Annotated in this window: 42 protein-coding genes; 9 read left to right on the top strand and 33 right to left on the bottom strand. The window is 39.9% G+C overall.

The genetic code is table 11. The features are described from left to right. Positions 1-719: 719 nt before the first annotated feature. The 17 genes from AC1DDX_RS02060 to AC1DDX_RS01980 form a co-directional block, all read right to left on the bottom strand. A complete protein-coding gene (locus AC1DDX_RS02060) occupies positions 720-2,537 on the bottom strand; it encodes a glycoside hydrolase family 2 protein (protein WP_337717167.1) in 1,818 nt (605 codons plus the stop codon). A gap of 176 nt (positions 2,538-2,713) precedes the next feature. Then, complete coding sequence (locus AC1DDX_RS02055; protein WP_288882202.1) at positions 2,714-3,292, bottom strand: Crp/Fnr family transcriptional regulator; 579 nt, start codon at positions 3,290-3,292, stop codon at positions 2,714-2,716. A 30-nt stretch (positions 3,293-3,322) separates the two neighbouring features. Continuing rightward, complete coding sequence (locus tag AC1DDX_RS02050; RefSeq protein WP_337717169.1) at positions 3,323-4,339, bottom strand: NAD-dependent epimerase/dehydratase family protein; 1,017 nt, start codon at positions 4,337-4,339, stop codon at positions 3,323-3,325. A 507-nt stretch (positions 4,340-4,846) separates the two neighbouring features. After that, positions 4,847-5,095 carry a hypothetical protein gene (locus tag AC1DDX_RS02045; RefSeq protein ID WP_172661391.1) on the bottom strand — a complete coding sequence of 83 codons (249 nt, stop codon included), beginning with the start codon at positions 5,093-5,095 and terminating at the stop codon, positions 4,847-4,849. Between the two features lie 20 nt (positions 5,096-5,115). Beyond that, a complete protein-coding gene (locus tag AC1DDX_RS02040; RefSeq protein ID WP_337717171.1) occupies positions 5,116-5,427 on the bottom strand; it encodes a hypothetical protein in 312 nt (103 codons plus the stop codon). A gap of 89 nt (positions 5,428-5,516) precedes the next feature. Then, the gene (locus AC1DDX_RS02035; protein WP_172661393.1) at positions 5,517-5,912 is read right to left on the bottom strand and encodes an SET domain-containing protein-lysine N-methyltransferase; all 396 of its coding nucleotides are present in this window, start codon (positions 5,910-5,912) and stop codon (positions 5,517-5,519) included. Continuing rightward, on the bottom strand, positions 5,909-6,322 hold the full coding sequence (locus AC1DDX_RS02030; RefSeq protein WP_172661394.1) for an SET domain-containing protein-lysine N-methyltransferase: 414 nt from the start codon (positions 6,320-6,322) through the stop codon (positions 5,909-5,911). The genes AC1DDX_RS02035 and AC1DDX_RS02030 overlap by 4 nt, the downstream gene beginning before the upstream one ends. Further along, positions 6,322-6,675, bottom strand: coding sequence for a hypothetical protein (locus AC1DDX_RS02025; RefSeq protein ID WP_337717173.1), 354 nt, complete (start codon positions 6,673-6,675; stop codon positions 6,322-6,324). Before AC1DDX_RS02025 ends, AC1DDX_RS02030 begins: the two co-directional genes overlap by 1 nt. Positions 6,676-6,720: 45 nt before the next feature. Next, positions 6,721-8,007 carry a hypothetical protein gene (locus AC1DDX_RS02020; protein WP_337717175.1) on the bottom strand — a complete coding sequence of 429 codons (1,287 nt, stop codon included), beginning with the start codon at positions 8,005-8,007 and terminating at the stop codon, positions 6,721-6,723. A 162-nt stretch (positions 8,008-8,169) separates the two neighbouring features. Further along, positions 8,170-8,976 carry a hypothetical protein gene (locus tag AC1DDX_RS02015; RefSeq protein WP_477621738.1) on the bottom strand — a complete coding sequence of 269 codons (807 nt, stop codon included), beginning with the start codon at positions 8,974-8,976 and terminating at the stop codon, positions 8,170-8,172. Between the two features lie 109 nt (positions 8,977-9,085). Then, entirely contained in the window at positions 9,086-11,179 is a 2,094-nt protein-coding gene (locus tag AC1DDX_RS02010) for a tetratricopeptide repeat protein (RefSeq protein ID WP_337717179.1), read from the bottom strand. Positions 11,180-11,187: 8 nt separating this feature from the next. Then, positions 11,188-11,769, bottom strand: a complete 582-nt coding sequence (locus AC1DDX_RS02005) for a hypothetical protein (protein ID WP_172661399.1) — start codon at positions 11,767-11,769, stop codon at positions 11,188-11,190. A 14-nt stretch (positions 11,770-11,783) separates the two neighbouring features. Beyond that, positions 11,784-12,893 (bottom strand): hypothetical protein, encoded by a 1,110-nt coding sequence (locus AC1DDX_RS02000; protein WP_477611825.1) that lies wholly within the window; start codon positions 12,891-12,893, stop codon positions 11,784-11,786. Positions 12,894-13,045: 152 nt separating this feature from the next. Beyond that, a complete protein-coding gene (locus tag AC1DDX_RS01995) occupies positions 13,046-16,954 on the bottom strand; it encodes a tetratricopeptide repeat protein (protein WP_337717181.1) in 3,909 nt (1,302 codons plus the stop codon). 11 nt (positions 16,955-16,965) lie between these two features. After that, a complete protein-coding gene (locus AC1DDX_RS01990) occupies positions 16,966-17,514 on the bottom strand; it encodes a hypothetical protein (protein ID WP_172661402.1) in 549 nt (182 codons plus the stop codon). 94 nt (positions 17,515-17,608) lie between these two features. Beyond that, positions 17,609-18,982 carry a hypothetical protein gene (locus AC1DDX_RS01985; RefSeq protein ID WP_477621737.1) on the bottom strand — a complete coding sequence of 458 codons (1,374 nt, stop codon included), beginning with the start codon at positions 18,980-18,982 and terminating at the stop codon, positions 17,609-17,611. A gap of 66 nt (positions 18,983-19,048) precedes the next feature. Beyond that, positions 19,049-20,302, bottom strand: a complete 1,254-nt coding sequence (locus AC1DDX_RS01980; protein WP_337717185.1) for an FISUMP domain-containing protein — start codon at positions 20,300-20,302, stop codon at positions 19,049-19,051. A 164-nt stretch (positions 20,303-20,466) separates the two neighbouring features. On the opposite strand from AC1DDX_RS01980, the gene AC1DDX_RS01975 reads away from it, so the two are divergent. Both AC1DDX_RS01975 and AC1DDX_RS01970 read left to right on the top strand, forming a co-directional pair. Then, positions 20,467-22,404 carry a tetratricopeptide repeat-containing sensor histidine kinase gene (locus AC1DDX_RS01975; protein ID WP_477621736.1) on the top strand — a complete coding sequence of 646 codons (1,938 nt, stop codon included), beginning with the start codon at positions 20,467-20,469 and terminating at the stop codon, positions 22,402-22,404. A 9-nt stretch (positions 22,405-22,413) separates the two neighbouring features. Next, the gene (locus AC1DDX_RS01970; protein WP_172661406.1) at positions 22,414-23,028 is read left to right on the top strand and encodes a response regulator; all 615 of its coding nucleotides are present in this window, start codon (positions 22,414-22,416) and stop codon (positions 23,026-23,028) included. 270 nt (positions 23,029-23,298) lie between these two features. On the opposite strand, the gene AC1DDX_RS01965 is transcribed toward AC1DDX_RS01970, so the two are convergent. The 6 genes from AC1DDX_RS01965 to AC1DDX_RS01940 all read right to left on the bottom strand — a co-directional run bounded on the left by AC1DDX_RS01965 (position 23,299) and on the right by AC1DDX_RS01940 (position 30,555). Then, a complete protein-coding gene (locus tag AC1DDX_RS01965; protein WP_288882179.1) occupies positions 23,299-25,539 on the bottom strand; it encodes an outer membrane beta-barrel protein in 2,241 nt (746 codons plus the stop codon). Positions 25,540-25,551: 12 nt separating this feature from the next. Then, positions 25,552-27,234, bottom strand: a complete 1,683-nt coding sequence (locus AC1DDX_RS01960; RefSeq protein WP_288882177.1) for a M56 family metallopeptidase — start codon at positions 27,232-27,234, stop codon at positions 25,552-25,554. Between the two features lie 24 nt (positions 27,235-27,258). Continuing rightward, positions 27,259-27,639 carry a BlaI/MecI/CopY family transcriptional regulator gene (locus AC1DDX_RS01955; protein WP_172661409.1) on the bottom strand — a complete coding sequence of 127 codons (381 nt, stop codon included), beginning with the start codon at positions 27,637-27,639 and terminating at the stop codon, positions 27,259-27,261. Positions 27,640-28,027: 388 nt separating this feature from the next. After that, positions 28,028-29,026, bottom strand: a complete 999-nt coding sequence (locus AC1DDX_RS01950) for an NADP-dependent oxidoreductase (RefSeq protein ID WP_337717188.1) — start codon at positions 29,024-29,026, stop codon at positions 28,028-28,030. 1 nt (position 29,027) lies between these two features. Beyond that, complete coding sequence (locus AC1DDX_RS01945; RefSeq protein ID WP_288882171.1) at positions 29,028-29,795, bottom strand: SDR family oxidoreductase; 768 nt, start codon at positions 29,793-29,795, stop codon at positions 29,028-29,030. Positions 29,796-29,823: 28 nt separating this feature from the next. Continuing rightward, the gene (locus AC1DDX_RS01940; RefSeq protein WP_172661411.1) at positions 29,824-30,555 is read right to left on the bottom strand and encodes an SDR family oxidoreductase; all 732 of its coding nucleotides are present in this window, start codon (positions 30,553-30,555) and stop codon (positions 29,824-29,826) included. Between the two features lie 96 nt (positions 30,556-30,651). Here AC1DDX_RS01940 and AC1DDX_RS01935 point away from each other — a divergent pair, with 96 nt between their 5' ends. Next, entirely contained in the window at positions 30,652-31,005 is a 354-nt protein-coding gene (locus tag AC1DDX_RS01935; RefSeq protein WP_288882166.1) for a winged helix-turn-helix transcriptional regulator, read from the top strand. A gap of 108 nt (positions 31,006-31,113) precedes the next feature. On the opposite strand, the gene AC1DDX_RS01930 is transcribed toward AC1DDX_RS01935, so the two are convergent. Together AC1DDX_RS01930 and AC1DDX_RS01925 are read right to left on the bottom strand one after the other, a co-directional pair. After that, entirely contained in the window at positions 31,114-31,236 is a 123-nt protein-coding gene (locus AC1DDX_RS01930) for a UPF0758 domain-containing protein (protein ID WP_477621741.1), read from the bottom strand. A 75-nt stretch (positions 31,237-31,311) separates the two neighbouring features. Continuing rightward, positions 31,312-32,379: a sensor histidine kinase gene (locus tag AC1DDX_RS01925; protein ID WP_477621735.1), complete on the bottom strand. Its 1,068-nt coding sequence runs from the start codon at positions 32,377-32,379 to the stop codon at positions 31,312-31,314. Positions 32,380-32,536: 157 nt separating this feature from the next. On the opposite strand from AC1DDX_RS01925, the gene AC1DDX_RS01920 reads away from it, so the two are divergent. Further along, positions 32,537-33,265 carry a LytR/AlgR family response regulator transcription factor gene (locus AC1DDX_RS01920; protein WP_172661413.1) on the top strand — a complete coding sequence of 243 codons (729 nt, stop codon included), beginning with the start codon at positions 32,537-32,539 and terminating at the stop codon, positions 33,263-33,265. Here the strand turns inward: AC1DDX_RS01920 and AC1DDX_RS01915 are convergent. After that, positions 33,258-33,740 carry a lipocalin-like domain-containing protein gene (locus AC1DDX_RS01915; RefSeq protein WP_172661414.1) on the bottom strand — a complete coding sequence of 161 codons (483 nt, stop codon included), beginning with the start codon at positions 33,738-33,740 and terminating at the stop codon, positions 33,258-33,260. The genes AC1DDX_RS01920 and AC1DDX_RS01915 overlap by 8 nt on opposite strands. 218 nt (positions 33,741-33,958) lie before the next feature. On the opposite strand from AC1DDX_RS01915, the gene AC1DDX_RS01910 reads away from it, so the two are divergent. The 5 genes from AC1DDX_RS01910 to AC1DDX_RS01890 all read left to right on the top strand — a co-directional run bounded on the left by AC1DDX_RS01910 (position 33,959) and on the right by AC1DDX_RS01890 (position 37,369). Then, positions 33,959-34,948 carry a carboxypeptidase-like regulatory domain-containing protein gene (locus tag AC1DDX_RS01910; RefSeq protein WP_172661415.1) on the top strand — a complete coding sequence of 330 codons (990 nt, stop codon included), beginning with the start codon at positions 33,959-33,961 and terminating at the stop codon, positions 34,946-34,948. Positions 34,949-35,065: 117 nt separating this feature from the next. Further along, entirely contained in the window at positions 35,066-35,581 is a 516-nt protein-coding gene (locus AC1DDX_RS01905; protein WP_172661416.1) for an outer membrane beta-barrel protein, read from the top strand. 223 nt (positions 35,582-35,804) lie between these two features. Further along, positions 35,805-36,602: a hypothetical protein gene (locus tag AC1DDX_RS01900; RefSeq protein WP_288882156.1), complete on the top strand. Its 798-nt coding sequence runs from the start codon at positions 35,805-35,807 to the stop codon at positions 36,600-36,602. A 165-nt stretch (positions 36,603-36,767) separates the two neighbouring features. Continuing rightward, positions 36,768-37,031 carry a hypothetical protein gene (locus AC1DDX_RS01895; protein WP_477621734.1) on the top strand — a complete coding sequence of 88 codons (264 nt, stop codon included), beginning with the start codon at positions 36,768-36,770 and terminating at the stop codon, positions 37,029-37,031. Continuing rightward, a complete protein-coding gene (locus tag AC1DDX_RS01890; protein ID WP_477621733.1) occupies positions 36,968-37,369 on the top strand; it encodes a phytanoyl-CoA dioxygenase family protein in 402 nt (133 codons plus the stop codon). Before AC1DDX_RS01895 ends, AC1DDX_RS01890 begins: the two co-directional genes overlap by 64 nt. Here AC1DDX_RS01890 and AC1DDX_RS01885 read toward each other — a convergent pair. The 7 genes from AC1DDX_RS01885 to AC1DDX_RS01855 all read right to left on the bottom strand — a co-directional run. Then, a complete protein-coding gene (locus AC1DDX_RS01885) occupies positions 37,355-37,759 on the bottom strand; it encodes an ISL3 family transposase (RefSeq protein WP_438871747.1) in 405 nt (134 codons plus the stop codon). The genes AC1DDX_RS01890 and AC1DDX_RS01885 overlap by 15 nt on opposite strands. 4 nt (positions 37,760-37,763) lie before the next feature. Beyond that, positions 37,764-38,324 (bottom strand): ISAon1 family transposase, encoded by a 561-nt coding sequence (locus AC1DDX_RS01880; protein ID WP_477621740.1) that lies wholly within the window; start codon positions 38,322-38,324, stop codon positions 37,764-37,766. Positions 38,325-38,334: 10 nt separating this feature from the next. Next, positions 38,335-38,598, bottom strand: a complete 264-nt coding sequence (locus tag AC1DDX_RS01875; RefSeq protein WP_477621739.1) for an ISAon1 family transposase N-terminal region protein — start codon at positions 38,596-38,598, stop codon at positions 38,335-38,337. A gap of 401 nt (positions 38,599-38,999) precedes the next feature. Then, positions 39,000-39,293 carry a hypothetical protein gene (locus AC1DDX_RS01870; RefSeq protein ID WP_172661419.1) on the bottom strand — a complete coding sequence of 98 codons (294 nt, stop codon included), beginning with the start codon at positions 39,291-39,293 and terminating at the stop codon, positions 39,000-39,002. 61 nt (positions 39,294-39,354) lie between these two features. Further along, positions 39,355-39,795 carry an Hsp20/alpha crystallin family protein gene (locus tag AC1DDX_RS01865; protein ID WP_172661420.1) on the bottom strand — a complete coding sequence of 147 codons (441 nt, stop codon included), beginning with the start codon at positions 39,793-39,795 and terminating at the stop codon, positions 39,355-39,357. 272 nt (positions 39,796-40,067) lie between these two features. Next, positions 40,068-40,922 carry a hypothetical protein gene (locus AC1DDX_RS01860; RefSeq protein WP_172661421.1) on the bottom strand — a complete coding sequence of 285 codons (855 nt, stop codon included), beginning with the start codon at positions 40,920-40,922 and terminating at the stop codon, positions 40,068-40,070. Next, the coding region (locus tag AC1DDX_RS01855; RefSeq protein ID WP_477621732.1) for a type IV toxin-antitoxin system AbiEi family antitoxin at positions 40,894-41,838 on the bottom strand (945 nt) is incomplete at its 5' end. The genes AC1DDX_RS01855 and AC1DDX_RS01860, both read right to left, overlap by 29 nt.

The following is a 41,838-nucleotide window of genomic DNA, read 5'->3' as shown; positions in this document are numbered from 1 at the left end:
ATATATATCAGTATTAAAAACATAAAACACAATTCCTTACTGATGTCTACGCGTTGCCTTTAATATAAACTTTTCACAAACCTTACCGTCTTCGATTCCTCGAAAATAAAGTTCAAAACCATACTGTATATTTCGCAGATAGTGGTTCTTCCCCACTTTGGTGGTAGAATAAATTTGTAGTCAAACAGAGCATTCCCATAGCTCCTGAATCACTCGCTAAATAACTGATTGAAAAAACTAAAGATATCAAAGCTGAACTTCTATTGTTGGGAGGGGCTAAAAGCCATCATTATCTGTCCATCGAATTGGATCACTTGGAAAATTCTATACCACATGTACCGCGTATGCAATTTGAGAAACTTAGTCATTTGGCATCAGATAATAGCGAAAGTCCGTTGGTTATCGCAGAAACACTATGGAAATTCTTTTTAAATACATATTCAGAGAATTTGATTATTAAGTGATCGAAAACCGAGTCGAGCCGCGTAAGAGACTTTGCCAGCCCCTGCCGAGCCACTCGGCCTTTAAAATTATGATAATTAGCTAACAAGTCCAGCCTACAAAAAGTTTAGATTTTTTTAACAGAAAATGAACTCGAACATAACGAACGACGGATGTCTGGCTTCTTTTCAGAAACCGGATTTGTTTTTTAATTAATTTGGAATCTACAGGCAACTGCATTCATGTTAACTCCTGCTCCTACGGAAGCATAAATCTTATCATTTCAACTTCTTGCCTTCATTAATCACTGCCTGATTAACCTCTTTAATTCTCTCAACATCCATTTTCTCAAAGGCACGGTCATAGGTCAAAACACCATTGACTTCATGCTCCACATCTGTCGTTTGTGTATAGACGGCAACACTCAGGCCTTTATATTTCATGAGCTGTTCAACCTGATCTAACAAGAGGATGTAACGGTCTGTAAGCGCAGTTTTGGTAGGCTCATAACCATACGCATTATTTTCTACAGGCCACATATGTCCCCTCACAAACAGACCTACGCCTCCAAATTCACCCAGTGAGGCGGCTCGTTTATCATCAGGCACAGAAGCATCGTTAGGTCCGATGTAAATATGGGTATCTACAAAATCTCCATTTCCAGGATCTCCGGCTGCTTTCTGGTACCCTGGATTGTTGTTGAAGCCAGAGTTGCCATTTACAAGTCTTGACGGATCATATTTTTTTACCCAGTCAGTAATTTCTTTTACGTCAAATGCACCCCAGTTTTCATTAAATGGAACCCAGGTAATGATAGAAGGGGAGTTGTAATGATCGTCCATTATGGCTTTTAGTTCCTTACGGAAAACTGTTCGTGTTCTGGCTGTATCTTCATGTTGGTACCAAATGGCCGGCATATCCTGCCAAACCAATAAGCCAAGTTTGTCTGCCCAGTAATAAAATCGTTTTGGCTCAGTTTTCATATGCTTCCTAATCAAATTGAATCCTGCCCTCTTGGTAAATTCCACATCATATTTCAGCGCATCTTCTGTTGGTGCAGTCAGAATTCCGTCCGGCCAGTATCCCTGATCAAGGAGGCCGACCTGCATAACGAATTTGTCATTCAATAATGGCCTAATGACCCCGTTCACTTTACCAAGTTTCACATCACGCATTCCGAAATAGCTGGTTACCTCATCGGTAACTTCGCCGTTTTTACTTCGTAACGTCAACTTCAAATCATATAAAAAGGGCTCATCTGGAGACCATAGTTTTGGATTTTTAATTGGAATGTAAAATGTAGTTCCAGCTTCGGATTTAATCTCGGAAACCATCTTTTTCCCATCAAGTACCACCGCAGAAACTTGGGCAGCGTCTGCATTCACCTCTACCTTCAGGCGACTATTGGCTAAATCAGGCATCAGGCGGATGTTCTTGATGTAATTTTTATTTACCGGCTCAAGCCAAACCGTTTGCCAGATTCCCGATGAAAAAGTATAATCGCCACGAGGACCATTCTTACCTGACGGCGCCCGGCCATCGTTTGGATCATAGGAGGCAACAATAATTATGTTGGCGCCCTTTTTCAAAAAAGGGGTAATGTTTAGGCTGAAAGCATCGTACCCACCGGCATGTGATCCGGCTTTTTGTCCATTGACAAAAACAGTCGCGTCGTGATCAACAGCATCAAAATGGATAATGATTTGTTTATCTTTCCAGGAGTCTGGGATTTCCAGACTCCTGCGGTACCACATATTTATTTCCTGTTTTCTTTCAATTCCGGACAGTACAGACTCCGGACAGTAAGGAACAAGTATCTGCTCACTTTTGTCACCGAAGTTTATGGGTTTTGATGGATTGAGAGCATTCATGACATCTTTACCCCCAATATAGTCCCATTTTCCATTCAAACACAGCCAATTCTTACGCTCAAGCTGAGGCCTGGGGTAGTCCGGGAATGGAATTTTTGATTCTATAGCCACCTTCGTCCACGCTGTGGGTAATTTAGCAACCTGACCCGCTGATTTCTCAACTGAAGCAAAAATCACTAACAAAAGGACGGCAAAAAAGAGAATTTTGATGTTTTTTTTCATCATTAAGAACATTAGTCTTTAATTAGGAGTAAATTCTTTTATAAATATATAAATATGCTTTAAAAATCTTGTGGTTCACTACAGTTTTAATGATCATCAAGAGAAGATTCTGATCATTTCCAATATACTATAGCAATTCTGGAAATTAGCTGTGGGTTGATTACTGAAAAAACGCCTTATTAGGAAAGCAATTTCCTCCTGATGCGACTCAGACTTTCCGGTTTCATACCAAGAAAGGAGGCAATATAAGTAATGGGAACATTGTGTAAAATTCCGGGATAGTTCTCTATCAGCTTTCGGTAGCGCTGTTCAGCTGAAAGGGTTGCCAGTTCCATAGAGCGGGTTTCGTTATAGGCAATGGATTGCTGAAAAACGCCAATACTAAAGTCTTTCATCGTCAGACTTTTTGAAGTTAAGCTTCCCAGGTCTGCCTTTGTAATCCGCAACAATTCACATTCCGTAATACATTCTACATTGTCATTGGATTTAGCCTCATTCACAAAAGAGAAGTAGGAGGTAAAAAAACCCGGAGGGCAATTGATGTGCGTGGTAATCTCATCACCGGTTTCATTGTAATAAAATAGGCGCAAGTAACCGGAAACAATATAGTAAAGGTATTTTGGCACTTTTCCTTCTTCTTCAATAATACGATTTTTTGGGAAAAGTACCGGCTCAAAATATTGGACAATCAGGTCCATATCCGCTTTTGAAAGCGTATGACCTGATTGGATAAAGTCAATTAATTTCTGTTGCAGCATACCTCTAAAAGTCCTCCAAATTTACAATAACTATTTTAATAAAGCTTTATGCGCCATTAAGTATGCCAGGGCATCCGTTACTGCCCTTTCCGGTTTTTTGGGATTAAAGCCCAATTCCTTTCTGGCTTTGCTGATATCGAAATTCTGTTGCAAACCTGAAAACATGGCGATGTCCTTTCTTGTCAATACGGGTGCCTTTTTGCTTATTTTGGCTAAACACTCCATTATCCCTGCAATAGCAAATAACATAAGTTTTGGAACAGCACCAGGAATTTTAAGCTTTAATTCCGGATATAGCTCATTGGCAAGCTTAGTAGTATCGGTGATCGTCATACATTGTTCATTGGCCAGTATGTAACGTTCTCCACTCCTTCCTTTTTCTGCAGCGAGCCAACAGCCCTCTGCTACATCTTTTACATCAATCCAGTTCAACGTTATTTTGGTGTCGACAGGAATTTGCTTGTTCAAAATAAGTTTAAGTACTCCGTAGGATACATTAAGCGGCAAAAAAGCTTCGCTGCCAATCATAGCGCCAGGCATTACGGCTACAAGTTCTATACCTAAATCTTTTGCCAGTTGGAAAGCTAACCTTTCACCATCATTTTTAGAGTTGTAATACATATCCCTTCGATCAGGATTGTACCCATAACTCTCCTTTGTTGGTAATTTCGCATAATCCAATGCGGCGATTGAACTGACATATACAATGCGCTTTACACCAGCTTCCGCAGCGGCCTCTATGGTGTTCTTTGTCCCCTGAATATTGACATCATAAATTTCTTTTTTGGCATCTTTAGCCCAAAGCTTGAACGAGGCACCAACGGCATAAAAGGTTTCTACACCTGCTAAAGCTTTTACAAAAGAGGGTTTGTCGGTAATATCTGCCTGTACTACCTCACAGTCCAATCCTGTAAAAGGTATTTTGTCATTGATCTCGCGGACAGAGGCCCTCACAGGGATCCCTTTATCAATGAGCAGCCTTACCAGGTTATTCCCCAAATGTCCATTTGCCCCCGAAACCAGTGCTAGTTTTTTCTGTGTCATCATGTCTTATAGTTATTGAAGACACAAAGTTCCTACAGAAATTCCCCGATACACTTGACTTTTGTTAGGAAATGGATCTGGGTGGAGATAATTCTACAATGGTCTAAAGCAATCCTATACAATAGAGATATTGTGTTTCGTTTTACTTGCTCCTTTGTGAAAACAATGTGTTCTTATAGTAAGCGCTGGTTAGCATTTTTATTGTGAATAGATGTAAATACATATTCTGAGAAATAACAAAAAGCTATCTAGTAGGGCAATAAAAAGAGTTTTGTGTGATTTTTCCGTACTGGCATCGTACTGAGAACCCTAAATCAAAGACTTTTTTGGGTATAAAAAACCCCTTTAAAGCTAATTAAAGGGGTTTAAAACTATCTGGGTCAGTGATGACGCATAATTTGAGTCATTTTGTGGACGAATTGATTGAAATTGGAGTTTTTTCGAAAATTCTGCAAAAGTAATCAACCTTATAGTTTGTCTATTATATTTTGCTATGAATTTAAGCAGATACTAGTTTACAGGAGTGAGCTTGCCCATTTTTGTTGATGCTGGTGCAACTTTTGAGGTGGATGCATATTTGATGGCAGGGGCAATTTTTGCATCCTTTTTACCAATTGCTTTATTACTTTGTTGACCGACACTACTTTTAGCCAGTGTATCAGCTTTTGGTTTTACTGTTTCTTTTTGTACAACTATTTTTTGTGCCTTAAGCCCGGTTACAATTAACAAGGCACTTAAAAGGGTCAATATCTTTTTCATGATTTCTTACTTTTATGAAGTTACTTATTCTCGTTCTTAGGTTTGATTGCTGTTTTATTTGAGTCAACAACGGCGGATGGCACGCTATCAGTGCGTTTTTTATTTTTCTTTTTAAATAGGCTATTCAGTTTTTCGCTGACTTTGTTTATGGCTTTATCTGTAACATTGTTGGCAGATTTATTGACAGCCTTGTCCACAACTTTATCGGTTGATCGGTCAACTGAGCTCGCTGTCGCAGTTTTTGCTTTTTCTTTAAGTTTACGCAATACCTGTGCTTGTGCTATCCCCCCTATACCAAGAGTAAGGAAAAAGATAAAAATTACTTTTTTCATGGCTTTAATTTTTTCATGATTTGCTTTCTTCTGGTAAAATTAGGCCAGGCGCGGACATAGGTCAATCATTAAAAAAGATGATTTTTCAATTAAAGGGGAATGATTTCCCTATCTACAAACCATTTACTATAATCTTTACCGTATTCGCCCCCATAATTGATGCATATCTCCGTATGCGCCTTTATCTGCTCATGAGCTGTAAATACCATCTGTCTTTCTTCCCTATTGAGAAGATATACGGCATTGGGATATTGCCTGTGGTTATACATGGATCCAAAACCCATGGTTAACGACAATGTATTCTCTTCTTTATTGAAATAAAAACTATAATCCATCAGTGGTGTGGTACTTAATGCGGTAAATTCTTCGGCTGCGATAATGATAACTGGACAAACTTCTATAATATCTCCTTCAGAAATAGCTGTATGGCAGAAAACACCCCTACCCTTTCCCTTTATCGTTTTTAAATACAGTTGTTTCTTCATTGTTCATCCGAATTGGGAAAGTATACTTCAGCCTTATCATCTGGCTTACCATTATAGTTAATGGTTATTTCACAGCCTTCTTCAATGGTTTGATAGGCATAGATATTAAGGGCATTTTTCTTTCTAGAAAAAGTATAAAAGGCATTCGCGACTGAGGAATGATTGTAAAAAGAGGCATAACCAAAACCAAATGCAGTCTTTTTTTCGGGATTGCCCAATAAAAAGTAATAATGAAAGAGCTTGGTAAACCGTAAGGTCTCCCTCTCGTCATTTGACAAGAAAATAACAGGAGCCTGTTCTATCAGACTTCCTCTCCTTATTTTGCTTTTCGCAAATACACCACGCCCATGAAGCGGGCTTTCCTTAACTTCAATATGCTGTGGTTGCTCAATGTTGCAATTGAACAGCATTAGTTTCCTTTTTGTTGGGCAATTTTTGCGTCTTTGGCTGCTCTTTCTTTTGCGGCTTTATCTGCTGCTTCCTTTTTAGGATCAGTAGCAGCAGCCTTCGGGTCTTTTACAGGGATGGTTTTAGGATCAGCCTGCTGCGCAATTTTTGCATCCTTTGCAGCCCTTTCTGCCGCTGCTTTAGCTTCAGCTTCCTTTTTGGGATCGGTAGCCGCAGCCTTAGGATCTTTTACTGGTGTAGAAGTACCAGTAGTTTGGCTACTTCCGGGATTTACCGTTTCTTTTTTCACCACGGTTTGCGCTTTCACTGCTGTTACCAATAGCAATGAACCTAAAATGGAGAAGATTTTTTTCATGACATTTTTGATTAATGAGTAAAATTTAAATAGCAGGATACGTTCCTACTCTAGCATATTCCTTACAGCATCGAAATCGAAGTTTTCGGTAAAATTTTCTACCAAACTTTTCCCAAGAGGAGTTTTTACGTACCTATAGGTCAATTCTATCATATAAGGCTTTACCGGATTTCTTTCTGAACCCTTAAAATAGTCGGGATTATATTGATAGAGCGTTGAACCACCTTTGTTATCCCAAAATCCATCAAAGGTAAATGATCCGGTTCTTTGGGCGGCCTCTTTGGTATCGGCATTGTAGGTCTCTACCCATACCTCATCGTTGGGGGCCGAGCCATAAGTCCTTTTCCAGGAAAAGGTTTCAGCTTTGGGTTTTACAACGGCAGACTGGGTCAGCCAGGCCGCTGTATTTTCTTTCAATACCTTTTCCACCGTGGTTTTTTTAGCTTCTATTTTTTCTTGCCAGTCCGGGTATTTGGCCTTTTTCACGATCAGGTTCCGTTTCCCGTTTTCATACAACTGAGGGTACTTTTTCGGATCTTTCATCATGCCAGCGCTTTCGCTTTCAATCTCTTTTATTTTGTCGGCTATTAAAAGCCTTTCTCTTTCGTAATAGACCAGCAGGGCTTCGAGGTATTCTTTACGCGAAACAGGCATAAATACCAAAGCACCAGGTTTTGTGCAATACCAATGACGGGTCATATATACATTACGGCTACCTTCTTTCACAGTGTGTTCCGGAATATCCTGATAAAATCCCTTACTGTTATTGATATTTTTAGTGGCATCCATTTTAATAAAATTGTGCAGGGCGATAAATTGCCCATTGTATTTTTTTGGTGTTTCGTAATAATATGCTTCGTCAGGAAAAGAAAAAGCAGTTTCTATCCCGGTATAACGATTAACGTAGGCACGAAAAACATTTGCATATTCACTGTTGACCATCATTTTATTTTTGACACAGATATATTCGTAGCAGCCCATATTAAGGTCATAGCTTGCCAATGCATATTTGCCAACTATTGTAGTAGCGGTATTGCCCGAAAACGCAGTTTTAAGCACACACCCTTTAAGGATATAATTGCTACGGCTTTGTTTTTCGAGCGTTTCGATTTTAGTAAGTATGGCATTGGCAGCAGCTTTATTAGCTGCCGTACCCAAGGCATCCAGCCAATGTGCTTTCTCTTGCGGCCATTCGCAATGGGCTGCATCTATATGCTTTCCAGGAAGCGCTTCCAGGTCTTTTGACGACTGGCAATCTTGTGCATTAACCTGCTGCGTTAAAGCAACCGTTGCAATTAATGTGGCAATGGTCGATGTATGTATTCGTTTCATGGGTCGAATTTAATTTTAGATAATTATTGCAACATCTTTTTCAATGCACCAATATCAAAATGCTGTTCCCAGTTGTTAAACAACCTTGAAGAGTAGCCATAATCTTTTGTGATTTCATACCGAAACTGTACTTCTATCAACAAAGGTTTTGCAGCCTGCCCGTTATTGGATACAAAAAACGGGGATCAGTAAAGGCACTCCCGGTTTGGTGAGGAAATAACGACGATCTATAAATTGATACGAATTAGGTCCGTGATTGTCATACCTGCCGCCCATTTCCCAGTGCTCAACATAGCCATTGCCATTGTTGAGTTTTAAAAAATCGCTATGAAAATCTTTATAATTATCAGAGCGGGCAACCATCAGCGTTGCTTCTGAAATATATTGTGATACGCGGCTGGGATTGTTGTTTTTGTCTTTTTCAAAGTTGGGCCCCACTTTTGCTTGTACAGGAATTTCGTACATCGGATTCCCATTTTTCATATTGAACTCGCCAGTACCTACTGCATGTACGCCTCCAGGCATTATATAAGGATTAAACTCAACCCTGAAAACCGTTCTGTATTCATCTACGATTTTGGTTGCGTGTTGGGACACATTGCAGACAAAAGCATATATACCCATGTTGTACCCATAGCTGGCATAAACATTTTTACCGTAATCACTGCTACCATGCCTGGCAAAACTTACTCTGGCGGCACATCCCGTCAACTTAAAATCCTTACGGCTGGCTTCTTCCAGTTTTTCTGCTGCGATGAGGTTTTTCATCATCGTAGTTTTTTCGGCGGGTGTGCCTTTTAAACTAAAGCCATATATTGTATTGTTGTGGTCGGTATAAATACCGGGCATACCGTCAACTTCTGCACGTGAACCACAGGGCGTTAATGGGTCAGTTATTTTTTTTATTCCTTGCGAAAAACCTGCAATGCTCCCCAATACCATTACTGAAAAGATCAAAAACTGTTTCATTTGTTTATAATTTTGTTTTTAGTGGTCAAATGTTCCTTACCATGATTAAATCATCATTCCTATGTGAGTTTAATGATGATTTAATCATGGACGGTTCATCGTTTGTTGTTTATTTAAAGATACCTGTTCCGTTTAGTGAGCCTGCGCCGCTATTAAGGCTCATTCTTCCTTCCATGCCTGCGCTTGCACCGGCAGAGCCAACTCCGGCAGCGGCTTCTGCACCCGCAACCACCACTACATCGGTTATACCGGTTCTGTCAATTTCAATATCTGCACCTACACCAGCGCTTACACTGGCCTGTAATGGCCCCAATTTGCCGCCGGCACTTACTTTAGGTCCAATGCTAACTGTGCAATTCTTAAAGGAATCGCCAAAACCTGCATGATCCAGATCCTGGTTCAAAGTACCGCTGATCACACCTGCATTAACAGTAGTAGTTAAGCCACTGCAGGTAAGCGTCATCGTGAAGCCGAGCCTCGCACTACCAAATTCGCTATTGATATTGCAGTTGGGATCTTTAAACTCGGTAAGCTTACCTTCTTTTATTTTACCCGGACTTGCACAGCCGTAACTTACCTGAAGCACTTCGGCTTTAAAGGCCAGGTCTTTTAACCATTGTTGTTTTAGGCCAGCATTGATACCAGGAATCAATTCGGGATAAGTAGTGTACAATGATAAATAAGCCATTTCATTCAAAAACTGCTTCTGCACCTCCAAATATTCTTTGTACAATTCTTCGCACTTTGTATTGTATGCACTCAGGTAAACATCTATTGCTTTTATAGATTCGTTGCAAAGCACCCCATTATTTTCTGTTCCGCCCTCTCCAACGTTTTTCCATCTTTCGTTGATCTTTTTCATAGTGGCTTCATACTCTTTTTTGTAAGTGGCACCATCTCCTTTCGTAAAATCGGCCATTTTTTGCAGTACCTTATCCTTTTTTAGCTGAAGGTTTTGCAGCACTATTTTCTCTTTGGCGTTCATTTTTTCCGAAAACATGGGTATACCCACAGTTTGCATGGCACTACTTTGGTTTACTGAACCAGGATTGGCCAACGTTTTGTTCATGACGTTCATCAACTGTTTTTGCTGCTCCTCCAAACGCTTGATCGTTTGCTTATTCGACTCTTCGCTAAGTTTTTGTAAGGGTTTTATTGCCTGATCAATAGCTACGCTAAACTGTTTCCATTGCGTTTCGTACATTTTCATTGCCGCATAAGATTTTGGAAATTCCATTGGTGAAAAGTTACCGAGATTCAATAGATCGTTACTTTTGTTAGTACGAGGAAAACCAGTATAATCATCTGCTCCAGGTGTATAGCCTAATTGCTTTAACTTGTCTTTTCTTGATGCGGTGTTTCCCTGCTTAAATGCGGCTTTGGCATATGCAAGCGCTGCTGCTTTATCACCTTTGTGCTCAGCTATCAGACAAAGGGTTTGATTGGCCTGCGCGTGTGATGCGCCAAGTGCAAGTGTGGTATCCAGGTATTTTTGGGCTTTGTCCACATCGCCTAGTGCAAACCATGCCTGGCCAAGGTTGTTGAGTATGGTACTGTTCTTTTTAAATCGGCCATTGAGGTTACTGAGAAGAGGAATTGCCATTTCAGGAGCCCCCGTCATCGTTAACATAGCTGCATAATTATTCAAATTATCGGTGTTATTGGCATCATCTTTACATACCTGTGCCATCAGGCTCAATGCGATTTGTGTACGGCCACCCACCCACAATGCGACAGCAGCATTGCCCATTTCATCAATGCTTGCTCCTTTTTCTTTCAGGTCTTTATAGAGATTGTTGGCTTTATTTTTTGCAGCAGGAAGTACAGCGGCAAAAGTTGTATTTCCTGTATTGCCGATAAATGCACCCATGTTTACTTTGGATGGTGTAGCAGCAATACCAGCAATGGCTTTGATGTCTTTTGCAGGAATAAGACCGTTGGCAACACCGCCACTTTTTGTTGGCTGACTTTTGTTTACCTGTTTTATGGCATTGTCCATCTTTTGTCCCACACCATATTGATTGAGCAGACTGTCGTATCCTTTTTTGGCCTTAGGGTCCATTTTAGAAGTCTTTTCATTGAGTTTTTGCATGGCCTCAGCCAATCGCTTTTTGTCGGCTTCCATTTGTTCTTTAGATGGCTTTTGGGCAAAAGCAATAAATGGCAGTAGTATAAACAAGGAGATAAGTATTTTCGATTTCATAGCAATAATTATAGATTATCACACCATAAACCCAGCACCGATGATTTCCCAGCATCGTTTGTACCACCAGTTGCGGCATTACCAATTTTAATTTGATTGGCTTTTGGCAATTCCAGTGAATTTACAAATGCCAATATTTCTTCCTGATATTTACTGGTGTTGGTCAGGATTACAACGCTAACCGTTTGGCCGTATCCCGTTGCCGTAATTAGTGTTGCCAATCCTTTGTTATTGCCATCTACATAATTTGCCTGTCCGGTAATGCAACTCCAGCCTGTTTCTATATTCATATCCGAAATGCTTGGCGCTGTGTCACCGCTTACTGCTCCTTTTACCAATTTATCCCAATCATTATTAAAATTTTCATTAGCTGATGCAGAAGATGCCCTTGCTTTGGTGATCACCGCAATTCCATAAACACCTGTTTTTTTATCGGTAATGGAAAGTTGAATACCTGCTTCACTTTTTTGTTGTTGCCAGCCTTTTGGAAAAGTAAAAGAAACCACATCAAAAGTCTGTTTTTGTGCAAAACTGGTACAGCTCATCACTATTAGCACACTCAATAAAATAAAATATTTTACGTGTTTCATTGTTCAAAGGTTGATTAAGGAATTTCACAAAGAGTCCATTTAGTACCAGCTACATTACTTTGAGCTCCTGCAAATGCCAATAATCCAAAACCAGACGAATAGTTTCCTGCACCAAAGCCAAATGCAAGAAAATTGCCAGTTGGTTTTTGTTTTATAACGGAATACGTTTTAGTTAAATTTCGTTCTGAATATAACACAAATGTTATCGGGGAACAGATCCCTACTTCTGTTTGCCATTCTGAAAACGATGCCCCAAAAAAAGGCGTTTCATAATAAAAACCTAAACTGGTGCCCAATACAGAAATAGCATAAGCACTGCCATTCCATTTATAACTTTTTGTAACTTGCAGGCGCCTGCTATCTGATGGAAATCTACCTGGTATGCTAACAGTGTCTAAGGTAATACCCGCATCAGAGTACCTTCCCCATGGACCATCAGCAGTAGTGAAGGTATGAATTGCTTTTGTAGGGTCTGTGTCAGTAAACTCTCCATACCAGTGGTTAGTGAACCCTATACCCGATTTACTTTCATCAAAAAGAACTCCCGAACTTGGGATTTCGTCAATACACCGGAACGGGTTAGGATCATCAGGCTTAGTAACTATTGGAGGGGTATTAGACGTTTGCAAGCCACCTCCACCAGGTGTATATCCCTGCACTGGTTTAGCCAATTCATATTGAAATCTCAGAAACTCGCTAAACTTAATCTTATCCTTTACATTATCGGGAAACACGGCTCTTATTTTTGCTTGATAATCCCGCTCATCAATGTTTGCCTCTTCCCAAACTTTCTTAATAAACGGATAGTATTTTTTGGAAACATTTGCTATCCCCGATCGTTTTTCTTCGTTTGTTTTTGCATCGGCTATGGCCTTAATATCTTGCTGGTAGGCTTTATAAGTGGCTGGGTCGGCATCCATAAGCTTGCCCAGTTTGTCAATAACTGGTTTCACTATTTCTGCTATTTTCTTTGCTATTTCTGTTTTCGCATCATCCTGGGGTAGCCTTAATTCTTTTATACTTTTTAGGATGAATGCACTCTCGTCTTTAACTCTTGGTTTGATTTGTGCCTTAGCTGTTATTGTTCCTACAATGAACAGGAATAAGATGATTAATTTTTTCATAAGTATATAATTTGTTTATATCGGTAATGAAGCTATCAAGAGCAATATTATTCATTTCTGTTTGTGAGCGTTTGCTCATAATGGTTTCATTAATTTTGTGATATAAAAGTAGCTTGATATAAAAAAATGGTCAATCATTAAAAAAGATGATTTTATGGCTTGTTTAAACCCAGCACATTTGCAATATAACCGCTTGCTTTTATCCCTTCATTTACAGAAATATTAGTGGAGGCAATATTGGCTTCTCCACTAACCGCACCGATATTTCCCCCGGCCGAAACGCCTGCAGAGATTCCCCAGTCTGTTACCTGTACCCCGCCATTTGGCCCGGCACCAACGGTGATGTACTCCACCGCAGATGCGCCTGCTGAAACTGCTGTTACATTTTGATTGCCAATATGCCCTTCTATTCCTATGCCTGCACCAATTGTTGCCTCTTTAAAAGTGCCATTTTCATTGAAATTCAAATTTAATTCTCCCACAAAACCTTCGCCACCGGATATGCTCATGGAGTTACAATTGAACCCAATCTTTGCAGGGCCAATGCCCAACGTTCCTTTGAAATTGGCACAATAATCTTCTTCCCATGGCTTTGGCTTGGATGGCTTCTTATCTTCTTTTGCTTCTTGGGATGGATAGATACAGGGCTCTGCAACAGTGTATACCGAAAGGATCTTCCTTACATCAGTAATATATTTTACCTGTGCATCCAGAAGAAAGCGGTTGCTGTTATCGTTTAATTGAACCGGCATCCAGTTAGCATAATCCCTGAAATAAGTACGGCTTACCAGCTCGCTTTTTTGAGCAAACTGGTTGGTGAGCTTTGCCAGGTCAGAAAGATATATCTGACTTTCTTTATTGTATTCTTCACAACGGGCTTTCTTTAGGCGCTCCATTTCTTCCTCTTCTTCTACCTTGCCTTCACCGCCTTCTAATTTATTCAACAGTGCATTATATTTTTTGGTGATCGCACTTATCTTTTTATTGTAGGCGGTTGTTAATGTTCTTTTGTTCTGTGTAAAAATCTGCTCCAGGTCGCTTTTCAATTTTATGTACCACGCCGCACTTTGATTTACAATATTGGCTGCTTTCACCATCATCATTGCTGTTCCTTTGTTCTGGTTGATATTTGCGATTACTTGTTTCATATCCGCTTCGGGAATCTTTTTATAAGCGGCCCTGATATCATCGGCAGTTTGAGACAAAGCAGTTTTTTCTTTTTCTAAAAATCCGTTGAAAGATTTTGCCTGCGCCAGGTCTTCGGTCATGGCAGGCAGCTCCAGCCGGCGAAGCATGGGGAATTCTTTAAAGTTTGTATTCGCAAAATCTTTTTGTTTTTGATGATTGCCTTCAATTTTATTTAATATTTCAGCTGCTTCATTATCATACCGTGATTTAAGCACTTGTTTTAAACAACCAATAGCTTTATCGGCTTCAGCTTTGTTATTGGTTGCCGATGCTTTGCCCAGGTGTACAAAAGCGGCCACTTTATTTCCGTTAGCGTTCAAACTGTCTTTTGCAATGCTTTTATCCGCAAACAGGGAAGCATTGTTCATATCGCCAAGGTTATAATAAGCAGTTGCCATATTGGACAATACATCCGGGTTGTTATTGATTTTACCATTCACATATTGTAAAACAGGAATTGCTTTTTCTGAATAACCATAAGCATTCAACAGCGAAGCCAGGTTGTTGGCAGTATTCATAACATTGTAGTCTGCCTGCATGGCTTTGCAGAATAAATACAAAGCTGCTGTTGGTTTGTTGCTCAGCCATGCGCCAATAGCTTCTGCAGCAATTGCTTTTGGTGCCGTTATTTTTTTTGCTTTGAGGTAACCGTCTATCTTATTTACATTATCTGTATTCAATTTGGTGGATACAGTATTTTTCAGGTCATCAATTAATTTTTTAAATGCAGCATTGCTCAACACTGTATTGGGTATAGCATCTAATAATGCAGAACGTGAAGGCGCTTTGAATGGGGGTAAGGTTGCCACTGCTTTATTGCTTCCTTCTGCCTGTGCCGGAATGAGGGTAGCGCTTTTAAACCCTGTAGGATAACTTATCGGCGGCATATTACCTATTTTTTCTAATGGTTTAAATGCATAGTCCGATGTTTCAAATGTAGCAGCATCGGGTGTTGTGGATTTTTTGTCTTTTACCACTCCGGCAAATTGCGGCTCCTGCGGAATAGTATTTTGCACAGGGCTGCCACTTTTTACATACACATTACTGAAATACACACCCGGTTCGCTGCAATACCAGGCGTATCTTCTAAAAGATTTTCCCGCAGGGATTGCATTATCATCATGCATTAGTTCTTTGCCATTTACAGAAACAGCTATTGCAGCGCCGTTCACGGAAATTGTTACATGTGCTACATCGCCTGCTTTGGCAGTGGGTATCCTGGTATTAGTGAACGTTTCTTTGTATTCAACACTCATGTACCGTTTGCTTGTTTCGGTTTCGCCACTCATGGCTAATGAAAATTGGAAGCCTTCCCTGTTTATATCGTGCAAATCAATTGGGTTACTTTTCTTCGGGTCTTCCGTATCTATCCTGAAGTAAAAAGGCGTTCTTTGGTTTTTTACATTTTTTCCGAAATACACATCGTAGTTCACGGTAAAATTGGCGCCAAGCGGTTTATTAAAATTGGGATAGAAACTAAAATCCTGCGGTACAGAAATCCATTTGCCGGATTGTCCATTCACTGTGCTTACCGATGCATTTGCAAAATCATGCCCGTTGTGTCCATAAGTGTGCCATACTTTTGCAGACAGTGTTCCATCGGTATAACCGTTAAAATCATCGTACAAAATAGTGTAAGGGTCTTTATTTTTTGTAGATGCTGTTACCGAAACCATTGCAGGCGCTGAAAATATATTGCCCGTAGATTTTGCCGGCGCTTTTACGGGCGTATAAGCCATACTCTTTCTTGCATCAGGCTGCGCAAGCCACCTGGCTACATAATCAAAATTAAAATTGTTCAACAGAGAATACACCATATGCGATATATCGGTACCAAACTTTGTATCAAATTTTGCAGGGTTTCCTACTATCGCCCTATTCAGTGGTGTAAAATTAAAATACACCCAAAGCGGGTTATCTGTTTTTGATTGGTCGATGGTTTGTTGCGTGGTGCTAACAAGGATGCTGTGTTCAGGAAATGTTTTATTAATAGGGTTTCCGTTTATGATTGCCCCGGGGTCCAGCAGGTAATGATCATTATTATCATTGATAGCATTGTTTGGATTATAATTAGCTCTTAATTTCACCACTTCATTGTAATAAGGCTTTAATCTTTCCAAAGCTTTTTTTACAGGCTCTGCCGAGTAAGGATTTTTTTGAAGGATAGCGGGATAAGCGGCCAATTGTTGCTGAATGTATGCAACGGCATCCTTTACCAGCACGGGTTTAAAAGGCCAGTCTCCATTTTTGGAAACCACCACGCCAACTTTAAACATCTGCTGGCCAGCATCGTGATAATGATCTAAGTAGGTACGATAGTTATATAGATTGGGCTGAATTTTTTTATCTATTCCTTCTTTTGATAATTGTGCATCATCATCGCCACTGCTGAACTGTGCCTCCTCGGCAAAGAAATACAACCCACCGGGATTAAATTTTTTGATAGCTACGCCCGGAAAATCATTAAACCCTGCAATTAATTTCAGGCCCTGTTCACAGCACTTGAGGTCAATTTTACCATTGACAAAATGAGCAGAATAGCCCAGCAAATTGATACCATAACTATGCAGCGGGCTATAATCATCTACATACCAGCGTTCATCGTTTTTGGCGATGGTGCGCACTATCAAACCCCGTGGCAAATAGGATTGTTGTATCCAGCTTAGCAATAAATCCGATGCCTGCTGTTGCCATGCAGAATAGGCCCCGCCTGCATATAGGCCTTTTACGGGTTTATAAATCGCCTTTGAATTTATAGGATTGCTTACATATTGCCATCCGATTACGGAGTCCCTGTTGAGTTCCTGATCGCTTTGTGCCTGTGCGCCAAAAGCGATAAATAGAAATACTATTATTGCTACGTATGATTTCATAACTATATTCTCTATGGCTTTATTTCCAGCTTCAACTCTCCTGTTACTGTTCCAGGTGTATAACCCGCTGGTGCATTAGTAACAGGAAGTACTTGCAGGGTATAAGTACCTGTTAGTGTTTTGTTGCTGTTGTTATAAATAAGATTGCAGTTCATGGTTACATTTGTATTCTTTTTTAAAAGGATAGTTACATTATTGCCATGAACGGTGTAAGTACCAGATTCGAGCCTTGTTACAGCTTCGGGGGTAGTGAGACTACAGCTAACTGTGCCGTTACTGAGAAATTTAAAAGAAGGATCGGTAATCGAATGGCCTGCATTGGGTGTAACCCACCAACGAATAAGGTTCCAAGTATGTGTTGTTAAAGAGGTAGTTATAGGGTCTGGTTTGCTCGGTAATTTAATAGGCCTACCTCCAGGAATTTCTATTGGTTGTTGTGGCAATTGCGGCAACTTTGTATCGATTACATTTTTTATAGGTGGCACCTTCGGTGGCGCTTCCTGTGCATTTGCAGCAATAATGGTTACTGCCAAGCTTAGTAAAAGAATAATTTTTTTCACGTATAACGAGATTTAATGGTTTGGAACAAATGTTTTATTTAATCTGTAAAACAGATTATTGTTGGTGATAAAACCACTATTATTGGTATTATAATTAAATCTTTTGAAAAGGAACAATCGTTTCTATTCTGTTCTTATCATAATTAAAGGCATAAAAACCCATTAAATTTCTCCATTCATTATTACCAGATTTTCTTGAATAAAACCGTATGAAGTATTTTGTTACCGGGCCTGAACTAGTTTTTCTTTCCATCACATTTCCTTTAAAGGCAAATACACCTTCACCTTTAAATTGTTTACTCTTAATCAGGTCATTATAATAATCATAGCCCACCGTATAAGAAGATTGCGCCAATACATAATATTTCCCTTCCACAGTGTAACTGGTCGCAAAACTTAAACTATTACCATACGATCCACTGCTTGAAACCCATGTGCCTGTTAACTGCTTTTTATAATCCATATTTTTTTCAGCCACCCCATTTATTTTTAAAGTGAATAAAAGAAAATTCAAGCCCATCTCCATCTCGCTGCCCAGTATTATATCAGCCGAATTAATTACAGCTACATTTGTTCCTACCTGTATAAGCAGCACCGTACCTTTTACAACCGATCCATTTTTACTAATGCTATTACTTAGCATATAATATGGCAGGCCCTGGCTGGTAACTCCTTTTTCATGATCACCTTTTTCGAATAACTGGTTGTTAGAACTGTTATACAGACCCCAACCATCAAAAACCTCGAAGAAAATATGTTCCATATCTTTTTCTAAACTGCCAGATGATTTTACCATACTCATCAACTCAATAATTTTTTTTCCAGTAGTTGTATTTTTTTCTAGTGTCAAACTATTTCCACTTGCATTTAAACTCCACGTAGGTGGAACAGTGATGGAATACCTATTTTTGTTTCCTGAACTGGTTGTATAGTTTGTTGGCGAATTCTGTTGTGTATTATTGTTCWGTGCAGTTGCCGTTTCATTTAAGTCSAGGCTTTTTATAAAATCCAGTATTTGGTTTTGATATTTATCGGTRTTGGTCATAATTACCACGTTCGCCATTTTGCCGTTGCCTGTRGCGGTTATTAGTGTTACCCATCCTTTATTCGAGCCATCGGTATAGCTGGCTTGCCCCGAAATAACATTCCATCCTTTTTCAGTAGCAGGATTTTGCATGTTTGGTTCTCCGGAAACAGACACCGTACCTTTCACCAGTTTTTCCCAGCTGGTCATAAAGTTTTCGTTTGCTGGTGCCTCGGTCGCTACCGAATTTAAAATAACAGCAGCGGCATAGTTTCCTTTACCATCGTTTTTGGTGGACAGTTGAATGCCATTTGCCATTTCCATTTTATCCCAACCGTTGGGTATAACATAGTTTATTACGTCAAAAGCTTGCTTTTGGGCAAAACAAGTAGAACTTACCATCAATAGCAGGTTCAACAGGAGCATGTTTTTTATAGGTTTCATCTTTTTAAGGTTATCATTTCTGAAAAATCATTTCAAAATGCCAGCAGGTATACATTAATAATAACATCAATCTTTTACACAGCGTACGGAATAGCCATTATATTTAAATCCAGATGAGATATCAACTTCTATATATGAGTGATACAATCGAATTTCATCGCCGGCTACTCCACCAGATACTCCACTATCCTCTGTAGAAGCCCAGTAATAGCCAATCAAAGACAAGTTATCAAAGTTCCCATGGGCGAAACGGTATCCACCCGGAAGAGCCGAAAACCCGCTGCTATTGGTTGCACCCACATTGGGTGTACTCCAATAAAGTAAGTCTTTTAAGGGGCCCCCTGCTGAGTATTTGCCATTTAAGAATGTTATCAATGTTATCCATTCATCCTTTGTAGGTACATGCCATCCTGCAGGTGCTATATTGTTGCTGTTGTTTACGGCATACCAATTATACAGCTTACCATAAGGATTATTATTTTTACTGTCATTGTTATAGTAACAATAGGCTCCTTTTGTAAAGGCATCCCATGTTTGCGAATCAGGAGCAGTTAGTATCTCAGCGCCGTTTCGGTAATGCGTAGTTTTCAGATTCTCCACCATCCAGCATTGTGTACCGATAGTAACGGTATGATACACGTTACCGTCCACATCAGTGACAGTTCCACAATTAGCCAAGCCTGTTGTGGTAAAACTTATTTCGTTACCATAAGCGGTGCCAATGCTGTTGGTTGCATATGCCCGTACATAGTAAGTAGTATTACTGTTTAGGCCTGTAAGGTTGCTTGTAAAATTGCCTGCGCCGCTCCCATCTGTTGTTTTATCATTGACAATAGAAGGATTGTTGTTTGTACTCCAACACACACCTCTTGCGGTAACGACACTATTGTCTATGCTACTGATCGTGCCGCCTGAAACGGCTGTCGTATTGGCAATGCTGCTGATGGCTACGGTGCTTACCATAGGCAACTGCGGTGCTACACTTACTACAATATAGCCGGTTTTTGTTTTGGTATTGCTGCCGTCGGCATTTGTTACAGTAAGCGTTACATTGTATGTTCCCGCAGCGTGGTATTGAATATTGACCGGATTTTGCAAAGAAGAAGAAGAYGGCGTACCTCCCGCAAAGCTCCACGACCACGATGTAGGATTGCCGGTAGATAAATCTGTAAAGCTGGCCACCGAATCTGTTTTAATACTAGTAACACTTGCAGAAAAATCTGCTGCCGGTAAGATTGCATTATCCTTAATCTTAGTGCAGGAAATAATTAGCGTACTGCATAACATCAAAACAAACGGCAAGAATTTTAAATCTCTCATGATTTCATTTTTTATGCAGTAAAAGTAGATAACTTACCAAACCGACGTAATCATTAAAAAAGATGATTTTTTAGTATACGCTTTTAAAAAATCATTAAAAAAGATGATGGAAAATATGGACCCACAACATTTTATTTGCGTAGTAGAAAAATGTAAATTAGGGTATGAGAAAATCACTGCTGATATTATTTGCAGGCTTTATAAGTTTCGCCTCTCAGGCACAAGGATTGAATAGAAACAGTCTAAAACGAACTATTAACTATAACAAAAAAGATAGCAATACTGTAAATGTTTTATATCAATATGGAGAAACGTACAGGCAAGACAACCCTGATTCTGCCACTTTTTACTATAACAAAGCAAAAGAGCTTTCTCAAAATATAGGATATAAAAAGGGTGTTGCAACTTATGCAAGCTATCAAATAGTAATATTGAATAATAAAGGTTTATTTAAAGAGGCTTTGTCTCTTACTCTTGATGCCCTTGATATTTTTAAAAAATATGGGAACAAAAAAGACTTGTCGGTTGCCAATTTAAATGTGGGTAGTGAGTGGGAATATCTTTCCGATTTTTCTACTGCGTCGGAATATTATTTAATTGCAAAAAAATATGCAGAAGAAATTGACGACAAAAAAATGTTACGAATAGCAAACAATAATTTGGCTTCTGTATTTATAAATTTACAGGAATATGCCAAAGGTCTTGAGTATGCAGAAAAAGCATACAAACTCGCTGTAGAATTAAATAATAAAACTGCGCAGGCTAATACACTCTGCAATATCGGAACCGCCTCTAATAACCTTAAAAATTATGATAAAGCCATAAGCGTATTTCGGGAAGTAGGAAAAATAGGTAAAGAAGAAAAGGACAACATTAACATTGTAAGTGGGTGGTTAGGTATAGCAGATGCCTTAAAGGGTAAACAAATGTATGCATTGGCAATAAAATATTATGATACAGTACTTTATTTTTCAAGACATGAAGAGTTGCCTGAATATACTTTGTATGCCAATATGGGCATGGGACAAACTTTAATTGAATCAAGAAAATATTTAAAAGCAGTCCCTTATCTCAATGAGGGAATCAACTTAGCTCATAAATTTGGTTCAAAAAATGAGTTAAGCAGCTTATACGAATATCAGTCTAATTTGTACAAAGGAGTAGGAAAACTTGATAGCGCATTGGCGTATCGTCAAAAGTTTGAGTTACTACGAGATACTATATTAGGAGAAAATACCAAAAATACTGTAGCAAACCTAGCAGCCAAATACGAATTTGAAAAAAAAGAAGCACAGATTAAACTACAACAAGCGCAGCTTCGCCAAAAATCTATCCTCAATTATATTCTTATCGGCAGTGCGCTTGCCATATTAATTATTTCACTGCTAGGTTATCGCAACTATATTCATCGCCAAAAACTACAGCAATTAAAAATTGATGAATTAGAAACCGAAAAACAACTTACCGCTACAGAAGCAGTACTAAAAGGTGAAGAACAGGAACGTACCCGACTAGCCAAAGACTTGCACGATGGGCTTGGCGGGATGTTAAGTGGAATAAAATTTTCATTAAATAATATGAAAGAGAATTTAATAATGACCCCGGACAATGCTCTTGCTTTTAATCGCAGCATCGACATGTTAGACAGCTCTATACAGGAAATGCGCCGCGTAGCACATAACATGATGCCCGAAATACTGGTAAAATATGGACTGGATGTTGCATTGAAAGAATTTTGCATGGAGATGGATCGTAGTGCTGTGTTACATGTAAACTACCAGTCGGTGGGGATGCAGCAAACAAGCATACCGCAAACTACATCAGTCGCCATTTATCGCATTATACAAGAGTTGCTGAACAATGCGATTAAACATGCCCATGCCAAAAATGTATTGGTGCAATTGCATCAAGCTGATCAGGAAAAACTATTAGCCATTACGGTAGAAGATGATGGAAATGGTTTTGATGTCAATCTTTTAACACAATCTGGTGGAATGGGCTGGCATAATATTAAAAACCGCGTTGAGTTTTTAAAAGGCAGGATAGATTTGCAATCCGGTCCTGGCAAAGGTACTTCAGTAATGATAGAGATTAACATTTAACTACAGGCAATGAAAATAAGCATTTTCGTAGTAGATGACCATTACATGGTGACAGAGGGTATTCGTTCTTTACTGCAAAACGAAAAAATACTTGATTGGATGGGCCATGCCACCAACGCAGCATCCTGCCTTAGTTTTCTTAAGCTACACGAACCTGATGTGATACTAATGGATGTAAACCTTCCTGATAAAAGCGGAATAGATTTATGTAAAGAAGTTAAGCAACTGTATCCCTCTTTAGCTATACTTGGGCTTAGTACATTTAACCAGCAAGCCATTATCAAAAACATGATGGATAATGGTGCTTTAGGTTATGTATTAAAAAATGCCACAAAGGAAGAACTGTTAGAAGCGATAAACACCGTGATTAAAGGCAAAGTATATTATAGTTTCGAGGTCTTAAGCGCAATGAGAAAACCAGAGCCCAATCAGCTTCTAATCACCAGAAGAGAAAAAGAGGTTTTATTGTTAATTGCAGAAGGACTAACCAATGCAGAAATATCAGAAAAACTTTTCATCAGTATTCCAACTGTAAACACACACCGCAAAAGCCTGTTAGAAAAATTTGAAGTAAAAAACACAGCCATGCTAATCGGTAAGGCTTCAAAATTGGGATTGATTTAATTGTCTTGCAATATTATTTCTAAATCATCTATTTGACATTAAGAAAGTTGGGTTAATAAACAAATAGTGTTACACCGCCAGGGCATGTATTTCGCAAATAGTAGACACTTTAAACACAGCGTCGATGGATCAGTGAGTACTGGCTATATTGATTACGATATTTTTAATAGCGAGGAGAAGGCACTTTTATTATTTTTGTCGCAAAAAATAAAAAGTGCCTTTCCTGTTTTTAAATGACATTTACTAAAGTTAAGATAATCCCCGTGGCGGCTAGTTTTTCACTCTTTCCAATTCATTTCCGGCGCCACCGGTATTGCGCTTCTTCGCAGCAGAAGCTCCTTTGCTGAAACTATAGCTGAAAGAGACAAGGCCTATTCGGTTGTCAAAAATGTTGCGGTAAGTGGCCCGGGTCTGCGGAATGTTGAGTATTTCGCCCTGTGGCCTGAAGCGGTTCAGCACATCACGTAAAGTAAATTTCAGGGTACCTTTATCTCCGAGGATTTTCTTTGAGACGCCGGTGTTGATGTTGTAAAGCGCGCGCTTTTTAAACTGAGCGCTTTGGTTGGGCGTCACGTACATGGCGCTCAGTTCTGCGCTCCATCCTCTTCCGAAATTGAACTGGTTATTTGGATTGACATAAAAATAAAAGCTCTGTATGGTATTGCCATCATTGCCGGGCAAGCCACTGAAATCAATTTCGACTGCTTCACTGTACATATTCAATGTGTACCAGTTTCCCGCCTTCAGGTTCAGGTTAACAGAGCCCCCGTAAAAATGCATTTTCCCAATGTTTCCTGTCCTGCTGATAAAAATGCCTTTTTCCTGCTCAATGACTTCAGAAATCATTGATGAGGTAACGTTGTAAAAAAGGTCGATGCTGAGCTTATTGTTGTGGTTAAAATTGAGGTCGATCTTGTGAGCAAACTCCGGTCTGATATAAGGATTGCCGGCAAAGTAAGTGAACTTATCCAATAGAAAAATAAAAGGATTCAGGTCCTGGTAGTATGGTCTTCTGATTCGTTTCCCGTAATATAGTGTGAGTTTATTTTTGGCGCTATCCAATTTGTAGGAAAGATAAACTGTTGGAAAGAGATTGGTATAGTGCTGCGAAAAGGAGGAATCCGGGCGGAGCCCATTGCTTAGTTGGTGTCCTTTCATATTTGTCTGTTCCATGCGCAGTCCGGCCTGTATGCTCCATTTCTTCCATTCCTTGCTGAAATTCACGTAAGCTGCATTAATGTTCTCCTTGTACCGGAAGTGATTGGTCTTTTCATTGTCCACCAGCAACACATCTCCCCGACGTATAAAGTAATCTGCAGTATTATCGGTGTTCACAAAGCTGGTCTTTGCACCTGCAGAGAATTTTGCTTTATGGGCCAGGGGGTGCTCGTAATCGCCTTTTGCAGCATAGATGGCAATGTCTGAGGGAAGTTGAGCCACGAGGTTCTCTTCGTTGATACTATTATTGGTGGTATTAAAGATTCTATTTGCAAAAGACTGGTCCGTTCTGGCACTATAGCTGATGTGGTCRAGATCGAAGCTGAGTTCGCGGCCCAGACTGTCAAACTTATGACTGTAATTGAAATTGATCCCGTTGCTGTTCAGTTTCGACTGTTCAGAATTGAGTGCCGTAATCAGAGAGTCCGTCTGTCCTGCAGAACCCGTTGCGATAGCCCCCACTTCTTTTCGGTTACGGCCGCTGTTGTAAGATCCGGTAAACACAAAACCCAGCGTGGTCTTCTCGCTGACATAGAAATCCATGCCTGCTTTGATATTCGGGGTTTTGTTCCGGTTGCGGAACACAGTACTTTGCATAAAAGCAGAGGTCAACTGCTGGTCCTGGTCATAAAACCAGCGGTTGATGTCCAGATCCCTCCAGGTGTCGGTTTTATTGTAACCGAGAGTGGTAAAAAAGTTGAACTTATTTTTGCGGTAGTTCAGGTCGATGCTCTCATTGTGGCGCCAATTCGGTGAGTACCCTGCACCAGCATTTATAGATCCGTTCCAGCCACTGATCAGTGATTTTTTCGTGCGGATATTGATGATCCCGGCGCCTCCCGCCGCATCATAGCGGGCGGGGGGATTTGGAATAAGTTCAATCTGGCTGATGCTGCCCGAAGGAAGCGATTTCAGGTACGCGGTAAGGGCGGCTTCCGAAAGATAAGTAGGGCGGTTGTCAATGAATACGACCACACCCTGCTGACCTTTCAGGCTAATTTTCCCGTCCTGATCAACCATAACCCCAGGTGCTTTCTCCAAAACCTCCAGCGCATTGCTGCCGGCATTGGAGATCAGGGCGTCTACATTGATGACTGTACGGTCTATTTTGTGTTCTATAAAACTTTTTTTTCCACTGATCTTTACTTCTTTGAGGTCTACCGGCTTTTTTAAGGTATCAGTTTTATTCCCCGAAGTATCCTTTTTTTGGGCAGGCTTGGATTGCGCTGCGGCCAAAATTGGGGCAATAGCTATCCACAGGGTGAATGTCACCCTCAAAAATGAGTTCGTCATATCCCTTTTTAGTTATTTAAGATAGTAGCTGCTGGATGTGCTAACTCCTTTGCCATTCCTGTTGTAAGAAAAATCAATGGTATCTTCTGGAGACTTAAGGAAATTTTTTAATACAGCATCTTTTACTGCCTCAGCTTGTTTTTTGCCGTTTACAGTCAATTCTTTGTTGCTGATGTGGAAACGAAACTGATCACCTTTGGTATCGATACCAGCTTTTTCCAGGGCTTTGATCAAATTCTGGGTCAGATCAGAAGACTTAGCTTCGACTTTTGGAGATGGTGAAAGCTTTACCCTTGGATTAGGGCTGGCTATAGGGCTCAGTTTCACCTGGGGATCCGCATTGAGGGTTGAGGAGTACTGCTGACTACTGTCCAATGCCATATTTAATGCACTTAGTACTGTTGTAGTTATGTTCGAAGCGAAATTCTCGACCAGCTTATGGTCTACGTTTAAAGTTACATGACCAGTGTTATTGGTGTTTGAATTGACGTTTACCGAAATCTCCGGTTCAACACTGTCTTCAGTATTGGCCGTTTCTTTAGTTACCGTTGCCGGGGAACTTGTTTTTGCTGCTGGAGGTCGTACTTTTGATTTTACAGTGGTTCGTTTCTGAGGTTTAGCAGCAGGGCTGGTCTGAGATTTTTCCTTTTTTGCAACGGGTTCCTGGAAAATGGACTTTGGAGCCGGATCAGTTGTGCGCAATAGTGTAAAGCTGCAGAGCAGTAGCACAGCGATCAGCATACATCCCTTTTCTATGGAATTTAACGCGGTGTTCTTTTGGTAGACCATTCGTTTTATCCTGCTGACCAGGTTGCTTTCTTTTGCAAATGCCATGGCATATGTGGGCACCTTTAGCTGGTATTCCTTAAAGGAAAGCAATGCCTGGATATAGTTGTGTTTTTCATCCGCATTTTGGAGTACCAGTTCATCGCAGCAATTTTCCCGTTCTTTTCTGATTAGCGCCGATAACCATAATACTGCAGGGTTAAAGAAGAAAAGCAGTTCCAGTACATGTTGTAAAATATTTACCAGGAAATCCATTCTCTTGATGTGAGCAAGTTCGTGGAGCAGCATCATTTCTATTTCCCGGGGTTTAATGGCGGTGATCATTCCCAGGGGGATTAAGATCACTGGCTTGAAATGACCGATGACCAGCGGTACCTGGGTGAGCCCTGACTGCATGATCCTGACCGCTTTAGACAGGCCCATTTGTCCAGACAGCCTTGCCAACTGGTCTTCCCAGTGTTTACCAGCCGGATACACCTGGCGGGTTTTCAGGTAATGAAGCTCAAACAGGTTGCTGGTCAGCTTAATGCTTTTTGCGAAGACAATAAATAACCAGATCAGGGTGATGGTTCTGGCATTATCGTTCATAAAATCCCTGCTTGAGGCGATCAGATCTGTTGTCTCCGTATTTATTGTGTTATTGATACCAGCTTTCCGGAAATCCGTTGTTACTTGCGGAGTTCTTATCAGGCGGTTGAATGCGCTCGTGGTTGGATTGGTTTCACGAAGTTTGAAAACAACGGTAACTGCTATACTTGCCGTGAATAAAGCCAATAGTGTCACCAGTATACGGTAACGCAGTAAAGGACTTGCTGAACGGGTGAGCAAGAGTGTAAGACCGGTCAGCAGGGCCAGTATCAGGCCGAGTGCCAGGGAATATAGTAAAACGGTGTTTAAGATCTGTTCCATAATTTAGGTTTTAATAATAATGGTTTACTTTTGTTGATCCAGCTTATTCAGGATGTCCCTGATGGTCTTTAGGTCTTCAGAAGAAGCATTTTTACTGTCGAGCAGCTGCATTACCAGGTTGCCTGCAGAGCCGTCGTAAATGTGGTTCACAAACCTGTCCAGTAAATGGCTTTTGGTTTTGCTCGGATCTTCTGCAGCCCTGTAGATGTGAGTCATGTTACTTTCATCTCTGGTCAGCATCCCTTTTTCAGCCATAAGCTGCATTTGTTTTAATGTGGTAGTGTAATTTACCTCCTTGATCATCGCTAACTGGTTGTGCACAAACCTGACTGTATTTGGCCCATGTTTCCAAATGACGGTCAATATATCTAACTCTGCTTTCGAAGGTTCTATCTTAGGTTCCATAAAACAAACATACGATTAAAATCGTACGATGCAAATTTATTTAGCTTTTTTTTAGAAAACCCTTAATTAGCAGATCATGCCCTATATGCTTTTATCACCATAGTTACATTAACCATTATTATTTTTAGAATTCAGCAGCGCCATTGTATTTTTTTTGCGAGATGCACCACTGGTGCAACAAGTAAAAGATCTGATAATTGATCAATCTTTCAATTCAAAGCTGAATAAATTGAAAAAGGCGAATCATGAAGCTTTTTATTATTGGATTAAAATAAAAGGCCTTCCATTACCATGTTTATTGTACCGGTTATTAGCAAGTAGCTTGATAAGCAATTGTAATTGGTTTGAACCTGAGGGAGCCTGGCTGTGCTGTTCATCATTTGTGGCTTTACTTCATTTTAACCACAACTTTTCCCTTGGCACGTCCACGCTCTACATATTCCAAAGCCTCATTAGTCTGCTCAAATGGAAATACTTTATCTACTACAGGCCTAATCACCTGCTGTTCAATTAGATCCGAAATCTCTCTCAATTGCTTTCCATCTGCCTTCATAAACAGAAACGAATAATCTACACCTAACTTCTTTGCTTTTCTGCGGATACCAGAACTGAGTAGCGACAGGAGAACCTTCACAAACCATGGCGTTCCAATTGCTTTAGCAAAGTCAGATGTTGGCGGGCCAGAGATGGAGATCGCCTTTCCTCCTGGTTTCAATATTGTTAGTGATTTTTCAAGTGTTTGATTGTCTTGGCTGTTTAACACGACATCATAATCTTTCAGGATGGCTTCAAAATCTTGTTTCTTGTAATCAATTAGCACATCCGCTCCTAGGTCTTTCAGCATTCCAAAGCTCTTTTCACTTGCAGTTGTAGCAACGGTTGCCCCCAAATGTTTAGCCAGTTGTATCGCAACTGTACCTACCCCTCCTGAGCCTGCCTGGATAAAAACTTTCTGTCCTTTTTTGAGATTTGCTTTTTCCACCAAGGCTTGCCATGCAGTAAGTGCAACCAAAGGAACAGAGGCAGCTTCTTCCATAGAAAGGTTTTTTGGCTTTAAGGCTACGTCCCTTTCATTAATCGAAATAAATTCTGCAAATGTACCGATTGCGAAATCCGAAGGGCGTGAATACACCTCATCTCCTATTTTAAAATACTTTACATTTTTTCCAACCTGGATAATCACACCCGCCACATCATGCCCTAAAATAAGCGGCATTTTGTAAGGCAGTATCAATTTAAACTCTCCAGTCTTAATTTTCTTATCCAAAAGATTTACGCTTGCTGCATAAATCTCCAACAGAACCTCATTATCACCAACTTCTGGTGTTGGAACATCTGCAAGCTGAAGACCATGTTTGGTATATTTGTTAATGATAAAAGCTTTCATTTTAATTTTTTAAAAGATGATGGTTCTTTTTCGGATTAATTATGTTAAAAGCAATTTTAGGCAAAATCCTATTAACCAGATTAAAAATTTTTGCGTCGCCCACGCGAATAGTATATTGGTTTTTTGATAGACCTTTGATCAGCCCCTTAACCATTTCTTCAGTCGATATTTTTTTATCATTTCTATCTGCGGTCATTTCCGTCGCTACAAGTGGTGGGATCAATTCAAATACTTTCACTTTACTCCCAATGATCCTTAAGTGTTCACGAAGTGATATTGTATAGAAAGCCAGTGCTGTTTTTGACGAAGAATAGGTAGCTTCAATTAGGGAGGGAGCCTGACTCAGAATTGATGTGGTATTGATTATTGCAGCTTCATTTCTGGATTTGAGCATATCGAGAAATAGATTGTTTAGCCTTAACACACCCAGGTAATTAACTTCCATTTCGTATCCAGCGCCTTCAATATGTTTCTCATTTGCAACTCCTAAATTTGATGGTGGAACCAGGACCGCGGCATTATTGTACAGGATATCTATACCGCCCAATTCTTTCACTTTATTAAAAAGAGATTGCGCATCTGCCTTATTTCCTGCATCACTTTGTATGGCTGTTATAGCAGGGTATTTATTTTTAGCAGCATCTAGTTTTACCTGATTTCTTCCTGTAATGATAACGTTCGCGCCAATTGATAAAAACTGTTTAACTGCTTCTAGCCCTATCCCTGATGCCCCACCTGTTACCAGTACAGTTTTTCCTTTTAAGTTCATATTGATTAAGTTTTATAAGACAAAAGAATTAATGGTTTACCTCTTCTTTGATTAGATTTGCCAAGGCGTGCATTTTTTTACTGTCTCCAACCGGAACTTCGAATTGATTTTTTTCCAAGGCTGTAAACAGCTCATCGGCGACCTCTGATGGCGGAATGCCGTTAGCTCCACCAATCTCTGCCGAAAAATCAGTGTTAACCAAAGGAGGATAAAGTTCAAATACATTTAGACGGTCATTTTCAGAAAATGTATCTCTCAATCCCTGGGTGTAACTGTGGAGCGCTGCTTTGCTCGCAGAATAGGTTGGCAAGTACTTATTTGGCCTAAATACAGCTATTGAAGATACGTTTACAATAGCCGCTTCTGTTTGCTGCAAAAGTAATGGTAATATTAAAGCTGTAAAATCTATAACACTAATATAATTCGTGTTGATTTCCTGATACGCTTTTTCTGCAGCATTATTTTTTTGGCCGCTTAAATCATTTATAAAGGCAGCTCCAGCATTGTTTATGATTATATTTAATTCCGGATGGTTATTTCTTAACTCTTCTACAATCTTAATCCTCTCCAATGAGATAGATAAATCTCCCTGTATGGCAACTGCTGTTTTATCTAACTCTTTTAAGGCATTTTGAAGACGTTCTTCACTACGCCCATTGATAATAACTTTATTTCCTGCTGCACTCAATTTTTTAGCGATAGCCAAACCAATACCCGCGCTTCCACCGCTGATGAATATTGTATTTCCGGTTGTTTTCATTGCATCTCTGATATAATTGTTTAAATTTACTTGCGTTTTGCAAGTACAAATATACAAACAACTTTCATTTTGCAAGTGATTATATAAATTATTTTTATGGTGGATATAAAAAAGAGGTCTGAATGCCCTATAAGTAGCTCTCTAGATATTTGGGGAGACAAATGGTCATTGCTGATCGTTAGAGATCTTATGTTCTTTAAACAATGTACTTACGGCGACTTTTTAAAATCGGAGGAAAAAATAGCCACTAATATTTTGGCCTCCAGATTACAAACGCTGGAAATAAATGGCATAATTACCAAACAGAATCATCCTGAAAGCAAGGCAAAAGTTTTATATAAACTAACTCAAAAAGGGATTGATTTGCTCCCGCTGATGATTGAAATAAACTTATGGGCAGATAAATATTTTACGTTACCAGCAGAAAGAAAAGAAGTGCTCGAAGATTAAAGCAAAATATTTTGATCAAGTTACCCTTGATCAATTTTCAAGGCAAGACTTTGCGAAAAAAAATACAACCCGAGCGCAGCGAGTGTGGAGATTTTTTTTCAGCAAACCCTAAAGGGGCTTGGTCTTGACGGAAGCGCCCGAACCTATCAGCAGTGCCAGAAGTTCCCCATCAGACAAAGCATAAGCCCCACGGGCAAGAAACTTCTCCCTCGGCCGAAGTTCAGATTCCATACCCTTAATCCTCTTTTGTTGTTGAATTCTGGCCTCACGTAATTCATGTACATCAACCTCCTTTCTCGGCATTTACTAAATCAAACTGGTACGGCTGCCCTTCGTGAAAGGGATAGCAAAGGATACTGCAACTCCACCTTCTTTATCTATCTCGATCCGTAGTTCTTCACCGAATTGATTCCTCAGACGTTTGGCTGTATTGTTTAGACCTATTCCGTCACAGGCAAACATCTCCTCGACAGTTCCCCTGTAGGGTATTCCGGTATTATGGATATAGAAATGTGATGCCTTTTCATTAGTGTGGCATTTGATGTATATCCTACCGCCATCAATGGCTGGCTCAATCCCGTGTTCTATGGCATTTTCCACAAGCGGTTGAAGCAACATGGGAGGAATCATTGCTTGACCATCGCAGGAGCGGACATCAATTTCAAAATCAAGTCTGCTACCAAAACGGCTTTGCTCCAACAACAGATAGGACTTTACAAATTCGATTTCCTGCCACAGTAGAACGAGCTCTTCCTGCGTAGAACGCAATGCATAACGGAAGGTGTCGGCAAGTTCGGCAATCAGTACACGGGTGTGCTCATTCTCCGCGGGCACCGATGCGCTGATGCTGTTTAGGGTATTGAAAAGAAAGTGGGGCTGTATCTGAGCCTTGAGGCTCTCGATCTCTGCCTTGTGGGCAAGTTCACGCAGTTCACGTTCCCTGTGCTGTTGAATTTCCCGCTCCCGAAAGAAAAGATCAATGTGAAGCGAACTGAATACCTGGATGTAGAAAAGGAGATTGGGCCCGATATTTTGGAGCATTTGCTGGCTGGTCATCACCGGTAGGCCTGCAAACTTGTTGTACCACCGATAAAGGACAATCCAGATGATATRGTATATAACGCCGGTAAAAAAATGCAGGGCGAACCGTTTCTTCATAGGAAAGCGGGTCCACTTCCGGAAATGGAGCCACCAGACTGGAAAACATGCGATGGCCATTATCGAACAATCAACCAGCAGCTCCCTGATAAATGGTTTGGAAATGCCTTGAGAAAACAGCCGCGGGGTAGCATACAGGATACTCATCAAAATCAGGCAGAAAAGAAAAAGCAAAATTTCCCTTTTCGCATTTCCCATATGTTTATGCTTTGTCATTATCAGTAAGTTTAACCTGAGTTGAATTTATGTGTTTTTTTAATTATACTATTTTTTCTTTTACCGCTCAAGCTGGTAATTCGACCAGCTTATATGTCGTGTGTCCGAAAAATTCCACAGAAGTTTCTTTCTCGCTATATTGCAGTAAAAAGATACCATGGCAAAAATGTCCGTTTTGATCATCGATGATGAAGAACCTGGGAGGATACTGGTACGACAATATCTTGACTCTTATGCTGAATATTTTGTCGCCGGCGAATGTGCAAACGGCCTGGAAGCCATCTCTCTGATCGACAGGCTCGAACCTGACCTTATTTTTCTGGATATACAGATGCCCGGCGCTAACGGATTCGAAGTGCTACAGCGGATCGGGCATGTCCCAAGGGTAATCTTTACGACAGCCTATGACAACTATGCTATTCAGGCCTTTGAAACAAATGCTACAGACTATCTCCTGAAGCCCTATACCAAGGGTAGGTTTGAAAAAACCATGGCGAAACTTCAGAACCAACCTTCACAGCTGCCATTTGCCGTTGCTGATTCTTATCGGGGGAGAACAAGCTTTCCCGAACGGATCCTGGTAGAGTGCAAGAAGCGCTTCCGTAACATCCAGGTAAATGAGATCATTTTTCTCAGGGCCTTTGGGGACTATACCGAAATACATAGCGAAACTGACATGTATATTAGTTCAACAGGCATCACCGTGCTTACTGCAAAATTAAACCCGGAAAAATTTCTCCGGATCCACCGTTCTACTGCGATCAACGTACAACACATTGCAGAGCTCTATCGGGACATCGGTAAAACATTTATCGTTATGAATAACGGCACCGAATTGACTGTGGGCAGAAATTACCTGCCCACAATAAAGGACCTGATCATTTAAGATGGTATTCGGCTGTTAGCTTGTGATCTATTCCGTCGGTGCTTGTGAACCGATGTTCCAAAACCAGCTTTTTTGAACTGGACTCCAATACTTTAGCCTCGTCCTTCTTGCCATCGCTGTGAAATATGATCTTCGCATTATTTCCTGCCAAAGTCCAGGTCCCATCCTCTTTTTGGTCTGCTTCTTCTTCATCACATCTTTTCTTTTCGGCAAACCGGATTACCACGCCATCGCGACGAAGAAGTAAGAGGTCGTCCTGATCACAAGGCTCCAGCAATGCAAAGATGTCAGTGTCCTGTTTTCCATCAAGGTCCCAGTCAACACTTGGGCTGACCGTAAATTTCTGCATTTGCCACTTCTTATCTATAAAAGACGTCTGAGTTTCCTTCTCCCCTCCAGCAACATGGCATGCTCCGATCAGGATAGCCATCGGGCTTAACATAAGCATGATGGCCGGTAGTCTAATAAATTTCATATCTGTTTTTATTTTCAAAGATCATAGGAAAATGCATACTAATATCAAAAATACGACGAACGGTATACTAAGGCCATGAACGGCTGTCTGAACCGTTGAGCCTTCAAATACCACTTCTTACCCAGCATTATTACGGTTCATCGAAAAGAAAACCCGGGCGTTTCCTATTCCGGTAACTTCACGGTCAACAAAAATCAAATACTTTAAAATCTCAACTTATGAAAACTTTTCTCCGAACATTTATATTGCCCGGTTGCTTATTCCTCTTTGCATGCTCAAAAGGAGTCGACGGTAAACAAGAGGAAGAAATTCCTTTCGGCCAGGACGAAGTAAGAAAACAGCTTTCCTTCTCGGACCTGCCTGAAAGGTCTAAAACGCTCATCGTGTCTGGCACCGGTACTTATGTTAACCTGATGGAAAATCAGCGTCCAAAATTGCCTGATTTCAGATCTCTGGATAGGAACCCCAATATATTACGTGGGTTTGTGAAAGATATATTCGGCAGGCCGGTGAAAAATGCAGAGGTCGGTGTACGCTCCTCTATTGCGGGAGGATTCTATAGTTCGGCAACAGGACTGTCTGATCAGAACGGTTATTATGAAGTGAACATCCCCGTTGGCAATACAGAAATATGGGGATCTAAAGTAACCATCGAATACCAAGGCGGTCGGGCATTTGTCTCATTATTTCCTGCGGACAGTACTTTAAGTGAATTCAGATCCTCGGATGGTGCTGTGAAAAACTTTGTATTGCTGCCATATGGTAATGGCCGTCCCGATGAAATTGCCAAGGCCCCTCAGTGGCCAACAAGTTATGTGGGAGGATCGATACATCTTTCTTATAATCTGCGGACAGAAACCCTTCCCTTACCAGGCAGTTTCCCTATCGGGTCGGTCATTGTGGTCAAACTCATGCCGGTTGATCTGGTCCATGCAGAAGAAAGGATTACGTTCATCATAAAAAAAGAAGTCCTTAACAACAGTCTCTACATCAACAATATTCCATTAGGCAAGTATAACCTGGAGCTTTCCCTTTCTGATGGCAGAACGATCCTTATTCAGGAAGGAATCAATTTGAAACAGGAATTCGGACTCAGCCCCAAACAGGCTGAAGGAAAAGCTGCGCTGACATTCATCCCCGGTGATCCGGAATGTTTGACCTGGTTTGGAAATTGGAAAGAAGTTCCATTGAACATTGAATTAAAATAAACGGAAACAACATTCGCAATAGGAATTCGCTTATGCATGCAGTAGTCTTGCCTCGGTGAGACAGTGCAGCGTACGAAAATATAACTAAAAATGATAATTAAAATAGAGAAAACAAGAATGAAAATTACAAGAAAATTAACACTAGCAATTGCGCTAACTGTATTAGGAGCATCATCAGCATCTGCTCAAACTTATAAAAAGGGAGACAAATTGGTAAATGCAGGACTGGGTATTGGTGGCGGTTTTGGAATTCCAATTGGTGTAAGCTACGAGCATGGCTTTACAGATAGAATTAGTGGAGGTGGTTATTTGGGTTACGCGGGTAAAAACGAGTCGTTTGGTGACTCGGGCAAGTGGAAATATACTTATGTGCTGGCTGCAGCAAGAGTTTCATATCATTTTAGGATTAAAGATGAAAAATTTGACCCTTATTTAGGCGCAATTTTGGGTTATAACATAGCTTCGGTAAAATGGCAAGGTGAGGAAGCAGCGCCAGCATCTGCTTCTGCAGGAGAGGTCATTTTTGGCGGACATCTTGGGGCCAGATATTGGTTGGCAGAAAAAATTGGCATCTTCGGCGAATTAGGTTATGGCGTAGGCCTGTTGAATTTAGGTGTAGCTTTTAAACTATAAAGGGATTCCGGTATTATCAATTAAAAAGGCCTTATACGCCTATCCCTTTATAATAAAGCTATAGGCGTATAAGACTAAAAGAAAAAATTTCAGCACGGGAAATTTTTATAAGCAACGAATATTCGCCATGTAGTTCGACCGCTGATTTAAGTTGTTTAACGATGTTTTAAGGGGTTCGAATATTTTTTTTATAACGAACACATTTAGAGGCTATTTTCACAAAATGAATAAGATAAATTTTTATATTGGATTAATAACAATCATGTTATTTGGTTTAGCAAGTTGTAAGAAAGGGGAAAAGAATATTCTTAAAGAAGAAGAACTTCCTTTTACCAATATTGGTAGTGTTAACAATTTGCCGGGTTTTGGCAATGATGATGATAAGCCTGAAGGTATTCCATTTGAACTGCCAACAGGACTAAGGTTTGTATCAAGGCCCGACCATCCATTTGACCCAGATTTAAGGAAACTACATGGCAACATGAATACCTTTTATGTTGATGTAAATATTGAGAGAGATAGTACCTGGAAGGAAGACAAACTTCTAACATTTCCCCCTGGTTTGGTAATGCTTAATGTATCACCTAGCAGAATTCAAAATGGGATGTTAATGGGTAGGGTAAGAATTAACGTACCACCTAACGGGAGAGGGCCAGGAGGTAAAAAGGACACTATAACTGTATATTTAGGTGTTGCGTGTATGAATTCTTCTAAAGGTTTACCCTGGGAGGATAATCAAGAACCAGACACCCGTAATTATGTTATTGGAAAGGGTACTCACACCCCGTATGTAGTTGTCACCAATGCCGAAGTTTTAAAGTTTTTGTCATTATTGGAAGATAAACCCCATTTGAATCTTACAAGGCATCAAAATCCTTTGGATGTTTATGATCCTGACTATGTAGAACCAGAATGGATGAAACCCTACAATACCATACAAACGATGTTCTGGAAAATAACCGATGGACAAGGATTGACCGAGGCAGACCTTAGGGAACTTCTTGAAGCAGTTAAAGGATAGTTATCAAAGTACCAGAGATCTGGATTTTGTCGGTGCGCTCATTCATACGCTACAAAGTAATCTGAATATGGGTAGATTTGTCTCATGTTGATCCCAGATAACAAGCTAATTAGCGATGGTTATATAATTTTAGAAAAGTACCTCAAAGACAATGAGTGTATACAAATGATAACATCGCTTAAAAAGCTAGGTGTGTTTGACTATACACATGAGGCAAGTGCAGGTAACCTGCTTTGTACGTCACCTGAGTTGTACAATTTTGCTGAACAAACTGCTAGACAATTGCTTGGTGAAGGGGGAATGCAACTAAGCCCTATCAAAGCATTTATCCTGGACAAGAGTATTGAAAATAACTGGTATATACCATGGCATCAGGATTTAAAAATTGCTGTAAAGCAGATTTTACAGGTGGAGGGTTATACGAACTGACATTAGAAGCAGGCATCCCACATACAGAACCTCCCTTAAATATATTGGAAGGAATAACAACATTGAGAGTTCATCTGGACAATTGTACAAAACGAAATGGTGCTATCTATATTCTGCCTAAAACGCATAACCGTGGCAAACTTACTTCCAGCCAGATAGAAGAAGCAGTGACCAATGAAACCGCCTTATGTTGTGAAGTACAACAAGGAGGGGTTATGATCTTTAAGCCACTTCTGTTGCACAATTCCCCTCTTTCCCAACAGGAAATGCCCAGAAGAATTTTGCAAATTGAATATGTCAAAAAAGAGCTGCTTAGCCCACTATTAGAATGGCATTAGCAATAAAGCATATAGCTGAGTTAGCCTGTACAGAAAGAATTCTACATTTTTAACACCTCTGAATAGATTTCTAAAAGCCTTTATTTTTGCATTAAAAGATTCCGCCGAGGCATTGGTTGATCTGTTATCAAAGTAATTCAATATAGTCTGATAATGGTTTTGTATAGACCTGGCAATTGTATTGAAAGCTTTAAATCCAGTTTGTCTTACTTTTTCATGCCATTTGGCCAGATTAGCTAGTCCAAAGACCTTATCTTTTGTATTTTCAAAGATCCGACTAAGTCCCATACTGAGTCCGCAGGCTGTTCTAAGATCAGGAAATCTTCCAAATAAGAGCTCTGCGCGATCCTTTTGGCTATCTGTCCAGTCTGAAGGCTTTTTATACAGCACATATCTACTGCGGGCCAGCAATTGCTTGATGGTATCTCCATTGTGAAGTACTTCCGCTTGAAATGGACGACCAGTCTTTTGATTGTTCTATGGCTTCATTTTCTACATCCATAGCTTCCCACCTGTATTTGACCCGCATCTCTTGCAGTGCCTCCGTAGCCAGCTTCTGTACATGAAACCGGTCAGTCACTCTGGTTGCCTGCGGAAAACAACGTTTGCAGATTAATTCCATATTACCTGCCATATCCAGGGTAACCTCAGCCACTTTTTTCCTTGCTCTTTCCGAAATCCTTTGCAGTACTGAAATGACAGTTTGCGCTTTGGTACCTGCTACAATGGCAACAATGGCTCCTTTCTTACCCTTTGCGGCTTTGTTGGTAAGGATGGTGTAAAGTTCACCATGGGACAGGCTGCTCTCGTCGATGGAAAGCTGTTCACCGAGGTTTTCTGGATATAACAGCCATTTCTTTGCATGTGATTTCTGGTGCCAGCTTTTAAAATCACTTAGATAATCACGATATTGACGGAGCAGATTTTTTGCCTTTACTGCATAGAATGAACTGATAGCATCAACACTATTCGGGGCTGTATCGATTGATTTCTTTTAAAAAAGCCGCGAATTCCCCTGTCATTCGCGTTCCCTTTTCTACTAAAGTCCAAGTCCGGTAAATCAAAGTAGAGGTCTCTGTATTGAGCCATCGGCGGCGTCGGATATGAAAAAACACCTTATGCCCCCGGATAGGAAAGTCCTGGATCACAATCTGAGGAAAAAAACCTTTGGACAAAACTTTAATCCCATCCCATTCCGATGGAGGAGTATTGACTTCTTCAAGTTCGATACTCCTTTGAATTCAAAATTCTCTAGTATAAAATCCGGCAGAAATAATCTGAGCAATGAGGCAGTAGCTGAGCTGATCTATCAAATTAACACTAAATTAGTGGATAAAAAAAAGAGATTGAAAGTTTCGAAAAACGATCAATCTCCTTGCGTACTCCAAAATTCTTATTTAACGAACTGCTTCAAAGGCATGAAGAACATGAGGGACATTTATAAAATTCAAGACTAATAATACGAAAGCATCTTAAAATGACTATAAAATTAAAGTTCACTTAAAGTGTACTCGTCGAAAACCTTTGTCACACAGCTTCTTGAAGGATATGGAACGTTTAACCAACATTGCGGGTGGTTCTGTTTCAGATCCCCTTAGTAGGGACTGTAAGAAAAAATACCAGCAAGTCATCAGATTTCTTTCTCCAAATTGAGTTCTTTAAAGATTTCTTTGGTAATTATTTTTGTATTAAAAGCCAGATGCTCCCAATTACAATGCAAAATAGATATTGGATAGGGAATGCCCATTTGCCTCTTGGTCAAATCCATGCTAATTACCGAATTTGCCTTTATTTCCCTTTCTCCCTGCATCAAATTAAAAAGCCCTCTGGCGAATTTTTCATTAGACCCTAAATAGAAGCTCGCATAAGTCTCTAAGCCCTTAATGGTCTTCATATTTAATGAAATTTCAAATGAAGTTTCCATAACAATAGATTAAAAAAAGAGCTACCATCTAGGTAGCTCTCGAAATTCATCTTTGAAGAAATTATTTAATTTCTATCTGACGGCTTACTGTTTTTGCTTCTTCTCTTTTTGGAATATTGATCGCTAAAACACCATCAGTATAACTTGCCTGAATGCCGTTTTCATCGGCACTTTCAGGTAAGGTGAAAGAACGGACAAAAGAACTATAGCTGTACTCACGTTTGGCGTAATTCCTTTCCTCTTGTTTGTCGTCTGTTCGTTGCTCCACAGAAATACTCAATACATTCCTTTCAAGGTTGAGCTTGAAGTCTTCTTTTTTAAGTCCCGGAGCCGCCAATTCAACATGATAATGATCGGCACTTTCACTGATGTTTGCAGCGGGCACGCGGGTTACCATGCGATCCGCAAAGAAAGTGTCATTGAAGATGGAATCAAAAACATCATTAAAGCTTGGCATTAATGAATTTCTCTTGTTTTCTGGATTAAATTTAACCAATGTCATGGGTTTTCCTCCTTAATTGATTTAATGATTAAAACTTATAATTAATTAAACTCTTTGAACTTTCGTTCGCCCATAATAATACAACATAAATGCCAAATGGATTTTTGATTAATGAGGCTGAAAAAATTACAAGATCACTGAAAAATATTCAGTTTTTAACTGTCAAAAATTCCTAAATCAACTGAGATTTATAACCAAAATATGTTCTATTTATGTCTTGCCAGCAAACTAGTTGGGGAGTTAACCTATATATTTGTTTTAGAACCGGGGAGCTAATCGTGAAGGTCTCTGATGCCTTTCAGTAATTCCTGTAATGCTTTATATGCCCTGTTATAATCAAAGCCGCCTCCTGCTGACAAGGATCTGGCTAGATATGAATGCTCTTCATCCTCTAATTCGTTTTCTATGATCAGAATAGTTTTTTGGATCGCTTTAGGATTGTTCTTTAACAATTTGGCAATATCTCTACCTAAAATTCTCGCACAAGAGGTGATAATGTCCCAGTCTTCGCCATTAACGATGTCTTCATGTTCATCATATAGTACTTCATATTTGAGCTCTATGTAGTTAGCTAGAATAAATCCCTGATCCCTTCCGTCTTTGTCATCTTTGTATTTTCTGTCGTTCCAGGCATATATCTTCATGAAATAGATGGCATGGATTGGCGCCACAGAGAAAGTTAAATCTTCTTCATCTATTTTGAAAGTGATAGTTTCCTCACGAACCTCCATGAATCCGGCAACATTCATGGACCGCATAAAGTCAGGTGGCCAGTCATATTCTCCTTCTTCATTTTGGATTTCGCCAAATGGAACAATATCTATTTCACAAATTTCTTTGTAAATCAGTTTATGTGTCACTTTTGTCGCCGTAAATAATCCCGATTTAAGTAATTTATCCAGCACTGATTGATAGACTCCCCACTCAGGTACGTATAACGCGAAATCCACATCTAGCGTTTTTGGCCCCGCACCCAGATGATACTGCCCATCTAATATTAAATCTCTTGCTGTTGCTCCGATCAACATAAAATCATATGCCTGATCTCCAAGAATTTCCTGGATATCTCTTATCACTTCTTTTAATTGATCCGGAATTTTATCTGTCGGTAAATTGTATGTACTCATCAAAGATCTTTTGTGCGGTTTCTACTTTTCTACTGTCGTTGGACGTTATTAGGTCTGCATACGCCAGTATAGGAGGTACGGCATTTTTTCCGTCTATAACTTTTGTAAATTGATAAAATTCATCACTCCAGAACTGTTTTAGCACCTCGATTTCATCTTTATCGTTGGCCTTTATCAATTTGAATGCTGACATCCATTTTTTATCGTCATCCTCCACAAATAAAGTTATTTTTTGTGGACTTAAATAGTTAGTATAAATGTTGCCAGCAGCTTCGCCTCCCCAAGCCGCTTTCATCTCAGTAAGGTCGATCTTTTTAAAGTCTTGTGACAGCTTATAAAATTTTGAATAGTAATTGCCAATCAGGAGCTTAGGCTTTAGCTGTTCCTTATATGCTATAGCCCATCTGTCTAGCAATTCCTTTTTATGATTTAATATCTTTTTGTTTCGCTGGCCTAAATGCACATATTTTGTGTTCAGCAATTCGTTCAAAATAACAGTAATAGAAGCCATTGATACATTGACCGCTCCCGCCATTTGTCGATAAGGTAAATTAATGAAATCTGGATCATTCAGAATTCCAAACAACAGTTTTACTCCCGTTTCTGTAAAGATCCGATTTGTTTTGTCTTTTGGAACGGCTGTTGCACCTTTTTGCCCTAAGTGCACAAGAAATATCTCTTCATCTACAATATAAAAGTTCCCTAGGCTGTCCATGTAATTTATTCCTGCATTCACCAGCTCATCACCAATGTTAGGGTAAATAACTGGTGCCATGACCAGCAACTTCCGTGAGTCTTTTCTGAAAAGCTTTAGAAAGGAAATGGTGTTATGTGATGCCTTAGATAAGTTTATTAAGTTGTATTCTCTTTTTTCTTTGTTGAAGAGTATCGTTATAATTCCTGAATGTTTATCCTC

The organism is Pedobacter sp. 10L46_2 (assembly GCF_056395165.1).
The sequence above is the reverse complement of the archived record's forward strand: the minus strand, read 5'-3'. Positions and strand labels throughout refer to the sequence as shown.

What these genes read in the sequence shown, in the direction of transcription:
- AC1DDX_RS01865 (WP_172661420.1), bottom strand. Translation starts at nt 39,795, where the DNA reads ATGACATTGGTTAAATTTAATCCAGAAAACAAGAGAAATTCATTAATG.
- AC1DDX_RS02030 (WP_172661394.1), bottom strand. Translation starts at nt 6,322, where the DNA reads ATGCTGTTCAATTGCAACATTGAGCAACCACAGCATATTGAAGTTAAG.
- AC1DDX_RS02005 (WP_172661399.1), bottom strand. Translation starts at nt 11,769, where the DNA reads ATGAAACACGTAAAATATTTTATTTTATTGAGTGTGCTAATAGTGATG.
- AC1DDX_RS01915 (WP_172661414.1), bottom strand. Translation starts at nt 33,740, where the DNA reads ATGAAATTTATTAGACTACCGGCCATCATGCTTATGTTAAGCCCGATG.
- AC1DDX_RS01900 (WP_288882156.1), top strand. Translation starts at nt 35,805, where the DNA reads ATGAATAAGATAAATTTTTATATTGGATTAATAACAATCATGTTATTT.
- AC1DDX_RS01935 (WP_288882166.1), top strand. Translation starts at nt 30,652, where the DNA reads ATGGTGGATATAAAAAAGAGGTCTGAATGCCCTATAAGTAGCTCTCTA.
- AC1DDX_RS01895 (WP_477621734.1), top strand. Translation starts at nt 36,768, where the DNA reads ATGATAACATCGCTTAAAAAGCTAGGTGTGTTTGACTATACACATGAG.
- AC1DDX_RS01960 (WP_288882177.1), bottom strand. Translation starts at nt 27,234, where the DNA reads ATGGAACAGATCTTAAACACCGTTTTACTATATTCCCTGGCACTCGGC.
- AC1DDX_RS01870 (WP_172661419.1), bottom strand. Translation starts at nt 39,293, where the DNA reads ATGGAAACTTCATTTGAAATTTCATTAAATATGAAGACCATTAAGGGC.
- AC1DDX_RS01970 (WP_172661406.1), top strand. Translation starts at nt 22,414, where the DNA reads ATGAAAATAAGCATTTTCGTAGTAGATGACCATTACATGGTGACAGAG.
- AC1DDX_RS02050 (WP_337717169.1), bottom strand. Translation starts at nt 4,339, where the DNA reads ATGATGACACAGAAAAAACTAGCACTGGTTTCGGGGGCAAATGGACAT.
- AC1DDX_RS01940 (WP_172661411.1), bottom strand. Translation starts at nt 30,555, where the DNA reads ATGAAAACAACCGGAAATACAATATTCATCAGCGGTGGAAGCGCGGGT.
- AC1DDX_RS02025 (WP_337717173.1), bottom strand. Translation starts at nt 6,675, where the DNA reads ATGAAAAAAATCTTCTCCATTTTAGGTTCATTGCTATTGGTAACAGCA.
- AC1DDX_RS02015 (WP_477621738.1), bottom strand. Translation starts at nt 8,976, where the DNA reads ATGAAACAGTTTTTGATCTTTTCAGTAATGGTATTGGGGAGCATTGCA.
- AC1DDX_RS01975 (WP_477621736.1), top strand. Translation starts at nt 20,467, where the DNA reads ATGAGAAAATCACTGCTGATATTATTTGCAGGCTTTATAAGTTTCGCC.
- AC1DDX_RS01860 (WP_172661421.1), bottom strand. Translation starts at nt 40,922, where the DNA reads ATGAGTACATACAATTTACCGACAGATAAAATTCCGGATCAATTAAAA.
- AC1DDX_RS02040 (WP_337717171.1), bottom strand. Translation starts at nt 5,427, where the DNA reads ATGAAAAAAGTAATTTTTATCTTTTTCCTTACTCTTGGTATAGGGGGG.
- AC1DDX_RS01930 (WP_477621741.1), bottom strand. Translation starts at nt 31,236, where the DNA reads ATGGAATCTGAACTTCGGCCGAGGGAGAAGTTTCTTGCCCGTGGGGCT.
- AC1DDX_RS02010 (WP_337717179.1), bottom strand. Translation starts at nt 11,179, where the DNA reads ATGAAATCGAAAATACTTATCTCCTTGTTTATACTACTGCCATTTATT.
- AC1DDX_RS01955 (WP_172661409.1), bottom strand. Translation starts at nt 27,639, where the DNA reads ATGGAACCTAAGATAGAACCTTCGAAAGCAGAGTTAGATATATTGACC.
- AC1DDX_RS01905 (WP_172661416.1), top strand. Translation starts at nt 35,066, where the DNA reads ATGAAAATTACAAGAAAATTAACACTAGCAATTGCGCTAACTGTATTA.
- AC1DDX_RS01950 (WP_337717188.1), bottom strand. Translation starts at nt 29,026, where the DNA reads ATGAAAGCTTTTATCATTAACAAATATACCAAACATGGTCTTCAGCTT.
- AC1DDX_RS02020 (WP_337717175.1), bottom strand. Translation starts at nt 8,007, where the DNA reads ATGAAACGAATACATACATCGACCATTGCCACATTAATTGCAACGGTT.
- AC1DDX_RS02045 (WP_172661391.1), bottom strand. Translation starts at nt 5,095, where the DNA reads ATGAAAAAGATATTGACCCTTTTAAGTGCCTTGTTAATTGTAACCGGG.
- AC1DDX_RS01890 (WP_477621733.1), top strand. Translation starts at nt 36,968, where the DNA reads ATGGCATCAGGATTTAAAAATTGCTGTAAAGCAGATTTTACAGGTGGA.
- AC1DDX_RS02035 (WP_172661393.1), bottom strand. Translation starts at nt 5,912, where the DNA reads ATGAAGAAACAACTGTATTTAAAAACGATAAAGGGAAAGGGTAGGGGT.
- AC1DDX_RS02060 (WP_337717167.1), bottom strand. Translation starts at nt 2,537, where the DNA reads ATGATGAAAAAAAACATCAAAATTCTCTTTTTTGCCGTCCTTTTGTTA.
- AC1DDX_RS02055 (WP_288882202.1), bottom strand. Translation starts at nt 3,292, where the DNA reads ATGCTGCAACAGAAATTAATTGACTTTATCCAATCAGGTCATACGCTT.
- AC1DDX_RS01945 (WP_288882171.1), bottom strand. Translation starts at nt 29,795, where the DNA reads ATGAACTTAAAAGGAAAAACTGTACTGGTAACAGGTGGGGCATCAGGG.
- AC1DDX_RS01995 (WP_337717181.1), bottom strand. Translation starts at nt 16,954, where the DNA reads ATGAAATCATACGTAGCAATAATAGTATTTCTATTTATCGCTTTTGGC.
- AC1DDX_RS01920 (WP_172661413.1), top strand. Translation starts at nt 32,537, where the DNA reads ATGGCAAAAATGTCCGTTTTGATCATCGATGATGAAGAACCTGGGAGG.
- AC1DDX_RS01910 (WP_172661415.1), top strand. Translation starts at nt 33,959, where the DNA reads ATGAAAACTTTTCTCCGAACATTTATATTGCCCGGTTGCTTATTCCTC.
- AC1DDX_RS02000 (WP_477611825.1), bottom strand. Translation starts at nt 12,893, where the DNA reads ATGAAAAAATTAATCATCTTATTCCTGTTCATTGTAGGAACAATAACA.